Annotated in this window: 52 protein-coding genes (2 of these 52 cut by a window edge); 26 read left to right on the top strand and 26 right to left on the bottom strand. The window is 71.1% G+C overall.

Annotation, left to right across the window (positions count from 1 at the left end):
* Positions 1–33, top strand: the 3' end of a protein-coding gene (locus AB5G72_RS07140; protein ID WP_069389284.1) for a hypothetical protein. Its footprint begins 468 nt before the window's first position; only the last 33 of its 501 coding nucleotides appear in the window; its start codon lies off the left edge, out of view; the stop codon is at positions 31–33.
* Positions 34–84: 51 nt separating this feature from the next.
* Here the strand turns inward: AB5G72_RS07140 and AB5G72_RS07145 are convergent, their stop codons facing one another.
* A complete protein-coding gene (locus AB5G72_RS07145; RefSeq protein ID WP_440221302.1) occupies positions 85–1095 on the bottom strand; it encodes a hypothetical protein in 1011 nt (336 codons plus the stop codon).
* 70 nt (positions 1096–1165) lie between these two features.
* Between AB5G72_RS07145 and lspA the strand changes: the two genes are divergently transcribed.
* The 6 genes from lspA (at position 1166) to ilvA (ending at position 9528) form a co-directional block, all read left to right on the top strand.
* Positions 1166–1882, top strand: coding sequence for a signal peptidase II (gene lspA / locus AB5G72_RS07150; protein ID WP_440221303.1), 717 nt, complete (start codon positions 1166–1168; stop codon positions 1880–1882).
* Positions 1875–2801 carry an RluA family pseudouridine synthase gene (locus AB5G72_RS07155; RefSeq protein WP_120285828.1) on the top strand — a complete coding sequence of 309 codons (927 nt, stop codon included), beginning with the start codon at positions 1875–1877 and terminating at the stop codon, positions 2799–2801. The genes lspA and AB5G72_RS07155 overlap by 8 nt, the downstream gene beginning before the upstream one ends.
* On the top strand, positions 2798–3598 hold the full coding sequence (locus AB5G72_RS07160; protein ID WP_440221304.1) for a hypothetical protein: 801 nt from the start codon (positions 2798–2800) through the stop codon (positions 3596–3598). Before AB5G72_RS07155 ends, AB5G72_RS07160 begins: the two co-directional genes overlap by 4 nt.
* A 145-nt stretch (positions 3599–3743) precedes the next feature.
* A complete protein-coding gene (gene rarD / locus AB5G72_RS07165; RefSeq protein WP_120285928.1) occupies positions 3744–4649 on the top strand; it encodes an EamA family transporter RarD in 906 nt (301 codons plus the stop codon).
* A gap of 12 nt (positions 4650–4661) precedes the next feature.
* Positions 4662–8210 (top strand): DNA polymerase III subunit alpha, encoded by a 3549-nt coding sequence (dnaE, locus tag AB5G72_RS07170; protein ID WP_440221305.1) that lies wholly within the window; start codon positions 4662–4664, stop codon positions 8208–8210.
* Positions 8211–8253: 43 nt separating this feature from the next.
* Positions 8254–9528: a threonine ammonia-lyase IlvA gene (ilvA, locus tag AB5G72_RS07175; protein ID WP_440221306.1), complete on the top strand. Its 1275-nt coding sequence runs from the start codon at positions 8254–8256 to the stop codon at positions 9526–9528.
* Positions 9529–9573: 45 nt separating this feature from the next.
* Here the strand turns inward: ilvA and treZ are convergent, their stop codons facing one another.
* Positions 9574–11403, bottom strand: a complete 1830-nt coding sequence (gene treZ / locus AB5G72_RS07180; RefSeq protein ID WP_440221307.1) for a malto-oligosyltrehalose trehalohydrolase — start codon at positions 11401–11403, stop codon at positions 9574–9576.
* A gap of 98 nt (positions 11404–11501) precedes the next feature.
* On the opposite strand from treZ, the gene AB5G72_RS07185 reads away from it, so the two are divergent.
* Together AB5G72_RS07185 and AB5G72_RS07190 are read left to right on the top strand one after the other, a co-directional pair.
* Positions 11502–12179 carry an IMPACT family protein gene (locus AB5G72_RS07185; protein WP_440221308.1) on the top strand — a complete coding sequence of 226 codons (678 nt, stop codon included), beginning with the start codon at positions 11502–11504 and terminating at the stop codon, positions 12177–12179.
* 4 nt (positions 12180–12183) lie between these two features.
* Complete coding sequence (locus tag AB5G72_RS07190; RefSeq protein WP_440221309.1) at positions 12184–12423, top strand: hypothetical protein; 240 nt, start codon at positions 12184–12186, stop codon at positions 12421–12423.
* A 99-nt stretch (positions 12424–12522) separates the two neighbouring features.
* Here AB5G72_RS07190 and AB5G72_RS07195 read toward each other — a convergent pair whose 3' ends face one another.
* Positions 12523–13197, bottom strand: coding sequence for a nitroreductase (locus AB5G72_RS07195; RefSeq protein ID WP_440221310.1), 675 nt, complete (start codon positions 13195–13197; stop codon positions 12523–12525).
* Between the two features lie 406 nt (positions 13198–13603).
* On the opposite strand from AB5G72_RS07195, the gene AB5G72_RS07200 reads away from it, so the two are divergent.
* The gene (locus AB5G72_RS07200; RefSeq protein WP_440221311.1) at positions 13604–14533 is read left to right on the top strand and encodes a type IV toxin-antitoxin system AbiEi family antitoxin domain-containing protein; all 930 of its coding nucleotides are present in this window, start codon (positions 13604–13606) and stop codon (positions 14531–14533) included.
* 197 nt (positions 14534–14730) lie between these two features.
* On the top strand, positions 14731–15096 hold the full coding sequence (locus AB5G72_RS07205) for an RNA-binding S4 domain-containing protein (protein ID WP_185951772.1): 366 nt from the start codon (positions 14731–14733) through the stop codon (positions 15094–15096).
* Between the two features lie 51 nt (positions 15097–15147).
* On the opposite strand, the gene treY is transcribed toward AB5G72_RS07205, so the two are convergent.
* The 3 genes from treY to AB5G72_RS07220 form a co-directional block, all read right to left on the bottom strand.
* A complete protein-coding gene (gene treY, locus AB5G72_RS07210; protein WP_440221312.1) occupies positions 15148–17598 on the bottom strand; it encodes a malto-oligosyltrehalose synthase in 2451 nt (816 codons plus the stop codon).
* Between the two features lie 2 nt (positions 17599–17600).
* Positions 17601–19745, bottom strand: coding sequence for a glycogen debranching protein GlgX (gene glgX / locus AB5G72_RS07215; protein WP_067713834.1), 2145 nt, complete (start codon positions 19743–19745; stop codon positions 17601–17603).
* Between the two features lie 104 nt (positions 19746–19849).
* A complete protein-coding gene (locus AB5G72_RS07220) occupies positions 19850–22009 on the bottom strand; it encodes an acyltransferase family protein (RefSeq protein WP_440221313.1) in 2160 nt (719 codons plus the stop codon).
* 142 nt (positions 22010–22151) lie between these two features.
* Here AB5G72_RS07220 and AB5G72_RS07225 point away from each other — a divergent pair, with 142 nt between their 5' ends.
* The gene (locus AB5G72_RS07225) at positions 22152–22790 is read left to right on the top strand and encodes a hypothetical protein (RefSeq protein WP_182636189.1); all 639 of its coding nucleotides are present in this window, start codon (positions 22152–22154) and stop codon (positions 22788–22790) included.
* On the opposite strand, the gene AB5G72_RS07230 is transcribed toward AB5G72_RS07225, so the two are convergent.
* Entirely contained in the window at positions 22759–23463 is a 705-nt protein-coding gene (locus AB5G72_RS07230) for an NUDIX hydrolase (protein WP_440221314.1), read from the bottom strand. The genes AB5G72_RS07225 and AB5G72_RS07230 overlap by 32 nt on opposite strands.
* Positions 23464–23535: 72 nt before the next feature.
* Here AB5G72_RS07230 and nadA point away from each other — a divergent pair, with 72 nt between their 5' ends.
* The 3 genes from nadA to AB5G72_RS07245 all read left to right on the top strand — a co-directional run bounded on the left by nadA (position 23536) and on the right by AB5G72_RS07245 (position 26112).
* A complete protein-coding gene (nadA, locus tag AB5G72_RS07235; protein WP_440221315.1) occupies positions 23536–24621 on the top strand; it encodes a quinolinate synthase NadA in 1086 nt (361 codons plus the stop codon).
* Positions 24618–25523, top strand: coding sequence for a carboxylating nicotinate-nucleotide diphosphorylase (gene nadC, locus AB5G72_RS07240; RefSeq protein ID WP_067713848.1), 906 nt, complete (start codon positions 24618–24620; stop codon positions 25521–25523). The genes nadA and nadC overlap by 4 nt, the downstream gene beginning before the upstream one ends.
* A 64-nt stretch (positions 25524–25587) precedes the next feature.
* Complete coding sequence (locus AB5G72_RS07245) at positions 25588–26112, top strand: hypothetical protein (RefSeq protein ID WP_440221316.1); 525 nt, start codon at positions 25588–25590, stop codon at positions 26110–26112.
* Between the two features lie 64 nt (positions 26113–26176).
* Here the strand turns inward: AB5G72_RS07245 and AB5G72_RS07250 are convergent, their stop codons facing one another.
* The 6 genes from AB5G72_RS07250 to AB5G72_RS07275 are packed head-to-tail and all read right to left on the bottom strand — an operon-like array spanning position 26177 to position 31207.
* Entirely contained in the window at positions 26177–26701 is a 525-nt protein-coding gene (locus tag AB5G72_RS07250) for a hypothetical protein (RefSeq protein WP_440221317.1), read from the bottom strand.
* 39 nt (positions 26702–26740) lie between these two features.
* Positions 26741–27757 (bottom strand): cation diffusion facilitator family transporter, encoded by a 1017-nt coding sequence (locus tag AB5G72_RS07255; protein ID WP_307872432.1) that lies wholly within the window; start codon positions 27755–27757, stop codon positions 26741–26743.
* The gene (locus AB5G72_RS07260; RefSeq protein ID WP_253695960.1) at positions 27754–28293 is read right to left on the bottom strand and encodes a transporter substrate-binding domain-containing protein; all 540 of its coding nucleotides are present in this window, start codon (positions 28291–28293) and stop codon (positions 27754–27756) included. The genes AB5G72_RS07255 and AB5G72_RS07260 overlap by 4 nt, the downstream gene beginning before the upstream one ends.
* A 24-nt stretch (positions 28294–28317) precedes the next feature.
* On the bottom strand, positions 28318–29208 hold the full coding sequence (locus AB5G72_RS07265; protein WP_440221318.1) for an NAD(P)H-hydrate dehydratase: 891 nt from the start codon (positions 29206–29208) through the stop codon (positions 28318–28320).
* Positions 29205–30029, bottom strand: a complete 825-nt coding sequence (locus tag AB5G72_RS07270) for a histidine phosphatase family protein (RefSeq protein WP_440221319.1) — start codon at positions 30027–30029, stop codon at positions 29205–29207. Before AB5G72_RS07270 ends, AB5G72_RS07265 begins: the two co-directional genes overlap by 4 nt.
* Positions 30026–31207: a zinc-dependent alcohol dehydrogenase gene (locus AB5G72_RS07275; protein WP_268091977.1), complete on the bottom strand. Its 1182-nt coding sequence runs from the start codon at positions 31205–31207 to the stop codon at positions 30026–30028. Before AB5G72_RS07275 ends, AB5G72_RS07270 begins: the two co-directional genes overlap by 4 nt.
* A 196-nt stretch (positions 31208–31403) precedes the next feature.
* Here AB5G72_RS07275 and AB5G72_RS07280 point away from each other — a divergent pair, with 196 nt between their 5' ends.
* Positions 31404–32363 (top strand): hypothetical protein, encoded by a 960-nt coding sequence (locus tag AB5G72_RS07280; RefSeq protein WP_440221320.1) that lies wholly within the window; start codon positions 31404–31406, stop codon positions 32361–32363.
* Between the two features lie 29 nt (positions 32364–32392).
* Here AB5G72_RS07280 and AB5G72_RS07285 read toward each other — a convergent pair whose 3' ends face one another.
* Both AB5G72_RS07285 and AB5G72_RS07290 read right to left on the bottom strand, forming a co-directional pair.
* Entirely contained in the window at positions 32393–33538 is a 1146-nt protein-coding gene (locus tag AB5G72_RS07285; RefSeq protein WP_440221321.1) for an alkaline phosphatase family protein, read from the bottom strand.
* 88 nt (positions 33539–33626) lie between these two features.
* A complete protein-coding gene (locus tag AB5G72_RS07290) occupies positions 33627–35345 on the bottom strand; it encodes a DUF222 domain-containing protein (RefSeq protein ID WP_440221322.1) in 1719 nt (572 codons plus the stop codon).
* Between the two features lie 363 nt (positions 35346–35708).
* Between AB5G72_RS07290 and AB5G72_RS07295 the strand changes: the two genes are divergently transcribed.
* Complete coding sequence (locus tag AB5G72_RS07295; RefSeq protein WP_268099535.1) at positions 35709–36227, top strand: hypothetical protein; 519 nt, start codon at positions 35709–35711, stop codon at positions 36225–36227.
* Positions 36228–36328: 101 nt separating this feature from the next.
* Here AB5G72_RS07295 and AB5G72_RS07300 read toward each other — a convergent pair whose 3' ends face one another.
* Genes AB5G72_RS07300 through AB5G72_RS07315 form a run of 4 tightly spaced genes read right to left on the bottom strand, consistent with a single transcriptional unit; the run spans position 36329 to position 42238 of the window.
* Positions 36329–36715 carry an MmcQ/YjbR family DNA-binding protein gene (locus tag AB5G72_RS07300; protein WP_119191854.1) on the bottom strand — a complete coding sequence of 129 codons (387 nt, stop codon included), beginning with the start codon at positions 36713–36715 and terminating at the stop codon, positions 36329–36331.
* Entirely contained in the window at positions 36712–39297 is a 2586-nt protein-coding gene (locus tag AB5G72_RS07305; RefSeq protein WP_440221323.1) for a GNAT family N-acetyltransferase, read from the bottom strand. The genes AB5G72_RS07300 and AB5G72_RS07305 overlap by 4 nt, the downstream gene beginning before the upstream one ends.
* Positions 39294–40685, bottom strand: a complete 1392-nt coding sequence (locus AB5G72_RS07310; RefSeq protein WP_440221324.1) for a lysine N(6)-hydroxylase/L-ornithine N(5)-oxygenase family protein — start codon at positions 40683–40685, stop codon at positions 39294–39296. The genes AB5G72_RS07305 and AB5G72_RS07310 overlap by 4 nt, the downstream gene beginning before the upstream one ends.
* A complete protein-coding gene (locus AB5G72_RS07315) occupies positions 40682–42238 on the bottom strand; it encodes a pyridoxal phosphate-dependent decarboxylase family protein (RefSeq protein WP_440221325.1) in 1557 nt (518 codons plus the stop codon). The genes AB5G72_RS07310 and AB5G72_RS07315 overlap by 4 nt, the downstream gene beginning before the upstream one ends.
* 239 nt (positions 42239–42477) lie before the next feature.
* Here AB5G72_RS07315 and AB5G72_RS07320 point away from each other — a divergent pair, with 239 nt between their 5' ends.
* The 5 genes from AB5G72_RS07320 to AB5G72_RS07340 are packed head-to-tail and all read left to right on the top strand — an operon-like array spanning position 42478 to position 47630.
* On the top strand, positions 42478–43584 hold the full coding sequence (locus AB5G72_RS07320) for an iron-siderophore ABC transporter substrate-binding protein (RefSeq protein ID WP_440221326.1): 1107 nt from the start codon (positions 42478–42480) through the stop codon (positions 43582–43584).
* A gap of 5 nt (positions 43585–43589) precedes the next feature.
* The gene (locus AB5G72_RS07325; protein WP_440221327.1) at positions 43590–44726 is read left to right on the top strand and encodes a FecCD family ABC transporter permease; all 1137 of its coding nucleotides are present in this window, start codon (positions 43590–43592) and stop codon (positions 44724–44726) included.
* A complete protein-coding gene (locus AB5G72_RS07330) occupies positions 44723–45814 on the top strand; it encodes a FecCD family ABC transporter permease (protein ID WP_440221328.1) in 1092 nt (363 codons plus the stop codon). The genes AB5G72_RS07325 and AB5G72_RS07330 overlap by 4 nt, the downstream gene beginning before the upstream one ends.
* 44 nt (positions 45815–45858) lie before the next feature.
* Positions 45859–46695, top strand: a complete 837-nt coding sequence (locus AB5G72_RS07335) for an ABC transporter ATP-binding protein (protein WP_440221478.1) — start codon at positions 45859–45861, stop codon at positions 46693–46695.
* A complete protein-coding gene (locus tag AB5G72_RS07340; RefSeq protein WP_440221329.1) occupies positions 46692–47630 on the top strand; it encodes a siderophore-interacting protein in 939 nt (312 codons plus the stop codon). The genes AB5G72_RS07335 and AB5G72_RS07340 overlap by 4 nt, the downstream gene beginning before the upstream one ends.
* Before the next feature lie 6 nt (positions 47631–47636).
* On the opposite strand, the gene AB5G72_RS07345 is transcribed toward AB5G72_RS07340, so the two are convergent.
* The 4 genes from AB5G72_RS07345 to AB5G72_RS07360 are packed head-to-tail and all read right to left on the bottom strand — an operon-like array spanning position 47637 to position 50315.
* Positions 47637–48380, bottom strand: coding sequence for a phosphodiesterase (locus AB5G72_RS07345; RefSeq protein WP_440221330.1), 744 nt, complete (start codon positions 48378–48380; stop codon positions 47637–47639).
* Positions 48381–48438: 58 nt separating this feature from the next.
* Positions 48439–49038 (bottom strand): energy-coupling factor transporter transmembrane component T family protein, encoded by a 600-nt coding sequence (locus tag AB5G72_RS07350; RefSeq protein WP_159148819.1) that lies wholly within the window; start codon positions 49036–49038, stop codon positions 48439–48441.
* Positions 49039–49731: an energy-coupling factor ABC transporter ATP-binding protein gene (locus tag AB5G72_RS07355; protein WP_440221331.1), complete on the bottom strand. Its 693-nt coding sequence runs from the start codon at positions 49729–49731 to the stop codon at positions 49039–49041.
* Positions 49728–50315 (bottom strand): biotin transporter BioY, encoded by a 588-nt coding sequence (locus AB5G72_RS07360; protein WP_067713928.1) that lies wholly within the window; start codon positions 50313–50315, stop codon positions 49728–49730. The genes AB5G72_RS07355 and AB5G72_RS07360 overlap by 4 nt, the downstream gene beginning before the upstream one ends.
* 166 nt (positions 50316–50481) lie before the next feature.
* Here AB5G72_RS07360 and AB5G72_RS07365 point away from each other — a divergent pair, with 166 nt between their 5' ends.
* A complete protein-coding gene (locus AB5G72_RS07365; RefSeq protein WP_440221332.1) occupies positions 50482–51741 on the top strand; it encodes a hypothetical protein in 1260 nt (419 codons plus the stop codon).
* Positions 51742–51841: 100 nt separating this feature from the next.
* Here AB5G72_RS07365 and AB5G72_RS07370 read toward each other — a convergent pair whose 3' ends face one another.
* Complete coding sequence (locus AB5G72_RS07370; protein ID WP_120285857.1) at positions 51842–52426, bottom strand: helix-turn-helix domain-containing protein; 585 nt, start codon at positions 52424–52426, stop codon at positions 51842–51844.
* 109 nt (positions 52427–52535) lie between these two features.
* On the opposite strand from AB5G72_RS07370, the gene AB5G72_RS07375 reads away from it, so the two are divergent.
* The 3 genes from AB5G72_RS07375 to AB5G72_RS07385 are packed head-to-tail and all read left to right on the top strand — an operon-like array spanning position 52536 to position 55832.
* A complete protein-coding gene (locus AB5G72_RS07375; protein WP_440221333.1) occupies positions 52536–53489 on the top strand; it encodes an NAD(P)/FAD-dependent oxidoreductase in 954 nt (317 codons plus the stop codon).
* Entirely contained in the window at positions 53473–54162 is a 690-nt protein-coding gene (locus AB5G72_RS07380; protein WP_440221334.1) for a class I SAM-dependent methyltransferase, read from the top strand. Before AB5G72_RS07375 ends, AB5G72_RS07380 begins: the two co-directional genes overlap by 17 nt.
* Before the next feature lie 59 nt (positions 54163–54221).
* Complete coding sequence (locus AB5G72_RS07385) at positions 54222–55832, top strand: NERD domain-containing protein (RefSeq protein WP_440221335.1); 1611 nt, start codon at positions 54222–54224, stop codon at positions 55830–55832.
* A 74-nt stretch (positions 55833–55906) separates the two neighbouring features.
* On the opposite strand, the gene AB5G72_RS07390 is transcribed toward AB5G72_RS07385, so the two are convergent.
* Entirely contained in the window at positions 55907–56365 is a 459-nt protein-coding gene (locus AB5G72_RS07390; protein WP_259821770.1) for an Hsp20/alpha crystallin family protein, read from the bottom strand.
* 122 nt (positions 56366–56487) lie between these two features.
* On the bottom strand, positions 56488–57011 hold the final stretch of the coding sequence (locus tag AB5G72_RS07395; protein ID WP_440221336.1) for a lamin tail domain-containing protein. It continues 997 nt past the right edge of the window; 524 of the gene's 1521 nt are visible here — the last part of the coding sequence; its start codon lies off the right edge, out of view — the gene reads right to left on this strand; it ends in the stop codon at positions 56488–56490.

Raw genomic sequence — 57011 nt, forward strand, 5'->3', positions numbered from 1 at the left:
CTGGAGCCGCCGGCCACGTGCGCCGCGGCCTGACCGCACCTCAGCGCGCCGTCGGCCCGGACTGACAGCGAGGCCTGACCAGCGTCAGTCCACGCTGCGGAACCGCAGCACCGAGTCCTCGTCGTAGGTCGTGCGTCGTCCCGAGTCGGGATCGACGTAGACGGCCCGCGTCGAGGACTCGGTCGTTCCGCCCACCGGCACCGGGGCTCGTAGGTCCACCGTGAGCTCGCCCGAGCCGGTGACCTCGTAGGACTCCACGTCGAGGGTCACGCCCGGCCCGCCGTCGGGGGCCGGGGCGGCCAGGGTGCCCGCCGGGTCGGGAGCGGTGGTACTCGACCGGACGGTGGCGACGTCGCCGTCGACGTCGACGAGTTCGTAGGTGGTGACCCTCGTCGGGGCCACGGCGTCGTCGACCCGGCGGGTGACGGTCCAGCGGGCGCCGACGCCGATCTCTTCGGTGGGGAACGCCACTGTCGCGTCCGACACCGCGTTGGCGGTGATCTCCACTCCGGCGCGGGCGGCGTCGGTGGCCCCAGAGGGGGCCGCCAGCGACAGTTCCCGGACGATGCCGTCGGCACTGCGGGTCCAGGTGACGGTGAACCCGGGGGCGGTGGAGAACTGGGCGTTGCGGAGTTCGTCCACGGACGTGAACTCCCGCGCGGTCACGGTCGCCCGCTGCGCGCCGTCGACGTCGGGCTCCGATCGTCCCTCCACGGTGAGGGTCTGCGCCGGGGTGTCGTCGGTGCGCGGCTCGGCTCCCGGGACCTCGGTCCGCGAGTTGGCGGAGCGGGTTATCGCCACGACCGACGGTTCGCGCGAGGGGGCATAGGCCAGGACTCGCCGCTCGCCCTCGCCGGCGTCGATGAGGTCGACGACCGGGGCGGGACCGGGGTCGACGGTCACCTCGGGCTCGAGGGCATCCGTCCCCTCTGCGGCGGACGAGCCCGGGCCGCCGTCGGCGGGGCCCGCGGCATCGTCCCCGGCGCACGCGGAGGTGCCGGCCACGAGCGTCACGGCCAGCGCGGCCGCGAGGAGACGGTGACCGCGACGAGCGGTTCGGGAGGGGCCGGGGGAGACGGTCGATCGCGGGTCCACGGTCCCGAGCCTAGAGGGTCGCCCGCCCGGCGCCGTCGGGCCCGCGGCCGGATCAGGGATACTGGAGCCCATGACGGAGACCAACGGGACGCCGCCCGACGCGTCGGGGCCCACGCCCGGCAGCGCGGCGCCACAGGGTGACTCACCCGCGAGCACTGCGCCCCACGACCCCGCGCGCCGCGACACCGCGCGCCGCGACACCGCGCCCTCCAACCCCGCGCCGCACTACTTCCGGCGCGGGCCGGTGGCAATGCTGGTGATCGCCGCGGTGATCGTCGCCCTCGACCAGATCGCCAAGGTCCTGGCCGTGGCGAACCTGGAGGACTCGCGGCCCGTCGAACTCGTCGGCGACACGGTCCGTCTGGTCCTGCTGCGCAACCCGGGAGCCGCGTTCTCCATGGGCACCGAGTTCACGGTCGTGCTGAGCATCGTCGCCACCGTGGTGGTGGCGGGCCTGCTGTGGTTCTCCCGCAGGGTCCACTCCCGGTGGTGGGCGTGGGGCCTCGGACTGATCCTGGGCGGCGCCGCCGGCAACCTGGTGGACCGCTACTTCCGTGCGCCCGGCATCCTGCAGGGCCACGTCGTGGACTACATGTCCGTCGGCTGGTGGCCCGTGTTCAACGTGGCCGACGCCAGCCTGGTCACCGGAGTGATCGTGGTGGCCGTGGCCGTATTCCGCAACGTCGACTTCGACGGTTCGCGGGTATCCGAGACGCTCGCCGGCGACAAGAAGGCCCCTGCCGACCCCGCCGCCCCCGCCCACGAGAAGGACCCCGCCGATGGGTGAGGTCCGCACCTTCCCCGTCCCCGACGGGCTCGACGGCATGCGCGTCGACGCCGGTGTCTCCCGGCTCCTGGGCATCTCGCGGACCGCGGTCGCAGACCTGGCCGGCGAGGGCAAGGTCCTGCTCGACGGGCACACCGTGGGCAAGTCCGACAAGCTCACCGGGATGTCCTGGATCGAGGTCGAGATGCCCGAACCGCGGGCCGAGCCCGCCGTGGTCGCCGAGCCGGTCGAGGGGATGGCGGTCCTGTACTCGGACGCGGACATCGTCGTCGTCGACAAACCGGTCGGTGTCGCCGCGCACGCGTCCGTCGGCTGGACCGGCCCCACGGTGATCGGCGGCCTGGCCGCCGCCGGGTACCGCATCTCCACCTCCGGCCCGCCGGAGCGCAAGGGGATCGTCCACCGCCTGGACGTCGGCACGTCCGGACTGATGGTGGTCGCGGCGTCCGAACGCGCGTACACGCTGCTCAAGCGGGCGTTCCGCGACCGGACCGTCGACAAGACCTACCACGCGCTGGTGCAGGGCCACCCCGATCCGCTGTCGGGGACCATCGACGCGCCGATCGGCCGGCACACCTCGTCGGACTGGCGCTTCGCCGTCACCTCCGACGGCAAGCACTCGATTACCCACTACGACACCCTCGAGGCGCACCAGGCCGCGACGCTGGTGGAGGTCAAGCTCGAGACCGGCCGCACCCACCAGATCCGCGTGCACTTCTCCGCGCTGCACCACCCGTGCGCGGGCGACCTCACCTACGGCGCCGACCCGGTCCTGGCCAGGCGGCTCGGCCTCGAGCGGCAGTGGCTGCACGCGGTGGGGCTGGGCTTCGAGCACCCGGGCACCGGCTCGCGCGTCGACTTCACCAGCACCTACCCCGACGATCTCCAGCACGCGATCGACGTCCTGCGCTCGGCATGACCCTCGCCGCGCGGGTGCTGAAGATCGCCGGCGTGGGGGTCGTGATCGTGGTGGCGTTGGTCGCGATCCTCACCGCGCTGCGCACCGACCCGCCCCGGAGCCCCGGCGTCATGACCGACGCCCTGGGACCCGAGGACGGCGAACGCGTCGACGACTACCTCGCCCGCGCGGCCGACTCACTGGTCACCGCGGGCGGCGGGGGAGATGCCGCACGGGGTTCCGGCGGAGATGACGACGACGACCACGACGACGACAAGGCCCTCGCCTCCGACCCCGACGCCCGTCGCTGGGCCCTCGTGACCGCAGGCTGGGCGTGGACGGTCCCCGAGGCGGCCGGCGTGGTCCGGGAGCTGCCGCGCGTCTCGGGGCTGTACGTGCAGGTGCCGGTCGACGGGGTCGCCATGCCCGTCACCGGGGTGACCCTGGCCGAGCCGGTGGCGGGGGAGTCGGGGCGCGAGCCCGTCTTCCACCGCGGCCTCGAGCAGGTGACCCGGCGGCTCGAGGCCGGACCTCCGTCCGGGCCCGGGGTGCCACAGCCGCCCGACGCCGGGCGGGCCGCCGCGACCGCCGCCCTCACCGTCTCGCGGATCCGTGCCGGTGAGCCGGCGATCATCGGGCTGCTCGCCCGCGGCACCACCGAGCAGTTGCGCGCGGTGGCCGACCAACCGTGGGTCCGCGCGGTCGAGGCCCTGCCGCCGGACGCGGTATGGGAACGCTTCGCCGTCCGCCCGCTGCAGCCGCAGCAGGTCGACGCGGCGTACCCGCTGCCCGACGGCGGCCCCGTCCCGGCCGCCTGACCGGTCCCCGCCCGTCTGACTGGCCCCCACCCCCGAAAGGGCTCGATGTGCGGGGCCGATCCGGGGCCTGGCTAGGGTTGCGCCGGTGAGCAGCGAGGTGCCGAGCCGGCGGGTGAGCAACAGCGAGAAGTCGGTGGCCGGCGGGATGGTCGCCGGCATCGCCGCGTACACCCTCTGGGGGTTCTTCCCCGCGTTCTTCCCGCTGCTCGAGCCCGCCGGCGCCGTCGAGATCGTCGGCCACCGGATCGTGTGGTCGCTCGTCGTCATGGCCGTCGTGCTCACCGTGCTGCGGCGCTGGCGCGACCTGTGGGCCATCGACCGCGTCTCGTGGGCCCGGGTCGGCGGGGCCGCCGTCTTCATCACCGCCAATTGGGGCGTGTACGTGTATGCGGTCAACTCCGAGCGCGTCACCGAGGCCGCCCTCGGGTACACGATCAACCCGCTGGTCAGTGTCCTGCTGGGCGTCCTGTTGTTCCGCGAACGACTCAATCGCCCACAGTGGCTCGCGGTGGCCCTCGCCGTCGTCGCCGTCGGGGTCCTCACCGCCGGATACGGCCACTTCCCGTACCTCTCGGTGATCCTCGCGATGAGCTTCGGCATGTACGGCGTGCTCAAGAAGAAGCTGCGCGTTGACCCGGTGATCGGGATGACGGGCGAGGTGCTGGTGATCGCCCCGTTCGCGCTGGCCCTGCTGCTGTGGCTGGGTGCGACCGGCGCGGGCACGTTCACCACCGACGGCGCCGGGCATTCGGTGTTGCTGGCCACCGCCGGGCTCGTCACCGTGGTGCCGCTGCTGCTGTTCGCCGTGGCCGCGCAGCGCATCCCGCTGGCGACCGTGGGCATGCTGCAGTACATCGTCCCGGTGCTGCAGATGGCCTGGGGACTGCTCGTCGTGGGCGAGCGGCTCGACGCCGTGCAGTGGGTCGGGTTCGCGCTCATCTGGGTCGCGGTGATCGCATTCACGCTGGCCGGCAGGCAGCCACGCTCGGCCCGCGCTGGGGTTTCGGGGACTGTCGGGGATCCGACCTACACTGGGCCGGACGAGTCGTAGGAGGAATGCTGCGTGGGCGGATCCCAGTTCGTGCATCTGCACAATCACACCGAGTTCTCGATGCTCGACGGGATGGCGCAGATCGACCCGCTGTTCGCGGAGGCCTCCCGGCTCGGCATGCCGGCGGTCGGGATGACCGACCACGGCAACATGTACGGCTCGTCGGACTTCTACAAGCAGGCCGTCAAGACCGGCATCAAGCCGATCATCGGGATCGAGGCGTACGTCGCCCCCGAGTCGCGGTTCAACAAGAAGCGCGTGCTGTGGGGCGAGAAGAACCAGAAGAGCGACGACGTCGCGGGCTCCGGCGCGTACACCCACATGACGATGGTGGCCGAGAACGCCACCGGCCTGCGCAACCTCTTCCGCCTGTCCTCGCTGGCCTCCTACGAGGGGCAGCTGGGCAAGTGGGCGCGCATGGACGCCGAGATCCTCGCCGAGCACTCCGAGGGGATCATCGCCACCTCCGGCTGCCCCTCCGGTGAGATCCAGACGCGGCTGCGCCTGGGCCACAGGAAGGAGGCCTACGAGGCCGCGGAGAAGTGGCAGTCGATCTTCGGCAAGGACAATTTTTTCCTCGAGTTGATGGACCACGGGATCGACATCGAGCGCAGGGTCCGCGAGGACCTCCTCACGCTCGGCAAGGACCTGGGGATGCCGCCGTTGGTGACCAACGACTGCCACTACGTCACCCGCGAGCAGGCCCACTACCACGAGGCCATGCTCTGCGTGCAGACCGGAAAGACCCTCGCCGACGAGAACCGCTTCAAGTTCGACGGTGACGGCTACTTCCTCAAGTCCGCCGACGAGATGCGCGCCCAGTGGGACACCGAAGTCCCCGGCGGCTGCGACAACACCCTGTGGATCGCCGAGCGCGTCCAGCCGTACGACGACATCTGGGCCCCCAAGGACCGGATGCCCAAGTTCCCCGTCCCCGACGGCGAGACCGAGGACACCTGGCTGGCCAGGGAGGTCCAGAAGGGTCTGGAGTGGCGGTTCCCGGACGGCGTCCCGCAGGAGTATCTCGACCGCGCCGCGTTCGAGCTCGAGGTCATCGAGGGCAAGGGTTACCCCGGCTACTTCCTGGTGGTCGGTGACCTCATCGAGCACGCCCGCTCCATCGGTATCAAGGTCGGACCCGGCCGAGGCTCGGCCGCCGGCGCCCTGGTCGCGTACGCGCTGAAGATCACCAACATCGACCCGATCGAGCACGGGCTGCTGTTCGAGAGGTTCCTCAACCCCGAGCGTCCGTCGGCGCCGGATATCGATATCGACTTCGACGACCGCCGTCGCGGCGAGATGATCCGCTACGCCTCCGACAAGTGGGGCGCCGACAAGATCGCCCAGGTCATCACGTTCGGCACCATCAAGACCAAGGCCGCCATCAAGGACGCCGCGCGCGTGAACTTCGGCCAGCCCGGCTACGCGATCGCCGACCGGATCACCAAGGCACTGCCGCCGCCGATCATGGCCAAGGACATCCCGCTGTCCGGGATCACCGACTCCAAGCACGAGCGCTTCGGCGAGGCCGCCGAGGTCCGTCAGCTCATCGAGACGGACCCCGACGTCAAGCGGATCTACGACACGGCCCGCGGGCTCGAGGGCATGGTCCGCCAGGCCGGCGTGCACGCCTGCGCGGTCATCATGTCCTCCGAGCCGCTGCTCGACGTGATCCCCATGTGGAAGCGCGCGCAGGACGGCGCCATCATCACCGGCTGGGACTACCCGTCGTGTGAGGACATCGGCCTGCTCAAGATGGACTTCCTGGGCCTGCGCAACCTCACGGTGATCGGCGACTGCCTGGAGAACATCAAGCTCAACCGGGGCGAGGAGATCGACCTCGACGTCCTGAGCACGGACGACCCCGCGACCTACGAGCTGCTCGCCCGCGGTGACACGCTGGGCGTGTTCCAGCTCGACTCCGGCGGCATGCGCGAGCTGCTCAAGCGGATGAAGCCCACCGGCTTCAACGACATCGTGGCCGCCCTCGCCCTGTACCGCCCCGGGCCGATGGGCATGGGGACGCACTGGAACTACGCCGACCGAAAGAACGGCAAGCAGGAACTGGTGCCCATCCACCCCGAGCTCGAGGAACCGCTCCGGGAGATCCTCGGCGAGACCCACGGCCTGATCGTGTACCAGGAGCAGATCATGGCCATCTCCCGCGAACTCGCGGGATACACGGCCGGTGAGGCCGACGGCTTCCGTAAGGCCATGGGCAAGAAGAAGGCCGAGGTGCTGGCCGCCGAGTACGAGAAGTTCTCCGGCGGCATGTTCGAGCGCGGTTTCTCCAAGGACGCCGTCGACGCACTGTGGGGCACCATCGAGCCCTTCGCCTCGTACGCGTTCAACAAGTCGCACGCGGCCGGCTACGGCCTCGTGTCCTTCTGGACCGGCTACCTCAAGGCCAACTACCCGGCCGAGTACATGGCCGCGCTGCTCACCTCCGTCGGCGACGACAAGGACAAGGCCGCCCTGTACCTGTCCAACTGCCGCCAGATGGGCATCAAGGTCCTGCCGCCGTCGGTCAACGAGTCGCGGACCAACTTCCTGTCGGTGGGCACCGACATCCGCTTCGGACTGGGCGCGGTGCGCAACGTCGGCGCCCAGGTGGTGGACTCTATCGTCGCCGCCCGCGAGGCGAAGGGCGAGTTCGGCGACTTCTCGGACTACCTGGCCAAGATCGACCAGACCGCCTGCACCAAGAAGGTCACCGAGTCGCTCGTCAAGGCCGGCGCGTTCGACTCGCTCGGCCACCCGCGCAAGGGCCTGTTCCTGGTCCACGCCGACGCGGTGGAATCGGTGATGTCCACCAAGAAGGCCGAGGCGGTGGGGCAGTTCGACCTGTTCGGCGGGGGAGATGACGCCGAGGCCGACTCGGGCTTGGGCGACGTCTTCGCCGTCCGGGTCCCCGACGAGGAATGGGACATCAAGCAGAAGCTCGCCCTGGAACGCGAGATGCTGGGCCTGTACGTGTCCGGGCACCCGCTCGACGGGCTCGAGGCCGCCCTGGAGGCCAAGACCGACACCACCATCGCCACGATCCACGAGGGCGAACTCGCGCACGGCACCGCCGTGACGATCGGCGGGATCATCTCCGGCGTCGACCGGCGGGTCAACAAGAACGGCGAGCCGTGGGCGATCGTCACCATCGAGGACTTCAACGGCAGTGTCGAGGTGCTGTTCTTCCCCAAGACGTACCGTCTCGCGGCGATGGACATCGCCGAGGACGCGGTGGTGCTGGTCAAGGCGCGCATCAACATCCGTGAGGACCGCGTCTCGGTGTTCGGCGACACCCTCGAGGTGCCCGACCTGGTCGTCGGTGGCAACGGGGCGCCGCTGGCGCTCACGCTGCCGACGCGGATGTGCACCATCGAGACCGTCACCGCGCTCAAGCAGGTCCTGGGGCGGCACCCCGGACCGTCGGACGTGCACCTGCGGTTGGTCAACGGAAGTTCGTCGACCGTCCTGCGGCTCGATGACCACCTGCGGGTCGAGACCTCGTCCTCGCTGATGGGCGATCTCAAGGCGCTGCTCGGCCCCGGCTGCCTCACGGGCTGACCGGGTTGACGGTGATCGTGGGCGCGGTGGGACACTGGTGGCTGTGACCGTCACCGATTCCGCCACGACCCAGGTCGTCACCCCCGACGACATCGACGCCGCCGCCCGCCGGATCGGTGACGTGGTCCGGTGCACCGACCTCCAGGTCAGTGAGCGGCTGAGCGAGCAGACCGGCGCGCACATCCTGCTCAAGCGGGAGGACCAGCAGGACGTCCGCTCGTACAAGATCCGCGGCGCCTACAACCTCATGGCGCAGCTGAACAGCGACGAGCGCAGTGCCGGCGTCGTGACGGCCAGCGCCGGCAACCACGCCCAGGGCGTCGCCTTCGCCTGCCGGGTGCTGGGCATCAACGGCCGGATCTACGTGCCGACCAACACGCCCAAGCAGAAGCGCGACCGGATCCTCGCCCACGGTCGCAACTCGGTCGAACTCGTGGTGACGGGGACGAACTTCGACGCCGCCCAGACCGCCGCCCGAGCCGACGCCGCGCGCACCGGCGCGACGATGGTGCCGCCGTTCGACCACCCCGACACCATGGCGGGACAGGGCACGATCGCCGCCGAGATCCTCGCCCAGCTCGACGAGACGCCCGATGCCGTGGTGGTCCCCGTCGGCGGTGGCGGGCTGGTCGGTGGGCTGGCGACCTACCTCGCCGAATACGCGCCGGACTGCAAGATCATCGCCGTCGAGCCCACCGGGGCGCCTTCGTTGACCCGGGCACTCGAGGCGGGGGAGCCGGTCACCCTCGACACCGTCGACACCTTTGTGGACGGCGCATCGGTCGCGCGCCTGGGCGAGTTCCCATTCGGCGTCATCTCCTCGATGTCCGAGCGGATCCAGGTCCTCACCGTGGACGAGGGCGCGGTGTGCACCGAGATGCTGGAGCTCTACCAGAACGAGGGCATCATCGCGGAGCCCGCCGGCGCCCTGGCGGTGACCGCGCTGGAGCAAGTCGACATCGACGAGGGTGCCACCGTCGTCTGCCTCGTCTCGGGGGGCAACAATGACGTCTCGCGGTACAGCGAGATCATCGAACGCTCCCTGGTCCACAAGGGCCTCAAGCACTACTTCCTGGTGAAGTTCCCGCAGGAGCCCGGCCAGCTGCGCCGCTTCCTCGACGAGGTGCTGGGGCCCGAGGACGACATCACGCAGTTCGAGTACCTCAAGCGAAACAACCGCGAGTACGGCGCCGCGCTCGTGGGCATCGAGCTGGGCTCGGCCACCGGCCTGCACTCGCTGCTCGAGCGCATGGACGCCTCCCGCATCGACTGTGAGCGCCTCGAGCCGGGCACCGCGGCGTACGAATACCTGACCTGACCTGACCTGATTTCACGCGCGGGCGGCGTCCACCGTGACGTCGTCTCAGCGCGTCCGCAGCACCGCGAAGCCGAACGCCTGGCAGAACACCGAGTCGTCGTCGGCGACCGCCCCCGAGGCGAACACCGCCTCGCCGGCTAGCGGGACCCGCGACGGCTCGGTGCCCAGGTTCACCACCAGCGCCAGCGACCCGCGGTGGACCACGAGCCATCGGTTGTCGTCGGCCTCCACCCCGCAGTCGACCCTGACCGAGCCCAGCCACGGGTCGCTGAGCTCGGGCTCGGCCTTCCGCAGAGCGATGAGCGCACGGTAGGTCCGCAGGATCTCGGCGTGCTCATCGACCGACTGCTCCGTGCGGTCGAGCACCGAGCGACGGAACGTCTCCGGATCCTGCGGGTCCGCCACGGTTTCCGGATCCCAGCCCATCGCCGCGAACTCTCGGGTCCGGCCCTGGCGGACCGCCTCGGCCAGCTCCGGCTCGGGATGCGAGGTGAAGAAGCAGAACGGTGTCCGCGCGCCCCACTCCTCACCCTGGAACAGCATCGGGGTGAAGGGCGAACAGAGGACGATGGCGGCCTTGGCCAGCTGCTGCTGGGGCGTGAGGTTCATCGACGGCCGGTCGCCGGCCGCGCGATTGCCCACCTGGTCGTGCGTCAGCGTGTAGGCCACGAACCGCGACCCCGGCACCCGGCTCACATCCAGCGGCCGCCCGTGCACGCGCCCGCGGAACGTCGAGAACGTCCCCGCGTGCAGGAACGCACCCGTGATCACCTGTCGCAGCGACTCGAGCGACCCGAAGTCGGCGTAGTAGCCCTGCCGTTCCCCCGACACGGCGGCGTGGACGGCGTGGTGCACGTCGTCGTCCCACTGCCCGTCCAGCCCGAGGCCGCCACCTTCACGCGCGGTGACCGTCCGCGGATCGTTCTGATCCGACTCGGCGATGAGCGAGAGCGGCCGCCCGAGATGGGTCGCCAGCGACTCCACCTCCACCGTCAACTGCTCCAGCAGATGCACGGCCGAGGCGTCGTGCAGCGCGTGCACCGCATCCAACCGCAGCGCGTCCACGTGGAATTCGTCGAACCAGCGCAGCGCGTTGTCGATGATATAGCGCCGCACCTCGCCCGAGTGCTCACCATCCAGGTTGAGCCCCGACCCCCACGGACCGTCCGCGGCCGACAGGTACGGCCCGAACTCCGGCAGGTAGTTCCCGGACGGCCCCAGGTGGTTGTAGACCACGTCCAGACACACCGCGAGCCCTCGAGCGTGGCAGGCGTCGACGAACTGCTGGAACGCGTCCGGCCCGCCGTACGGCTCGTGCACCGCGAACCACACCACCCCGTCGTAGCCCCAGCCGTACTCGCCGTTGAACGCATTGAGCGGCATCACCTCGACCATGTCCACGCCCAGCTCGACCAGCTCGTCGAGGTGCTCGATCGCGCTGGTCAGCGTTCCGCCGGCCGAGAACGTGCCCACGTGCATCTCGTAGATCACCGATCCGGGCAGCTGCCGTCCCGTCCACGCCTGGTCCGTCCAGCGGGACTCCTCGAGGCGGTGTACCCGAGACAGCCCGTGGACCCCGTTCGGCTGACGCGGCGACCGCGGGTCGGGCCGCGGCGGGCTGACCTCGTCGTCGTCGCCGGTCACCACGAACCCGTAGTCCCTGCCCTGCTCCCGGGGGATGCCGGACGTCCACCAGCCGCCCGGGGCGCGTCGCATCGGAACCGGGTCGGCGTCGGGGGAGTCCAGCACCAACCCCACCGCGCGGGCCTCGGGCGCCCAGACGGAGAACATCTCGTCGCGCGGGTCGGCGCCGGCGGGGACGGTCGTGGCGGTCGCGCTCGTGTCGGGCGGGGTCGCTTGGCTCGGTGAGGTCACACCGCCCAGCGTAGGGAAAACGCGCCGCCGCGGGGAGGGGCGAACGACACCCGCAGGCCGAACTGCGCGCATCAACGACCGACGGCGATACTGGGGCCATGACAGAGTCCCCGGCCCGCGTGCTCCGGCTCACCGCCGGACCGGACGTGACGGGGGAGTACGAGGAGAAACGCTCCAGGTTCGTGGCCGTGCTGAGACGGTGCGACGACGAGGAGGACGCCCGCGCCCTGATCGCCGAACTCCGGGCGGCGCACCCGTCGGCTCGCCACCACTGCAGTGCCTTCATCGTGGACGTTCCCCGGGCCAGCCGAATCGAGCGGTCAAGCGACGACGGTGAACCCTCCGGCACCGCCGGCACCCCCATGTTGGACGTGCTGCGGGGACGTGGCCTCACCGGGGTGTGCGCGGTCGTGGTCCGGTGGTTCGGCGGCACCAAGCTGGGCACCGGCGGGCTGGCGCGGGCCTACTCGGCGGCGGTGTCCGGGGCGGTCGACGCCGCGTGGCGGGACCGTCGCGTGGCGGAGGTGACCCGCACCCCCGCGTGGACGGCCGAGGTCGACCACTCGGTGGCCGGCGGTCTCGAGGGGGCACTGCGCTCCGCCGGGGCCCGGGTGATGGATGTCGACTACGGCCGGCGCGTGCGGTTGACCGTGGCGGGCGAACTGGACGTGGTCGGGCCGATCCTGGCCGCGCGCACCTCCGGCGGGGTCGAGTGGGAGACCGCCGGGGTGGCCACCACCGAGAACGCGGCAGTTCGCCGGGATGTGGAATCCTGACTACATGAGCATGCAGCCCTACCAGCCGAACTCGATCGAACAACAGAAGCAGCAGGTCCGCAAGGATGCGCGCACCACCGCTATCGCTCTGGGCGTGACGGCCGTGTCGCTGCCGATCGCGCTGTTCGCGGCTGAGGCGATGATCGTCGTGGTGATCGTGGCCGCCATCGTGGCGATCTACAACGGCAACAAGGTCCGCAAGGCCATCTCCGGCAAGAACGACCAGAAGCGCGAACTGTACTGACGCGAGCCGTGCTGATCCGGCTGCGGCCCGGGTGGGCGCAGTCGCGGCGACGGCTCAGCCGAGCCCGGATCAGGCGAGCCCGCCGCAGCCGAGCCCGGATCAACCGTGGCGGCGCACCACGTCGGACAGGTCGGCGCGCTCGGCCCGGAACGTGTTGGCAGGGTGGTCAGCGTCGGCGAAACCGAACGCGATCCCGCACACGATGAGCCGGTCCTCGGGGATGTGCAGGTGCTCACGGACCGCATCCGAGTACAGCGCGATCGCGGCCTGGGCGCACGTCGCGACGCCCAGCGACGTGGCCGCCGCGAGGAACGTCGACACATAACCGCCGCAGTCCACCGCGCCGTACGTGCCGAGGCCCGCGTCCGAGGTGATCACCGCGACGTGCGGGGCGCCGAAGAAGCGGTAGTTCTCCAGCATCTGACGAAGCCGCGCGTCCTTGTCCGACCGCTCGATGCCGAGCGCCGAGTAGAGCCCGAAGCCGCTCGCCCGGCGGCGATCGCCATACACGCCGTCATACCGCTCCGGCGCAGGAAAATCCGAGCTCATGTCGCTGGAGAGCACGTGGTCGGTGAGGTGCTTGCCGAACGCGGCCGTTGCCTGCCCCGTCACCAGCTCCACCTGCCAGGCCTGCGAGTTGCACCACGACGCCGTGCGCTGGGCCATCCGGAAGATCCGGTCGATCGTCTCCTCCGGAACCGGCTCGGAGGTGAACCCTCGGCAGCTGTTGCGGCCGTCGAGGATCTGCTCGAGCGTGGCGGCGGCGTCGGTCATGGGCCCTCCAGAGGAACTCGTTCCAAAGTGTGAGCCCAGTCTCGCACGGGCCCCCGGCGGGCTTGGCAGGGGCTGTAACCGCCGGCGCTGACACGGCTGCCTCTCCAGCCCCACCGGCACCCGCACCTGCACCTCCCCGCCGCCGCCGAGCACAACCAGAGCCACGGGACCAGGGGACCATCGACTGACCTGAGTGATTCTGCCGGACCCGAGGGATCCCGCAGGTGAGACGGAATCGGACAGGTCAAGATGCGTCGTCCGCGCTCTCGGAAGGCGCCGCTCGCAGGGCGGAGGTCCAACGGGGGCGGCGGTGCCCGTTATCCACAACCGCTGCCGCCTCCACAGGCGAGCAGGAATCAGGCGTCCGGACCCCGGTCCAGCGCGGTGACTCGGTGATCATCAGCGTGTGCACGAGATCAGCGAACTCCGTCAGATGGTGATGACGACCGACGAATTAGTCGGCCGGGGCATCTCCAGCCAGTCGCTCAGCCGATCGGTGGCCTCCGGAGAACTGGTCAGGCTGCGCCCCGGGTTCTATGTGGAGGGCACCGCCAAGGAGCTGCCCCGGGAGTCCCGTCACCTGCTGGCGGTGTTGGCGGCGGATGCCGCCCTGGACTCGCCCGTGTTCTCCCACTCGTCTGCCGCTCTGGTGCACGGGTTGCCTGGATGGGGTCTGCCACTGCGGCGGGTCACCACCTCGGCTCCGGGTGACAAGGGCCGCAGCCGTACGTCGCGTCTGGTCACGCACCACACGGGAAGGCTCGACGACGAGGACGTCACCAGAATCGACGGGCTGCATGTGACGACCGCGCCGAGGACTCTGGTGGATGTCGCGCTGTCGACGGGAAGGGACGCTGCGGTGGCGGTCGCGGACGCCGCCGGGAACCGTGGACTTGTCACCGACCCGGATGTGGAACTCGCGTTGCAGCAGGCCTCGGGACGAATGGGGGTCAAGAGAGCTCGGGCGGCGTTGAGCCTGGTCGACAGTCGGAGTGAGAGCGTGGCGGAGACGCTGAGCCGTCTGACGTTCCTCGATCACGGGCTGCCCACGCCGGAGACCCAGGCGAACATATTCGACACCCACGGCAATCGCATCGCCCGGGTGGACTTCTTGTGGCGTGAGTTCGGGGTGATCGGGGAATGCGATGGTTTCGGCAAGTACTTCGACGGTGCGGACGGGCCCGAACTCAGACGCCGACTCGCGCGCGAGAAAGACCGCGACGCCGAGTTGCTGGCCCTCGGCTATCGGGTCCTGCACTGGCGGTGGGCGGATCTTGAACAACCGCGCCTTCTCGCCGAGCGGATTCGGAGAGTCCTCTACCCGGCCGCCGCGTGAGCCGAGGACAGGCGGAGTGAACCGGGGAATCACGGAACGGTCCTGCCTCGGCCAGCCGCACCCGTCTCACCCGCCCGGCCCTTCGCGACAAGCCATCCCGACTGACCTGTGTCCTTCTGCCTGACCCGTGGGGCCCCGCAGGTGAGTCGGAATCCGAGAGGTCAGGTTGCGGGCACGTCGCGGCTATCCTCGGCCCCATGAGTGTTCGGGTGGACGCGTGGACGTGGTCGGTGCGGTTGTTCCCGTCGCGGACCAAGGCGGCGGCCGCCTGCCGTGGCGGGCACATCAAGGTTAACGGCGAAGCGGTGCAGCCGTCGAAGCCCGTCGTTCCCGGCGACCGAGTGCAGATCACCGGCGCACTGGGGCGGGTCCGCATTCTCGAGGTGGTGACGACCATCAACAAGCGGGTCGGTGCCCCGGTGGCCGCGACCTGCTACATCGATCACTCGCCCCCGCCGCCGCCCAAGGAGGTCCTGGCCTCCCAGCCGCGGCGGGAGCGGGGAGCCGGGCGGCCCACCAAGCGGGAGCGCCGCGAGACCGACCGACTGCTGGGCCGCGACTGAGGGCCCCATGCCCCCGTGCCGCCGTGCCCTCGCGCCCCGCAGGTACGCCGGTCAGCCGCCCTCGCGGACGACCACCACGACCGCCGACTCGCTCAGCAACTCGCCGAGATCGACGCGGCCCGAGATCGGCGTCCCGTCCGGGCGGACCGCCCAGGTCCCCTGCGGTAGCAGCACCACGGACCCGGTGAACTCCTCGGCGGGCAGCACCGCGGTGCGCCGCCGCGCGATCATGCCGACCGCCGGCCGTCCGTCGACGGACCGGGTGAACGCCACCACGTCCGAGGCGGCGGGCCCCTGCACGGGCAGCGGCACGTACGCCCCGCCGGTCAGGGCCTCCGGATGCGCCCGCCGCAACCGCAGCAGCTCGCGGACCAGCACGAATTTGGGGTGTCCCGCACGGGCGACGGCGCCGGAGCGCAGTGGCCCGTAGTCCACGAACCGGCGGTTGTCCGGGTCGACGAGGGAGTCCTCCCACACCTCCGTGCCCTGGTAGACGTCCGGGATGCCGGGGCCGAGCAACTGCACGGCCTTGGCGACCAGCGAGTTGTCGCGGCCGGCCGGGGCGATGCGCTCGACGAACGGCCCCAGCAGCCCGCCGCCGGAGTCGATCAGCGTGTCGATCCACCGGTGCACACCGGACTCGAAGTCGGCGTCCTGATCGGTCCAGGTGGTGTGCACGGCGGCCTCACGCAGGGCCTTGTCGGCGTAGTCGTGCAGGCGCGACCGCAGGTCGTCTGTGGGCCCGCCCAGCTCGGGCCAGACGCCCACGATCACCTGGAGGAGGAAGTAGCCCGCGTCCTCGGCGGGCGGCGGGAACTCGTCGAACACGCGCGTGACGAGGTCGGCCCACTCGTCGGGGAGCTGCGAGAGCACCGAGATCCGGCCGCGGACGTCCTCTCCGCGCTTGGTGTCGTGGGTGCTCAGCGCCGTCATCGCCAGCGGGGTGGAGCGGGCCCGTTCGGCCATGGCGAGGTGGAACGCCTCGACGGGCATCCCCATCCGGCCGGGCGAGCCGCCGACCTCGTTGAGCGAGACCAGTCGCGCGAGCCGGTAGAACAGCCGGTCCTCCTCGGCCTTGGCGGTGGCGGCGCCGGTGACCTGCGCGAGCCGGGTCGAGGCCTCGCCGCCGCGGGCCAGTGCTGCGGCCACGAGCCCCAGGGCGGGCACCAGTTCGGGCCGGTCGCGGCGCAGTCCCCCCAGGATCGTGGGCAGGGTGCCGCGCAGGACGGGGTAGTCGGCCCGGTAGAACGGCGTGCGCGCGACGACGGAGATCAGCGTCTCCCGGAGGGCGGCCTCGTCGACGTCGTCGCTCGCCGGGCCGTCCAGCCCGACCGCCACCTCGCGACGAACCGCGCGCGCCAACCTCGCGAGCTCGGGAGCCAGGTCCTCCGCCACGATCTGCCGTTTGAGCTCGGCGGACTGCGCGTGCACCTGCTCCTCGTCACCGGGGTCGCCGGTGTAGCGCCGGGCGAGCTCGGACAGCCGGGCCTCGCCGGAGGCGTCGACGAGCAGCTGATCGATGAATCGCAGGGCGTCGTAGCCGGTGGTGCCGTCGACGGGCATGGCGGGTTCGAGGACCTCGGGTGGGGTCGATTCGGTACCGGGCGCGAGGATCTTCTCGACCAGCAGGACGCGGTCGTCGCCGGCGAGTGCCCGCAGCCGTCGCGCGTACCCGACCGGGTCGGACAGTCCGTCGGGGTGGTCGACGCGGATGGCGTCGACGAGGTCCTCCTCGCACCAGCGCCGCACCTCGGCGTGGGTGGCCTCGAAGACCTCGGGGTCCTCCTGGCGCAGCCCGGCGAGCCCGGTGACGGTGAAGAACCGCCGGTAGCCCAGCAACGGTTCGCGCCAGTGGACGAGCCGGTAGTGCTGGCGGTCGTGGACCTCCCGGGCGGTGCCGTCCCCGGTGCCGGGGGCCACCGGGAACCGGTGGTCGTAGAAGTGCAGCTCGGCCTCGCCGGAGGGGGAGCCTCCGGGGGCGACGACGACGAGGTCCGCCACATCGTCCGGTGTCCCCAGGACGGGGATCGCGATCCTGCCGTCGGCCCCGTTCGCCTCCTCGGTGTCGAAGTCGAAGAACGAGAAGTGCGGCGAGTCGGGGCCCCGCCTCAGCGAGTCCCACCACCACGGGTTGGCGGCCGGCTCGTCCACACCGAGGTGGTTCGGGACGATGTCCACCACCAGGCCCAGCTCGTGGGCCCGGCACGCCGCCCGTAGGGAGCGCAGTGCGTCGATCCCGCCGAGTTCGGCCGAGACGGTGGTGGGGTCGACGACGTCGTAGCCGTGGGTGGAGCCGGGCGTGGCGGTCATGACGGGCGAGAGGTACACCGCGCCCACGCCGAGGTCGGCCAGGTAGGGCATGAGCTCCTCGGCGTCGGCCAGGGTGAAGCCTCGGCCGTCGGGGTCCGAGGCGGGGGTGCGCAGCTGGAGGCGGTAGGTGCTCGCCAGCGCGGCGCCCCGGCTCGGCCCGGCCCCGGTCCCTGTCTCGTCCTCGGCGGCCATGCTCAGCTGACCTTGCGCAGCACGATCGTGCCGCGGTCGGCCACGGTGATGGTGCCGTCCGAGCTCAACTCGTCCGCGCGCTCCTCGAGATGGTCGGCGGTGTCGAGGACGACCTCCCACTTCTCGGCGTAGTCGGCGCCGAGCAGGGAGAACTCGATGGGCTCGTGGTGGGCGTTGAACAGCATGAGGAACGAATCGTCCACGATCCGCTGACCGCGCACGTCCGGCTCGTGGATCCCCTCACCGTTGAGGTACACGGCCATGGACTTTCCGAACCCGGAGTCCCAGTCCTTGCTGGTCATCTCCGAGCCCTCCGGGGTGAACCACCCGATGTCCTGCGGTTCCTCCTCACCCCGCAGCGGGGAGCCGAAGAACCGGCGGCGACGGAACACGGGGTGGTCCTTGCGCAGCTGGACCAGGTTCCGGGTGAAATCCAGGAGGTCCTGCTTCTCCTCGTCCAGGTCCCAGTCCATCCAGGAGATCTCGTTGTCCTGGCAGTAGACGTTGTTGTTGCCGCCCTGGGTGCGGGCGATCTCGTCGCCGTGGGCGATCATCGGCGTGCCCTGCGACAGGATCAACGTGGTGAGGAGGTTGCGCCGCTGGCGGTGGCGCAGCTGGACGATCTCGGGGTCGTCGGTGGGGCCCTCGACCCCGCAGTTCCAGGAGCGGTTGTGGCTCTCGCCGTCGTTGCCGTCCTCACCGTTGGCGTCGTTGTGCTTCTCGTTGTAGCTCACCAGGTCGTTGAGCGTGAACCCGTCGTGGGCGGTGACGAAGTTGATCGACGCGTTGGGACGACGACCGGTGTGCTCGTACAGGTCCGAGGACCCGGTCAGTCGCGAGGCGAACTCGCCCAGGGTCGCGGGCTCGCCGCGCCAGAAGTCGCGCACCGTGTCGCGGAACTGGCCGTTCCACTCGGTCCACAGCGGTGGGAAGTTGCCCACCTGGTAGCCGCCCTCGCCGACGTCCCAGGGTTCGGCGATGAGCTTGACCTGGCTGACGATGGGGTCCTGCTGGACGAGGTCGAAGAACGAGGACAGCCGGTCGACGTCGTGCAGGCCGCGGGCCAGGGCGGAGGCGAGGTCGAAGCGGAAACCGTCGACGTGCATGTCGAGGATCCAGTAGCGCAGCGAGTCCATGATGAGCTGCAGGGAGTGCGGGTGCCGGACGTTGAGCGTGTTCCCGGTGCCCGTGTAGTCCATGTAGTGCTGCTCGTCGCCCTCGACCAGCCGGTAGTAGGCCTGGTTGTCGATACCGCGGAAGCCGATGGTGGGGCCCATGTGGTTGCCCTCGGCGGTGTGGTTGTAGACCACGTCGAGGATCACCTCGATATCGGCTTCGTGGAAGGCCTTGACCATGGCCTTGAACTCGCTGACCGCGTCGCCGGGCCGGTCGGAGAACGCGTACTCGTTGTGGGGCGCCAGGAATCCGAAGCTGTTGTAGCCCCAGTAGTTGCGCAGGCCCATGTCGATGAGTCGTTGGTCCTGCATGAACTGGTGCACCGGCATGAGCTCGATCGCGGTGACGCCCAGGTCGGTGAGGTAGTCGATGATCGCCGGGTGGGCCATCCCCGCGTAGGTGCCGCGCATCTCGGCGGGGATGTCCGGGTGCGTCGCGGTCATGCCCTTGACGTGCGCCTCGTAGATCACCGTGTTGTGGTACTCGTGCCCGGGGGCGCGGTCGTTGCCCCAGTCGAAGTACGGGTTGATCACGACGGTGGTCATGGTGTGCCCGAGGGAGTCGTCGGTGTTGCGCTCGTCCGGGTTGTCGAGGTCGTAACTGTGCAAACTCGGGTCCCCGTCGAAGGAGCCGTCGAAGGCCTTGCCGTACGGGTCCATGAGCAGCTTGGACGCGTCACACCGCAGCCCGTCGGAGGGTTCGTACGGACCGTGGACGCGGAACCCGTACCGCTGACCGGGCGTCACGCCGAACAGGTAGCAGTGCCAGATGTGGTAGTCGACCTCGACGAGCTCGATGCGCTGTTCGCCGCCGTCGTCGTCGATCAGGCAGAGCTCCACGCGCTCGGCGACCTCCGAGAACAGGGAGAAGTTCGTGCCGGTGCCGTCGTAGGTGGCCCCCAGCGGGTAGGGGGTACCGGGCCAGGCTCGGATGAGCTCTGGGGCGGACTGCGTCTCGTCGTCTTGGGTCACCCGACCCAGGGTAGTGCCTGAGGGCCGTCCGGACGTGGCCGTGCAGGCGGAGGCGGGTCACAGGCTGTCCCCATCACCACCAGCCCATCACAACCACCAGCCCATCACCACCAGCCGGTCGCGGGCCCCAGCTGACGCGCCAGCTCCCCGGAGGCGGACCGGACCCACGAACCCGAGAGGTGGTGGGAGTCGTGGTAGACGATCACGTTGCCGACCACGGCGGGGCAGTCCTCGGGGTCGCACAGGCCGTCGGTGAGGTCGAGCAGCCGAACCGAGTCGAGGCCCGCGGCGGCGATCGCGGCGGGGTTGATGGGGGAGATGGACCGCTCCCGCGGCATGCCGCACTCTTCCGGGGTGCCGCCGGCGCCGAGGCAGTCGCTGGCGCGGATGGGTCCGCGTCCCTGGTTGAGCCACGGGGTGTCGCGGATGGCGATGACGCCGATGCCCTGCTCGCCGAGCGCGCGCCACAGGTCGACGTATTGGCGCGGCGTGACGTCGGGGCCCACGACCCCGACCGGGCGCGTGGCCGTGGTGAACACGAAGTCGGGATCCAGTCCGACGAGGGCGGCGAGTGCCTCCGGGGTCCACTCCGCGCAGCTCTCGTACAGCGGTTCATCGCCGTCGGAGACCGAGGCGTCGAGCGTGAGGGGGCAGCCCATCTTGAGGACGGTGACCACCCGGAAGCCGTAATGCCGGCCGACCTCGTCGAGGCCGCTGATCCAGTGTTCGGCGTGCGACCCGCCCGTGAGTGCGATGGTGCGGGGGGAGGTGACGTCGCCGTACACGCACATCTCGACCTCCGTCGACTCGAAGGTCGAGATGCAGCCGTCCATGGTGCTGGCGGGGAGGTCATTGCCGACCTGGAGCAGGGAGGGTACGTAGGGGGCGTCGTCGGGTGCGGGGACGCCCTCGAAGAACGCCCGCGCTCCGGGGTGGTCCGGGTCGGTGAGGGAGTCGACGTACGGGACGGACGAACGGGAGCCGGAGGTGGCGCTCCACCAGCCGACGGTCCCCAGGCTGGCAACGACGGCGACGACGACGACGACACTCGCCCCCACGAATCGCTTCTGCTCACGGGCCGAACGGGCCGGGCCGCCCCGCTGCCGGTCGCGTGCCGCCGCCGCCGGGGTGGTGCGTCCCCGCGCCCGGCTGGCCATGCGGAGCGGGCGCTCGACGTACTTCTCGGTGAGGAGCGCCAGCACGAGCGAGACGACGATGATGGTCAGGCCGGAGACCAGCGTGATCTCGGCTTCGCGGTCGTGGGACAGCCACAGGATGAGCAGCGGCCAGTGCCACAGGTACAGCGAGTAGGAGATGTCGCCGAGCCGCCGGAACACCCGTCCGGACAGGAGCCAGGTGACGGGGTCCTTGGCCGGGGTGGCGCGCTGCCCGACCGGGAGGTTGCCGCCGAGGATGATGAGCAGGGCGCCGCCGATGGGGTACCAGGCGAGCGGGCCGGGGAAGTGGGCGGCGCCGTCGAAGAAGAAGCCGGTGCTCACCACCAGGAAGAGTCCGGCGACGGTGGTGAGTAGCCGCAGGGGCCACGGCAGGACGATTCCGGCCAGCAGGATGGCCACCAGGCCGCCGATGAGCAGTTCCCACATGCGGGCGCCGGTGTCGTAGTAGTTCCACGCCTGATTGTCGGCCTGTCCGAGGACGGCCCACCACACCGAGGCGGCGGTGCCCGCGGCGACGATGCCCACGAGAAGCCATTTCGGAGTGCCCCTGCGGACGATCAGGCGCCAGAGGGCGGTCCCGCCCAGGATCACCGCCAGGGCGACCACATAGAACTGGCCCTGCACGGACATGGACCACAGGTGCTGCAGCGGGGAGATGGTCGCGTCGGCGGCGGCGTAGTCGGACGCGGTCAGCGCCAGTTCCCAGTTCTGGTAGTACAGCAGCGAGGCGACGGTCTGCTCGAAGATCGTCGACCATTGGGTGGGCGGCTTGATGAGCACCGTGCCCAACACCGTGGCGGCGATCGTCACCACCAGCGCCGGGTACAGCCTGCGGACCAGCCGCTTCAGGTGGGGAAGCGGGGAGAGCGGTGTGCCGGGGTCGCCGGCGCCGCGCAGGAGCGAACCGAGGAAGAAGAAGCCGGACAGGGTGAGGAAGACGTCCACGCCGCCGGAGACGCGGCCCATCCAGATGTGGAAGACCACCACCAGCGCGATCGCGAGGCCACGCAACCCGTCGATGTCGTGTCGGTAGGCCATCTTCCCGCGGCGCCGCCCAGCGGGCGCGGGAGGAGAGATGGTGGCCACTGGCGGGTACTTCCTGACGTGTCGTCCGGTGGGTCGGTGGGGGCCCGGCCCGGCGTCCGGGCACCGTGCCGTACACCGGCGGAGCCGGGTCCGATTACACCACAACGGGTCGGCACCACCGGCGTTGGTACAGTCCGTGCGCATGACCAGCCCGTCGTCGTCGACATCGTCGTCCCCGCCGTCGTCGACCACGGCCCCGCACCGCGGCGGTGCGGCCCGATTCGCGGCGTCGACCCTGCTCGGCGTGGTGGGCCCGTTCGTGGTCGCGCTGCTGCTGTGGATCGTCGCGGCGCCCCGGGCGGAGCTGTTGTCGGTCGGTGACGGCCGGGGACTCCGGCTACCGGACTCGGGGGTGGACGGTGGCAGTCAGCTGCTCGTGTTCATCGTCCTGTCGGGGTTCGCGACCGTGTGTGCGGTCATGGTCCTGTGGCGGCGTCACCCGCACCTGCGGCGGCCGGATGGCGTCCCGGCGCTCGTGCTGCTGCCGGGTGTGGCCTGCGCGATCGCGGCTGCGGCCGCGACGCCTCTGGCAGACGTGGTCGCGGCGCCCCCGGATGACGTCCCCTACGGCGAGGTGGTCCGGCAGGCTCCGGCGGTCGGGAGTCTGTTCTTCGACCGCATGGTCTTCGGCACGTCCGGCCCGTCATGGGACTGGTTCCCGCCGGGTCTCGACTGGGTGGTGTTCGGGGTGATGATCGCGGCGTTCACGGTGGCGGTGCTGGCGTACCTCGACGACCCCGAGGCACCCGTCAGCCCACCCCCGCCGGCGGCCGCAGCGTAGCGAACTGGTCGGTGATCCGGAGGCGCCGTTCTGCGAACGTGTACAGCGCCGCCGGCCGGCCGCCCGTGGGCCCGGGGGGAGCGCTGCGTCCGCACCGCACGAGCTCACCGCGGCGGGTCAGGACGCGCTGGAGGTTGGTCGGGTCCACCGGGTGGCCGAGGGCGGCGCCGTAGAGCTGCGCGAGGTGCGACAGCGTGAACTCCACGGGCGCCAGGGCGAACCCCAGGGTGGAATACGAGAGCTTGGCGGCGAGGCGGGCGCGGGCGCGGGCGACGATCTCGGCGTGGTCGTAGACGGTGTCGGGGAGATGGTCGACCCGGAACCAGGCGGTGTCGTCGGGGATGGCGGGATCCGCATCGCTGGGCAGGACACCGAGGAATCCGGAGGCGAACACGCGCCGGCCGGGTATGCGGGCGGGGTCCGAGAATTCCGCGACCGATTCCAGGTGGCTGAGCGAGCGCACGTCGACCTTCTCGGCGAGCTGCCGGGTGGCGGAGGCGGGCAGGTCCTCGTCGTCGCGGACCTCACCGCCGGGTAGCGCCCACCGGCCGGCGGCCGGCCCGAGCGAGTGCTGCCACAGCATCACGTGGAGCGCCGGTGCGGGGGAGCCGGGGGTCGGCCGGACCTGGGTCACCACGACGAGCACCTCGTGACCGGTGTTACACTGCATCATGTTTTCGATTGTAAGTCGAAAACGGGGCCGGTGGCGTATCGGCCCGGAGAAACGACCCGGGAGGGGGCAGCGATGAGCACTGCCACAGGACACGGCACCACGGTCGCGCCGCGGCCGGACACCACCGTCGGGCGGCTCGACTCGCCCCTGGCCGCGAGGATCCGCCATGACGGCTCGGTGTACACGGGTGTCGAGCCCGACGCGGAGTGGGCCGCCGAGATCCGCCGCCTCGCCGCCGAGCGCGACGCGGTGATCCTCGCCCACAACTACGAGGTCCCCGCCATCCAGGACATCGCCCACCACGTGGGGGACTCCCTGGCCCTGTCGCGCATCGCCGCGGAGGCCGAGCAGTCGACCATCATCTTCTGCGGCGTCCACTTCATGGCGGAGACCGCCAAGATCCTCTCCCCGGAAAAGACCGTCCTCATCCCCGACGAGGCCGCGGGCTGCTCACTGGCCGATTCCATCACCGCCGAGCAGTTGGCCGAGTGGAAGTCCGAGCACCCGGACGCCGTGGTGGTCTCCTACGTCAACACCACCGCCGCGGTGAAGGCCCTCACCGACATCTGCTGCACGAGCTCCAATGCGGTCGAGGTCGTCGAGTCGATCGACCCGGGCCGCGAGGTGCTGTTCCTTCCCGACCAGTTCCTCGGTGCGCACGTCCGGCGCAAGACGGGCCGCGAGAACGTCCTCGTGTGGGCGGGCGAGTGCCACGTCCACGCGGCGATCAACGGCGACCAGCTCACCGCCAAGTCGGAGGCCCACCCGGGCGCCGAGCTGTTCGTCCACCCCGAGTGCGGGTGCGCGACGAGCGCCCTGCACCTGGCCACCGAGGGTGCGGTCCCCGCCGATCAGGTCAAGATCCTGTCCACCGGAGGGATGGTTGACGCCGCCCGCGCCTCGGGGGCCAGCGAGGTCCTCGTGGCGACCGAGATCGGGATGATCCACCAGCTGCGCAAGGCCGCGCCCGAGATCGACTTCCTGCCGGTCAACGACCAGGCCAGCTGCCCCTACATGAAGATGATCACCCCGGCCGCGCTCCTGCGCGCCCTCGTCGAGGGTGCCGACGAGGTGAACGTCGATCCCGCGACGGCCGAGGCCGCGCGCGGGTCCGTCGAGCGGATGATCGCCATCGGCAACCCGGGGTCGGGGGAGTGAGCGGCGCTGCACCCGGGGCCGACGACGACGAGCTCTTCGATCCAGACACCCGTGCGGACGCCCTGATCGCGGTCCGTCGTGCCCTCGAGGAGGACCTGCGATACGGCCCGGATGCCACGTCGCTGGCGACGGTGCCCGCGGACGCCCGTGCCACGGCCCGCCTCGCGACCCGATCCGACGGCGTCGTGGCCGGGCTGCCGCTGATCGAGATGGTCCTGGCCGAGGTGCTCGGCCGGGCCGAGCCGGGGCGGGCGGATTTCTCGGTGACGCGCCACGCCCGCGACGGAGACCGCGTCTCGGCCGGCGACGTGGTGGCCGAGATCAGCGCCCCGACACTCGGTCTGCTCACCGCCGAGCGGACCCTGCTCAACCTCGTCTGTCACCTGTCGGGGGTGGCGACCGCGACCCGGGCGTGGGCCGACGAGCTCGCCGGCACGGACTGCGCCGTCCGCGACACCCGCAAGACCATGCCCGGCATGCGACTGCTGCAGAAGTACGCGGTGCGCTGCGGCGGCGGGGTCAACCACCGACTGGGCCTCGGCGACGCGGTGCTGGTCAAGGACAACCACGTGGTGGCCGCCGGCGGGGTGCTCCCGGCGTTGGCCGCGGTCCGCGAGCGCTTCCCCGACCTGCCCTGCGAGGTCGAGGTGGACTCCCTGGAGCAGCTCGACCAGATGTTAGACGCGGGCGTGGACCTGGTCCTGCTGGACAACTTCCCCGTCTGGCAGACCCAGATCGCGGTCCAGCGCCGCGACACGGTCGCACCGGGCACCCGCCTGGAGTCCAGCGGCGGGCTGACCCTCGATGCGGCCGCCGACTACGCCCGCTGCGGGGTGGAGTTCCTGGCCGTGGGGGGCCTGACCCACTCCGTCGCGGTGCTCGATCTGGGGCTGGACATGTGAGGTCCGCCCCACCGCCGCCTTCGGGCTCGGGCGACGGGCCGCTGTCCGCGTAAAGTCGAGGACCATGACGGGGTTCTGGGACTCAGGCGAGAAGAGCACGGCATCGGAACGACGATTGCAGCGGATGGAGGAAGCCCGCCGCCGCGTGGAGGCCGGGGAGAACACCTCGCCGCCGCCTCCGCCCGCACCCGCCAGGAGCACCCGGCCGACTCGGTCCGCCCGCACGGCCAAGGCCTCGACCGTCGATCCGCTCGCGGTGACCGGCGCGCAGTTCGCGGTGTGGCGCAGCGTCCAGCACTTCTGCAGCACCGACTCGACGCCCGACGCCCGCGGCGCGAACCTCGACCTCTTGGTCGCCTGGTCCGACTCGATCCAGCCGTTCCGGCTCCGGCAGCGCATCGTCGCCCGCCTGGACAACGAGGGCGCCTGGCTGCCCGTCTGCTACGCCAAGGACGGCGCCCGCGAGCCCATCACGCAGGCCCAGGCGGAGCGCTACCGGGAGGCCCGGATCGGTGAGACCACCCTGTCCGGCGGGGCCCAGAAGCCGCTCAAGGACACCGACCACCCGGACGAGACGCTCACCCTGTAGTCGGCCCGCCCTGTAGCCCACCCTGCACCCGGCCCTGTCGCGCCCCGACCCCGCCGGCCGGGGGTCAGCGGTCCCCGAGCGCGAACCGCCGCCCCTCGGGCTGCGGGCCCGTCGCGAGGACGATCTCCTCGGCTCCCGCCTTCGCGGCCGCCGCGTCGGTGGTCTCCTTGGCGGCGGTGACCTCGTCGTCGTCGTTGTTGTCATTGCCGTCGTCGTGGTTACCACAGGCAGGGTCCCCCTCGCCGGTGGCGCGGACCATCTCGCCGTCGCCGGGCAGGGGATCGACGGCCACGATCGTCCCCTCGTCCAGCAGGTCGATGATGGCCGTGCGCGCGGCCCGGGCGTAGCGCAGGTTCCGTAGGGCCGGGGTGTCGGAGTCGGGCGCGGACGGATCCACGTCGACCAGCCGCAGCGGCTCGCCCGATGGCGCCTCGTACGCCTCGCAGACGGATTCGACGAGCTCGTCGAGCGCCAGGCTGTCCCGCTCGCCGAGCTTGTCCACGATGATCATGCGGGCACGCTCCAGCGCCGGCGCCTCGGGCTCGGTCGCGGTGTCGATGGCGGTTCGGATGGTCTCGAGTGAGGTCATACCCCGAGCCTGCCAGCCCGGGCGACGACGTGCAGCCGGTCAGCAGGGCCGGTGGGCGTCGTGTACCTCCGATACCACCGTCACCACCACGTCCTCGATCTTCCAGCTCAGCTCCGCCAGCCTCCGGCGCACGTCCGCGAGCCGCTCGACGGTGATCTCCCGGCCGCGGGCCGGGACGAGGAACGCCTCGACGTGGAAGACGTGCCCCTCGTCGCGTACCCGCGCGCCGTGGTCATCCGCCCAGTCGACGCCCGCCAGCAGTTCGTCGATCCGGTACACGAGCGGGTGCGGGTCCGTGCCGTCGAACCGGGTGGGTCGCGCATCGGCGAGTCCCTCGATCGCCCCGCGCAGGTTTGACCACCCGTCCCGGACGATCGACGCACTCACCACGAGCGCCGCCACCGCGTCCGCCCACCACAGGCCGAGCGAGATGCCCAGCACACCGACGATGGTGGCCAGTCCGGTCTTCCAGTCGGCCCGGTTCATGTCGGCGTCGGCGTAGAGCACCTTGTCGTGCAGCGCCTCGGCGGGACCGGTCTTCATGCGACCGAGGATGAGCGGCCCGATGACGGACAACGCCATCACCGCGATCATCAGCCACCCGGACCAGATCACCTGCCCGCCGATCACCACGACCCCCATCGGCGGGCGTTCACGGGTCAGCAGAGCCGTTCCGGAGTCGACGACGAGGAACGCCCCCATCGCGAGCAACGCCACCCCCGCGACGAGGTGCCCGATCCCGACGGAGCGGTGCCTGCCGTAGGGGAAGCGGGCGGTCGGCGGCATGCGGGAGACCCGGATCGCCACGAGGAAAGCGATCGGCGGGAGCAGCGACAGCGAGTCCTCGATCCACGCGGCCTTCATCGCCTGCGACTGACCCGACACCGCGTACACCGCGGCGACGGTCACGGTCATCACCGCGAGGGTGGCCCACTCCAGGCGGATCGCCCGGCGCAGCGCTTCCCGCTGCTCGACGGGCAGGTCGTCGCGACCGAGCCCCGAGGCCACGCCCGCCACCTCGCGTTCGCCCCGGCCCCTGTCCCTCTCGTCACTCACGATGCACCCCCGGCCTCGGCGAGGTAGGTCTCCAACGCCACCAGCAGCGCGTTCTCCCCGAGCGGAGTGGCCATCACCATCTTCTCGGTGTCCCCGTCCGGGGTGACCTCCTCGGTGTACGGCCTCGTCAGTGCGACCTCCTTCTCCCACGGCGAGTCGGAGGTCAGCCCACCCACGACCACATCGAGGTCACCGCGGGCCATCGCCATTGCCAGTTCGCTCTCCGCGCCCGGCGTCCACTCGACGTCCGCAGCGTGGGCTCCGGCGAAGCCGGTGACGAGGTCGACCTCCCGACCGGCGACGCGGCCGTCGTCGTATACCTCGGTCCACGGTGGGTTCTCCGACACGCCCACCCGGAGCACGCCGTCGGTGATGCGCGCGAGGCTGCCGTCGGTGTCCTTGGGTATGGGTCCGCCGCATGCGGCCGCGAGGGTGGTGACGGCGGAGGTGAGAACAACGGCGACGACGCTGCGGGCGGTCGTCGACACCGGGCTGCGGGACGGACGACGCACGACGAGATGGCTTCGGACCTGCACGATTCCCCCTCCGCGTGGAGCAGTTCAGGATGAGAGTTCCACCAGGACGCCGGGGATCTCGGCCAGCAGTTCGCGGGCGAGGAAGCCGGTCGCACCGATCCGGGCGGACAATCGTTCCCCTGCCCGCCCGTGGCTGTGGGTCGCCCACGCGGCGGCCTGGGCGGGTTCGGCGCCCCGGGCGAGCAGCCCGCCGATGAGCCCGGCCTTGACGTCACCCGACCCCGAGATCCCCAGCCCGAACGAACCGGTCTCGTCCCGCCAGAGTCGGCCGTCCGGGGCGGCGATCCACGAGGTCGCGGTGCCGGTCACCACCACGGCCCCCGCGCGCTCGGCCAGCGCGACGGCGTGTCCAGGGGTATCGGCCTCCACGTCCTCCTCCGGCACGTCGAGGGTCCGGGCGAGTTCCTTGGGGTTGGGGCTGAGGACCGCGCGACCATCGAGGTGGGCGAGCCCGCCGGGGTTCTCGGTGACGTAGGCCATCCCCAGTGCGTCCAGCACGAGGGTGGTGTCCAGCCGGAGCACGACGTCCGAGAGCAAGTCCACCGCTGCGACCTTCTCGCAGATCCCGGGGCCGAGCACCACGGCGTCACACCCCTCGGCGAGCTCGACGATCGTGTCCGCCCCCGCGGCGGTGAGTTCACCGGCGTCGTCCTCGGGCAGACCGATCGATTTCGACTCGGGGATGTGGATCGCCAGCGACGACGACACCGACCCGGCGGTCGCGATCTGTAGTTTGCCGGCCCCGCACCGCAGCGTCGCCTCGGCGGCCAGCAGCACAGCGCCCGGGGTGGACCTGCTGCCACCGACGACCAGCACCCGCCCGCGGCCCTCCTTTCCACCACCGGGGGAGGGGAGCGCCCAGTCCCGCAGCGCATGGTGCGTGAGGACCGACTCGCTGCTCACCTCGCCGCTCATCTCGCCGCCTCCTCGTTCCCTGAAGGCGACTCCCGCGTGGTGGGCGCATGGCCGCGCTCCACGGCCGTCGTGTCGGCATAGCTATGCAGCTCGAGCCCCGCGCTGCCGGGGTGGTGCCCCACCGATTCGTGCCGCCCCGGGCGGTGCTGCCTCGGTGCGAGCTGCCGCTGGCGATAGATCGTCACCGAGCAGTTGGGCAGCGGGTCCTCGCGGTCGACCCGGAGGACCTCCTCTTCGGCCAACTGCTCCAAGGCAACCCGGAAACACATGATCACGGCCTGGTGGCTGAAGACGCAGACCCGCTCGCCCGCGTACTGCTGCCGGAGGTCCGTCAGCAGGTACCGCACGCGCAGCAACACGTCGGTCCAGCTCTCACCACCCGGCGGGCGGTAGTAGAACTTGCCGATCCGGTCCCGTCGCTCGGCCTCCTCCGGGTACCGCTGCCGGATGCCCCGGCCGGTGAACCCGTCGAGGATCCCCAGGTCGCGCTCCCGAAGTCGCTCGTCGGTGAGCAGCCTGGTGCCACCTGCCCGACCGCCCGACGCGCTGCCGCCGGCCGCCTCGAGCGCAGCCGTGGCCGTGTCCGCCGCACGGCGATAGGGCGAGGTCAGCCACACCGTCGGCCGGGCGTCCTCGGGCAATCCGCCGAGCCAGGCGCCCACTGCCCGAGCCTGTCCCACTCCCGACTCCGACAGCGGGGTGTCGGCATCACGGTGGTCCAGTTCGAGACGATGGGCGCCGGCGGCACGGGCGTTGTCGTTGGCGACATTGCCCACGCTCTGACCGTGGCGGACCAGGAGGAGTCCGGCGAGTTCCGTCACGGCTCGAGGACCACCTTCACGGCGCCGTCCTCCTTCTTCTGGAACATCTCGTACGCGCGGGGCGCATCGGCCAGCGGGAGCCGGTGGGTGGCGAAGTCGTCGACGCCCAGCGGATCGTCGTCGGTGAGCAGCGGCATGATCTCCGGAACCCAGCGCTTGACGTTGGCCTGGCCCATCTTCAGGGTGATCTGCTTGTCGAACAACGTCAGCATCGGAATGGGATCGGCGGTGCCTCCGTACACGCCCGAGAGCGAGATGGCCCCACCGCGGCGCACGATGTCGATCGCCCCGTAGAACGCCCCGAGGCGGTCCACCCCGGCGTGCTCCATCATCTTCTTGCCGAAGAACTTCGGCATCAGACCGACGGCGGCGTGCGCAGCGCTGGCGATCGGCGAGCCATGCGCCTCCATCCCCACCGCGTCGATCACGGAATCGGGCCCGCGGCCGTCGGTCATGTCGCGGATCGCATCGCCGATCTCGCCGGGAACGTCGGTCGGATCGAGGACCTCCACCCCCCGGTGGGCCTGACGGGCCCGGCGCTCGGCCACCGGGTCCACGCCGATCACACGGTGACCACGGTGGGCGGCGATCCGCGCGGCCATGTCCCCGATGGGCCCGAGGCCCAGTACGACGACCGTGCCGCCGTCGGGGATCTCGGCGTACTCGACGGCCTGCCACGCGGTGGGAAGGACGTCGGACAGGTAGAGGTAGCGGTCATCGGAGTGCTCGTGCGGCACCTTGATGTGGGTGTTCTGGGCCTGCGGCACGCGCAGGTACTCGGCCTGACCGCCGGAGACGCTGCCGTACAACTCCGAATAGCCGAACAGCGCGGCGCCCATACCCTGGTCTCGGACCTGGGTGGTCTCACACTGGGTGTTCAGGCCCTTGTCGCACATGTAGCAGTGGCCGCAGGAGATCTGGAAGGGCATCACCACGCGGTCCCCGGGCTTGAGCCCGGTCACCTCGGCGCCGACCTCCTCGACGATTCCCATGGGCTCGTGGCCGAGGATGTCGCCCTCGTTCATGAAAGGACCCAGCACCTCGTACAGGTGTAGATCCGATCCGCAGATGTTGGTGCTCGTGATCTTGACGATCGCGTCGGTGGGCTCCTGGATCTTCGGATCAGGAACGTCCTCGACCCGGACGTCGCGCTTGCCGTGCCAGGTGACTGCCTTCATGCGCGGGGCTCCTCTCTGGTCGTGCCATGCGCGTTCACGCATGCCTCCGACGGTAGTAACGGAGGGCAGCGTCCGCATCCGGTAACCGGGGGCCGCGGGTCGCAGGACGCTCAGGACAGCGCAGTGTCGTCGGGACATCATCGCGTTCGGGAGACCGTCGGCGAACCGGGGCTCTCGCTTCGCGATACCGGATAAAGTGATCGTCATTCAGATCGGATCGGTCGGTTACCCGACCCCGTCGCTGGTGGTGACCATGAGTAGTCCGCCCAACGGACCCGGCTGGGGCAACGAGGGGTGGGGGCACGCCTCGTACGGAGAGCCTCCGCAGGATGCGCGTCGCTCTCCGGTGGTCTGGGCGCTCGGCGCGCTCATCGTCGTGTTGCTGATCGCCCTCGCAGGCACTGTCGGGTACCTGCTCGCGTCCGACGACGACCAGCCGGGCGCGGCTTTCGCACCCACGACGACCCCCTCCGAAGCGTGGACGACGAGGCAGGGCGCCCCCTCGGCCTCGACAGGGAACGGCACGCGCGCAGGAGTGGCGGGGGTGGGGCCGTGCGACCCGGACGAGATCGCGGCAGAAGCGGGTATCACCCGCCGGGATGTGAACATCGATCGGTGCCTGGGCGACTGGGCTCTCGCTCATGTGGACGTTCCGGCCGGCGAACCGGCCGGGGACACGCAGTACATCCTCGGTCGCGCCGACGGAACCTGGGGTCGCTATACCGGCATTCCTTCGGGGATCTGCTCGGATGATGCGGAGGGTGACGGGATGCCCGCCGAACTGGCCGCGTTCCTGAACGAGTGCCCGCGATCTGAGGGCGCGGCGGGGGATCTGGGCCTGGCCACACCGATGTCGAGGCCGGCCTGCGATGGCCGGGGAATCGTGGTCCTGTATTCGGCTGTCACGCCGGGGGCCTACTCGGAGGAGATCTCTTCCGCGCTGTCGAGGCACCCGGGGGCGTCCTACCTCCGTACCGACATGGCGTGCCCGTCCCTGCGTTCTCGCGATGAGAATGGCAATGTCATCTACGCGGTCTACCGGCCGTCGGGGTACACGCGTGGGGAATTGTGCAGCGATGTGCGAGCGGTGGGTCCGCCCGCGTACGGCCGGTGGCTGGACACCACGAGCGACCCGACCGAGCTCGTCACCTGCTGACCCGGAGGTCGGCCGGGTCGGAGACGGGGTCAACGAATGAGCAGCGGAATGTGTTGTTCATCAGTGGTGTTGGCCCCGTGGTGGCCGAGCAGGGATGACTCCATCTTCTCGAGCTGTGTACGCGCGAGAATCACTCCTCCGGCGGCGATGCCGATGACGTCGCCCAGACGATCGGCGTGGTCTCGGTCGGGTCCGAAGAGGTGCTCGTCGAGTGCCTGCTCGCGACTGATCACCCGGGCTCGCCCGGCCAACTCTGATCGCCACGTGTCCAGGACATCGTCGGCCGATCCCGGTCGCGCGTAGACGTGTCGCACTCGGGGCTCGCCGGCAACGGTCTCGACGTCGGCGAGCAGCGTCGGCGTCGCGTCTATGTCGACAACGGTTTCAGCAGTGACCATCCCGTGGTCTGCCGTCAAGATGAGCCTGCAGTCGCGGGGCAGGTCAGTCGCGAGGTCCGCGACGCACCTGTCCACTGCGCGCAGGGACTGCAGCCACTCGGGAGACCCTGGCCCGTGGACATGGCCGATGAGATCGAGGTCGCCGAAGTAGGCGTAAGCGAACCGTCGAGCGCGAGATGGCTGACTGAAGGTGTCGAGTATTCCCTGGCGGACTTCGTCAAGGGTGCTCGCCGCCCGATAGTCGCCCCCCGCCCGGAACGCTGCGCGGGTCAGTCCCGACTCGCGGAAATCCTCTCGCATGACGTAGGTGACATCGACCCCGTCAGCGGCAAGCAGCTCTAGAAGGCTCGGCTGTTGTTGAACCTGTCGGGGCGGGAAGCGATCCATCGCCGAGGGGCCGCTCGACGATTCGACCGTCCACCGCAATGGATTGAACGACGCTGGCGGACCGCCGGACTCGCCGGAGATCCGGAAGCTGTATCCCACGATGCCGTGTTTGGAACACGGGGCACCCACCGCGAGGCTGGTCAGGCTGGTCGCAGTTGTCGAGGGAAAACCTGCGGAAATCATGCGGCTGGTCATCGCGGCGAGGGTGGGGGCCTCCTCGGCGTGCTGGCGGATGAGCTCCGCACCAAGCCCGTCGATGAGTACGAGTACTGCGTCCCGAGCCGGCGGTAAGTGCAGGGGGTTGCGTAGGTCAAGCCCCAGGGCCGCAGCAACTGACGGCATGACGTCGGCTAGTGAACCGTCAGACGGGTTGGCGGGGATCGCGCTCATCTCCTCACCATCCCCCAAAGACCCGCTCGGAGTGGGGGAAATCCGTGCCCCCAGGAGGTTCGGTTCACTCGGTGCGGCCCTCGTGGTGTCAGAAGGGTGATGGGTCGATGAGTTCGTCGAGGCGTTCGTGGAGTAGGGCGCGGATGCCTTTTTCGATGTCGCTGTGGTGGGGTTTGTTTCGGGCCCACCAGCGGCTGGCGCTCTCGGGGGTGGCGCTGGCGGGGGTGGCTTTCTCGGGCGTGGTGTCCTCGGCCGCGCCGGTGCTGGAACCGGCGCCGCCTGTGCTCGTGCCGTTCCCGGTGCCCGTCCCGGTCCCGGGGGCGGGTGGGGCGGGGTCGTAGGTGCGGGCGCGTTCGGTGTTGCGGCGTTCGGCGTTGCGGCGTTCGGTGCGGTGGCGGGAGGCGCGGCGCGACCAGAACGTCGGCTCGGCGTCGGCCTTCTCGTCACCGGTGGGCCCGGGGCTGCGGCGTTGTTGCCGGGTCCACGCCTCGGTCTCGGCGCGGGCCTGTTCGCGCCGGTATTCGGCGAGCGGGCCGGAGGGCCGGGTGAGCATGGTGGTGCCGTCCGGGGTGCGCACCAGCAGGGTGCCGTCGGGCTGCAGTTCGTAGATCCAGTCGGAGAAGGTCTTGAACCGGTGGTGCCGGCGGCACATTGCGGCGAGGTTGGCCTCGATGGTGTGCCCGCCCCGTTGGGGGTCGGCGTGATCGAACGGCACCACATGGTCCAGATCGCAGGCCTCGGCGGGGATCGCGCAGCCGGGGTGGCGGCAGGTGCCGTCGCGTAGCCGGATCCGGCGGGCCAACTGGGCGCCGGGCCGGTATTTCAGGGCGGCGCGGGCGTCGTCGGCGGCGCCGATGCGCGGGTCGATGGGTTCGAAGGTGGCTCCGTCGCTGGTGGCGAGCATGTCCAGCAGGGCCTGCAGGGCGGCCTGGCCGGTGCGGGTGAACTCCACCCGGGCGCCGCCGGCGTCGCGGGCGGTGTTGCCGGTGGCGATGACGGTGACCTTCGGCCGCAACGCCACCCCGGCACCCGGCGCGCCCGACCGGCCGGGGCGGGCCGCGGTGCCGGCCGGGGCGGCGTCGCCGCACACCAGAGACATCAGGGCGTCGGCGCGACGCTCGGCGATCGAGTAATCCTCGACCTCGCCAGCGCCATCACTGTCGGCCGCGCCGCCATCGCCGGCGTTGGCGGCGGCTTGGGCGTCGGCGTACTTGTGGTCTTTCACGCGTTGGTCGAGGGCCTCGGCCAGGACGGCCGCTTCCTCGGTGGCCAGGATCGCCGACACACTCGACATGCCGTCGACGCCCTTGTGGAACCGCACCCCGCGGGTGCGGGCCGCTTCCTGACGGCGCAGGCGGATCCCGTTCGCGTCGTAGCGGGCGATGATCGCATCGACGTTGCCGCGGATGGCTTTCTCGCCCATGCGCACCCCGCCCTCGATCGCGGCGAGATACTCCTCGACGACCCGCCGCTGCACCGCCTCGAGCACATCGACGTGGACGGTGGCCATCTGCGAGGCCAGGATCTTCGCGGCCTGCAGATCCAGCCGCCCCTGCGCCATCGCGGACAGGATCGCCGGATACCGCAGGTGCAGATCGAGGGCGAAGGTGATCATCCGTTCGGCCCGGCCCGTCGAGATCGCCATCGCCGACACCACGTACCCGGCCGCGACATCGATCGGATCGAGCACCGCATGCCCGGGCCGACACTCACCCGCGCCCGCCCCGGACTCCTCCCGACGCTGGCATTCGACAAACAACTCGTAACAGGCCACGAACCGGCGCGCCGCCGCACGATTCTCGCCCATCCACCCCTCCCGCGCCGCCGCCCGCAACCCCGACAACGACACGGGCGCCGCGGAACCGGAGCCGCCACCGGACGAGGGCGAGCCACCGGACGAGGAGGGGCCATCGGACGGGGATGGGGACGGGCCACCGGTCGCGGCGTCTGCGTTACCGCCCATGTGCCCCACCCCCTGACCGTCCGGCTACCTGGTGTCGAATCTGTGTTCTACGATACGCACACGCATTCGAACAGGCAAGGGTTTTTTCCGCTTCTGGCCTATCCATTGAATCGCAATCACCGATCGCCCATTTCAGCGAAATGTATGATCCACTCTTCTTGATTGCTTGGGGTGGATGCCCCGTAGACCCAAACTCGGAGGCGTTCCATGACCAAGACCATCACCTGTGCCGGAGCCGTGGCCGCCGCGCTCCTCGTCTTCTCTACGGGGGCCGCCGCCGCCCAGACTTCGGAAGCCACCGGCTCCGACTCCCTCCCGGGAGCATTGGAGACCGAGGGGGGCTATCTCGGCGAGGCTGGCGAGCTGCTGCCCGGTTCCGTTACAGGTTCTCTGCCCGGTTACGCCTCCGGACCGCTGGGTTCCACCGCCACCCTCGTGTGCAATCTCGGTTCGGCGGCCGGCGCTGCCGCCAACCTGATGGGCGTGCCGTTGCAGGTTCCGGTGGGAGTCATCTGCATGGTCCTCAACCCGGTCGCCGAGTCGGCGGATGCGCTGCTCGAGGGAGACGTCCAGGGTTCCGTCGGCGCGGTGGTGTCCGGTGTGCCGCTGGTCGGCGCGTCGCTCGAGGATCAGATTGACACCGGGTCCGCCACCGAGTCGGTGGAGGGGTCCGTGGGTGATCGACTGGGTTCTGTCTCCGAGGCCGCGCTGACTCCGGAGAACTGAGGCGGCTTCCGCGCCCCGCGCCCCGCGCCCCGCGCCCGGACTCCAACCCCAAGGCCCTGGCTAAGGGGCGGGGTCGATCCGGGTGGTGGGCGTCGGCCTACCTAACGCTGCTGGCGCCCGAAGGCGTGCGGTTCGACGGGCTGCTGCGCCAGGGGTAGGCCGGACACCACGAGTCGGTAGGACTCGGTGACCAGCTCGGAAACCATGTCCGCGGTCAGCGTGCCGCCGGGGTGCAGCGAGATCCAATGCCGCTTGTTCATGTGGTACCCGGGCGTGATGTCGGCGTGCGCATCGCGCAGGGCCATCGAGTCCGACGGCAGTGCCTTGAGGATCACCTGACGCTCGCCGTTGACGACCGCGTGGAACATGAACATCTTCCCGCGGACCTTGAACACATCGAAGTCCGGCCCGAACGGGAACTCCAGAGTCGACGCGGGCAGTTCGCGGGCGCGCATCGCCGCGCACTTCTGGAGTTCCCGTCCGTTCATGCCGTCGACGCTACCGTCGCCGGCTCCGCGCCCGGCTCTGCGCCCGGGCGGGGGGGACGCTGCGGTTCGCCCGGCGTGTCGTCGTCCCGGGCCAGCCGGGAGACGAGCGGGTTGGCGAGCGTCCCCGCGAACTGCAATGACCCGGCCTGATCGGTCAGGTCGACCATCTGCCGCGTATTACGCAACTGCAGGCGGTTGAGGCACGAGTGCTTGAACCGCGGAGCGAACAGCGCCTCCCAGGTGGAACGGTGCACCTCGCCGTCGTGCACCCGGCCGTCGTAGTCCCCGCCGTCGTGGTCCTCGCCGTTGTAGTCCCCGCCGTTGTTCCCCTCGCCGCCGCGACCGCCGCCGGGAGCCAGGGTCTCCAGGCACTGCCGCGTCTCGTCCCAGAACTGATCCGCCTCGAGCACCCCGGCGACGTCGAGGATCGAGGCGAGGTGGCGCAGCACCCCGTCCATGACGTCGGTGTGGACGCTCAGTGCGGCTGTCTCCGCGTCCACCACGTGGCGGATCCGCTCGAGCCCAGAGGGCAGAGGCCGGTCACGCACCACGGCGACCTCCTCGCCGATGTCCTTGAACAGCGCCCGGCGCACGGTGTGGTCGGGGCCCATCACCACGATCACATTCTCACCGTGCGGCATGAAGACCAGCCCGTGCACGAGCAGGCACCTCGCGACGGGCAGCACGTAGGCGTCGAGCAGCGCCCGGAGCCAGGTGCGGGCGTCCAGGCCCGACCGCTCGAGGTGCTCGACGGCGAGGGACCGCCCGTGCAGGTCCACGTGCAGCATCGAGGCCAGCGTGACGGCACGTTCTCCGGGGGCCAGCCGCGAAACGGGGCTCTCGCGCCACAGGGCCGCGATCATCTTGGTGTGCGGCCCCTCGTCCGAGATCCCGGCCGCGGCCGCCCGGTGGTAGGCGTCGCCGGTGTAGCCCACGGCGGCGACCTCCCGCAGGATCTGGAGATCCAGCGCGCGCAACACCGGATCCGAGGCGACGACCCCGGCCACCCAGTCGTTGACGGCCGGGGTGTCGCGCATGTACTTCGGCGACAGGCCGCGGGTGAACCCCATGTTCTGCACGGCGAGGGCGGTCTTGACGTAGCCGCGCTCGGGGTGGGTCACGTCGAAGAAGGTGCGGACGGACTGCTGTGGCCGGTACTCGCTGTCGGATTCGCCCAGGTGGACCAGGTCGTGGCGCGCGAGATCGGGGGCGAACGCCACCGCGACCTCGTGCTGCCACTGCCAGGGGTGTACGGGCAGGAGGCGGTAGTCGGCGGGGTCGAGGCCCAGTGAGCGCAGCCGGTCATCGCACCGTACGAGCGCCTCGGTGCCGAACTCGCGCGCGTAGTGGTCGCGCTCGTCGAGGCCCGTGACGGTGGCCAGGTGGCTCTGGCCGCGGCGGGCTGCCAGCCACACCAGGCGGACGGTCGACGGGGCTTCGGGCGTGTAACGGTGACGGTCGGACAGACCCAGGCCCACGCGGCCGTTGTTGGCGACGAACCCGGGATGACCCTCGGTCATCGCGCCCTCGACCTCCTGCAGGCCCGCCTCCGCCAGCTGTTGTGCGGGGCGATCGCGGTGATGCAGGCAGAACGCCGCCGAGCCGAGCGTGGCCGCGATCTCCTCCAGGTAGGTCCCCACGAGCGACCCGGGGATCCCCAGATGGGGCGCGAGGGTGAGGATCAACTCCTGCGCGTCCGGCTCGACCGGGACGCCGTCGACCTCGCGGCACAGCGAGGCCTCGTCGATCGCCCAGTGCTCCAGCGGCAGCACCCGCGCGCGGAACGTCCACCGTTCGCTGCCGGCGCGGACCGCGTAGGTGTCGGGTCCGGCGTCGGTGTCAGTGGAGCGGGTGGGCGCGAGGAGCCGCTCGTGGGAGAACTCGGCCAGCGCCTTGGCGCAGAGGTGGCGGTGTGCGCGGCGCATGGCGTGACCGGTGAGGTGGGCGTGGGGTGGCAGTGCGACCGGGGGTGACGACGACGAGACCGGCATCGACGTCCGGCCGATCTCCGACTCGCGGAACGCCTCGGCACGACAGATGGAGAGCAGCGCCGTCTTGTCGGGCAGGTCGACGGGGCCGTCCTCGCGGAAGCCGGCGCGGGCGTTGAGCCGGTGCACGGCGGTGTTCCGGATGTCCGGCTCCACCACCACCCGGCGGGCCGGGGCGCCGAACAGCGGCACCTCGAACGCGGTCGAGCAGATGGCCCCCATCACGGCCGCGGACGTGCCGGGGACCGGCGTGCGGGTGGGCGCGACGAGCAGGTGCATCCCGAGGTCGCCCGGCTCGTGCGGGTACCGGCCGTCGAGTTCGACGACGTCCGGGTCGTAGAACACGGCCAGGCCCACACGTAGACCGTCGATGCGCACCATGTGCACCGACCGGTGCGGGCTCGCCAACCAGTCGGTGAGGAACTCCTCGACCTGCGCCGGGGTGGTACCCCGCATACCCCAGTAGGCGGAACCGGGATGGTCGAGCCACGCGTGCAGGGTGCGGACGGTGTCGTGGTCGAGGGCCAGTGGTTCCAGGGTGACCAACCCGGCTGGCGTGTGGACGGTGCTGGTGTGGACTGTGCTGGTGTTCATCGTGCCTCCTGGTGCCGGGCGGTCGGGGCGCCGAACTGCTGGAACGCGATCGACGACTCGATCGGGTAGACCTCGCGGCCGCAGATCCCGCGCAGGATGATGCTGTTGCGCATCGCTCCCATGCCCAGGTCCGGGGCGGTGAGCCCGTGGGTGTGTTCCTCCGCGTTCTGGACATGAATGAAGGAGTGTGCGCGGTCGACGGTGTGATCACGGGCCACCCGGTAGCGCCCGCGGCCGTCCCTGTCGATCTCTTCGGCGATCCCGTCGAGGAACCGCGGCGGCGTGGGGGAGTAGCCCGTCGCGAGGACGAGTCCCTCCGTGTGATGGGTCCACTTCCTGCCGGTGTCGGTGCAGCGCAGGTCCAGGCGCAGGGCAGCGCCGGAGGCGGTGGCAAAGTCGGTGGCGTTGCCGGGGTCGGCCTCCCGGTGGGCACGGTCGAGGGCCGTGGCGGCGGCCAGCAGCCCGGTGTCCAGGCCCTGGACCGAACGGCGGTAGAGCAGATCATGGATCTGGTTGATCAACTCGGCGTCGATGCCCTTGTACAACGAACGCTGCTCGCGCAGCATCCGGTCGCGCTGGTCAGGGGGCAGGTCGTGGAAATGGTCGACGTACTCGGGCGAGGTCATCTCGAGTGTGAGCTTGGTGTACTCCATCGGGAAGAACCGCGGCGAGCGTGTCACCCAGTCGACGCGCGGGCCGACGCCGGCGGCGGCGGAGAGCAGGTCGTGGTAGATCTCCGCAGCCGATTGGCCACTGCCCACCACGGTCACCGACCCCAGCGAGAGTAGGTCCTCCCGCCGGTGCAGGTAGTCGGAGGCATGGAGAGCCACCGTGCCGCCACCGTCGAGCAGTCCCGTGTCGATCGGCGACCACGGGGTCGTGCCGATCCCCAGCACCAGGTGGCGGGCGCGATAGGTCTCGGTGCCTTCGCGGGTGAGGGCGGTGACACGGTAGACGGGGGCCTCGTCGTCGTCGCCCGGTCCCTCTCGTCCCTGGTCTTCCCGTCGGACGTCGACCACCTCCCGCCCCCAGCGCAGGCCGCGCACCCGCTCGGCAGCCCACCGGCAGTAGGCGTCGTACTCGGCGCGCAGCGGCTGGAAATTCTCACGGATGTAGAACGGGTACAGACGCCCGACCTGCTTGAGGTAGGCGAGGAACGAATACGGCGAGGTCGGGTCCGCCAACGTGACCAGGTCGGCGAGGAACGGCACCTGGATGGTCGCGTCGTCGAACATGAGTCCGTGGTGCCAGGCGAAACCGTCGCGGGAATCGAGGAACACCGCGTCCAGACCCAGCGGCTCGGCCAGGCACGCCAGGCCCAGGTTGAACGGGCCGATACCGACGCCGAGCAGGTCGTGCACACGGGAGGAGCCCAGGTCAGTGCTCACGTCAGCACCCCCGCGGTCGTGGCCTCGCGTATCCCCTCGGCGAGGTATCGAGCGGCGTCGCGGACGTCCGTCAGCACGACGGCCACGTCCTCGTCTTCGAGGTTCGGATCGAGGACCGTCAGCTTGAGACAGGGCCGGCCGTCCACGACCGTCGACGCGACGAGCGAGCGTCCCTCCGCGAACAGCGCGTCGCGGACGGGGCGCACGAGGGCGTCGGCCTCGTCGTCAGTGAGTGCGCTGTCGGTGACGGGACGGTCGGGCGCGGTCACCGCGGGCCGGGGCCGGAAGAGCACCGTCGACAGGGCGGGGCGCCGCACCAACTCGAATTCCGGGTCGGCCTCGATCGTCCGGCCGACCCGGGCGGCCACGTCGATCGCCTCGTCGAGCAGACGGCCGATTCCGTCAGCGCCCAGCACGCGGAGCGTCATCCACAGTTTGAGGGCGTCGAAACGGCGGGTGGTCTGCAGGGACTTGTCCACGGCGTGGTCGTCGCCGTCGGCGGGGTTGAGGTAGTCGGCGCTCACGGTGGAGTGGCGGAAGCCCGAACCGTCGCGCAGCAGCAGCGCCGAGGCGGCCACCGGCAGGAAGAACGTCTTGTGGAAGTCCACGGTCACCGAGTCGGCGAGCTCGATCCCGTCGAGCAGGTCCCGGCGCGTCGGGGAGACCAGGAGCCCGCCGCCGTACGCGGCGTCCACGTGTAGCCAGACGTCGTGGTCGCGACAGACCCCACCGACCGCCCGCAGCGGGTCGATCGCGCCGTGGTCGGTCGTGCCGGCCAGCGCGACGACGGCCGCGACCTCGTCCCCGGCGTCGGCCAGCGCGGACAGGGTGCGGTCCAGGGTCGCGGGGTCCATCCGGTCGCCGTCTCCGGGCAGGGTGATGACCGCATCCGGCGAGAGTCCCAGCAGGCGGGCCGCCTTGACCACGCTGAGGTGGGCGTGTTCGCCCGTGACGATGCGCAGCCGGGACAGTCGGGCGCCGCGGTCCGCGTCCCGCCCCGCACCCCGGCGCCCGGGGGCCGGTCGGGCGAGACGGTCCTCGCGGGCGGTGAACAGGCCCTGCAGGTTGGAGGCGGTACCGCCGGTGGTGAAGACGCCGTCCGGGCGGGCGGTGGCGTCGAGATCATTGGCGTCGAAAGCACTGGCGTCGAAACCGATGAGCCCGGTGACCCAGTCGATGAGCCTCTGTTCGATCAGACACGCCGACGTTCCCTGGTCCCAGGTCTCCACAGCCGTATTGACCGATGTCGCGAGTGCCTCGGCGGCGACCGCCGGGATGGTGATCGGGCAGTTGAGGTGGGCGAGGTAGCGCGGGTGGTGGTAGCCGACGGCGTGGTCGAGGTAGAGCTCCCGGACCTCGTCGAGTGCCCTGTCCAGCGTGCCCAGCGGTGCGGCGAGATCGACGGCGGCGGTCTGCGCTGCCAACGTCGAGGGCGACGCGGACGAGCGCGGCGTGGTCCGACCGTCGAGATACCGGCTCACCTCGGCGGTCGCGGCAGCCAGGGCGGCGGCGTGGGCCTCCCGGTTCCGGCTGCTCAACAATGGATCGTTCACGGGTACTCCGACCTACTCGGGGACAGCGGCACGGCCGAACGCTATGCAGGGTAGGCTTACCTAAACAACAGTAGAGTGACATGAATCACGTTGCGGGACAGGTGAAGTGGAAATCTTTGACGTAGCTGTTGCGTTGGGGCTTCGGATCCCGCTACGGTGACGCCCACCAAGGTAAGCCAAGCCTAAGTGGCTCGGGTCGTTTACGGGCCGGGCGACGTTCCACACCAGACGGAGACCCCATGACCGCACCCGCTGCACGATCCCGGCTGACGCTCGACGGACCAGATGACCCGGCGCGTCCGCGGGCCCGGGCGATCCTCGTGGTCCTCGCGGCCGTCGTGGCGCTCCTGGCCGTGCTGGCCGGGTGCTCGACCGGCGCCGTCGGCGACGGCGGGGACGCCGGCGCGGGAGGCGAGGTCGAGCGGCAGGGCGAGTTCCCCCGCACCATCCCGCACGCCTACGGCGAGACCGAGATCGCGGAGGCGCCCCAGCGGGTGGCCACCATCTCCTGGGTCAACGCCGACGTCTCCCTGGCGCTGGGTGTGGTTCCGGTGGGGATGCCCCGCAACTCGTTCGGCGCCAACGCGAACGGGTCCACCGACTGGTTCGACGCGGAGCTGGAGGAGGTCGGCGGTGACATGCCGACGCTGTACTCCGAGACCGACGGAATCAACACCGAGGCGATCGCCGCCCTCGAGCCGGACCTCATCCTGGGTGTCTACTCCGGGATGACCGCAGAGGAGTACGAGACCCTCTCGAAGATCGCCCCCACCATCGCGATGCCGGAGGGTGACGTCGCGTTCGGCACCGCCTGGCAGGACTCGACCCGGCTGATCGGCGAGGCCCTCGGTCGTTCCGAGGCCGCCGAGGAGCTCATCACGGACATCGAGGGGCAGATCGATCAGGTCGCCTCGGACAACCCGGGAATCCGCGACACGACCTTCATCTACGGCACCGTCGACCCCGACGCGGCGGAGAAGATCTACGCCTTCACCGACGTCGACAACCGCCCCCGCTTCCTCGAGCAGCTCGGGATGGTCCAGGCGCCGGTCGTCGCCGAGGCCTCGAGCGGCTCGCCCGAGGAGTTCGCGGTGACCTGGTCACCCGAGCGCGCCGACGAGCTGGTCTCCGACATCCTCGTCACCTACGCCACCTCCCCGGAGGTCCGCGAGGCCATCGAGTCCGACCCGCTGCTCGGGCGCATCCCCGCCGTCGAGGCCGGGCGGATGGTCGTCCAGACCGACGAGCAGCAGGTCCTCTCGATCTCCGCCTCCTCGCCCCTGAGCCTGCCGTGGGCGCTGGAGAACGTCGTGCCCGACATCATCGCGGCAGCACAGCAGGCCTGACGCGCGTGACCACCCCAGCGACGAGCACCGCCGACCCGCCCGCCCTCCCGGCGGGCGGGTCGGCGGGTGGGTCGGCGGTGCCGGCCGTACCGACCGTGCAGCGGCGCCACCGTGTCGTGATCGGCACGGTGGCCTCGTCGACGTTGCTCATCGCGGGCGTGGCACTCTCGCTGTTCGTGGGAGCGCGATCCGTCGACCCGGCGGTGGTGTGGTCGGTGTTGGCGGCGCTCCCGTCGCAGGTGTTCGCCGGTGACCTCACGGCCACCCTCGCCCCCGGGTCGGGCACCGGGATGGACGAGGTGGTGGTGGCCGCCCGGGTTCCCCGCACGATCACCGCGATCCTCGTGGGCGCCGCGCTCGCGGTGGCGGGCGCCGGGCTCCAGGGCGCCACCCGCAATCCGCTCGGCGACCCGGGCCTGCTCGGGCTGACCGCCGGCGCCGCGCTCGGCGTGGTGCTGGGGCTGGCCCTCGCGCCGGCCGCCGGCCCGTCCGCCGTCGCGTTGTTCGCGGTCGCCGGCTCCCTGGCCGCGGGCATGGTGGTGGTCGGCGCCGGTCGACTCGGCGCCGACTCCGGCACCGGACTCGTCCTCGCCGGGGCCGCCGTCACCGCGGGGTGTACCGCGGTGACCTCTTCGCTGGTCATCGCCCTTCCCGGAGTCCTGGACCGGTTCCGTTTCTGGGGCCTGGGCTCGGTGGCCCGCGCGTCCGCACCCGAGATCGGTACCGCCGCGCCGTTCATCCTGCTGGGGCTCGTCCTCGTCCTGGCCGGCGCGGCCACCCTCGACGCCCTCGCGCTCGGCGACGACCTGGCCCGCGGGCTGGGAGTGGGACCCGTCGTCGGGCGCGCCGTGGTTCTGGCAGGTGTGGTGATCCTGTCCGGGGTCGCCACCGCGCTCGCCGGCCCCATCGCCTTCCTCGGACTGCTCGTGCCGCACCTGCTGCGGCGGCTGGTGGGGGTGGGCAACCGCGTCGTCCTGGGCCTGTCGGTGATCGTGGGGCCGGTGGTCCTGCTGTTCGCGGACACGGTCGGGCGTGTGGTCGCCCCGCCCGGGGAGATCGCCGTCGGGGTGATGACCGTGGCGATCGGTGTGCCGTTCCTCATCGCCCTGCTCCGCGCGAACCGGGGGGTGGGCGGCTCGTGAGCCCCGACGTCCTCTACCGAACGGCCGGCCCCGCCAGCGGCGCCTCGACCCACACCGAGCCCGCCGAGACCAAGCAGATCGTCCGCCACCTGTCGTCCCGCCGCCGCAGGCACGCGGTCCTCGTCGTCGTCGGACTCGCGGTGGCCCTGGTGACGGTCATGGCGGTGCGCGTGCTGCTGGGTCGCTACACGGTGACCATCCCCGACTTCATCGCCATCCTCGGCGGGGCGACGATCCCCGGCGCCACGTTCGTGGTGATGGAGGGCAAGCTGCCGCGTGCGGTCCTCGGCGCGCTCGCCGGCCTGGCGTTCGGCGCGTCCGGCGCGCTGTTCCGACGCGTCCTCGGCAATCCCCTGGCCAGCCCCGACATCCTCGGGATCTCCCACGGCGCCTCCGCCGGGGCCGTGGCCGGGATGGCGCTGTGGGGGCTGCGCGGCGTGGGGGTCGTACCCGCCGCGCTGCTGGGCTCCGCCGTCGCGCTCGCGATCGTCCTGGCGGCCTCCGCCGGCCGGCGCACCGGGATCGTCGGCCAACGCTTCCTGCTCGGCGGTGTGGCCGTTGCCGCCCTCGGCACCGCCGTCGTCACCCAGCTCATCGCCCGACTTCCGCTGACCGGAGCCCAGGAAGCGGCCGTGTGGACCGTCGGGTCGCTGTCCGGGGCGTCGGGGGAGCGCATCGCCTGGCTCGCCGTCGCGCTGGTGGTCCTGCTCCCGCCGGGGATGTGGCTGCACGCCGCGCTCCGGCCCGCCGAGCTGGGGCCCGAGCTCGCCGTCGGCCTCGGGTCCCGCCCGGTCCCCACCCGTGCTGCCGCGCTGGGGGTGGGGAGTCTGCTCGCCGCCGCCGCGACGGCGGTGGCCGGTCCGCTCGCCTTCGTCGCCCTGCTGTCCACTCCCGTCGCCGCTGCGCTCGGCCGCGGACGCCCGCGCATCGGGGCGGCCGCGTTGACCGGGGCCGTGATCGTCGTGGCCGCGGACATCGTGGCCTCAGAGGCGTTGGGGACGGTCGACCTGCCCACTGGCGTGGTGACCGGCGCACTGGGCGCCCCCGCCATGCTGTGGATCCTCCTGCGTTCGAGAAAGGCGGCCTGATGAGCATCCCCGCGTCCGTCGCGTCCGTGACCCCGGCCCTGCCCATGGACCTCGGCCCCGAACCCGAACCGGCCTTCCGCCTGCGCGGCCTGACCCTGGGCTACGGTGCCGACCCGGTTATCCGCGACCTCGACCTGGACCTCCCCGCCGGACGGACCACCGTGCTCATCGGTGCCAACGGCTGTGGCAAGTCCACGATCCTGCGGGCCCTGGGGCGTCAGCTGCGCCCGCTGTCCGGGTCGATCGAGACCGACGGCCATCTGTTGTCCGAGGTCCGTGCCCGCGAGCACGCGCGGTCCGTGGCGTTCCTGCCGCAGTCCCCGCTGGTGCCGGAGGGACTCACCGTGGCCGAGCTCGTCGCGCGCGGCCGGCACCCACACCGTCGGTGGTGGGGAGGGGGCGACGACGACGACACGGCCGTCGCCGAGGCGCTGGCGATGACCGGCACCGCCGAATTCGCCCACCGGCGGGTCGACGAGCTGTCCGGCGGCCAACGGCAACGCGTCTGGGTCGCACTCGTGCTGGCCCAGGCCACACCCACCCTCCTGCTCGACGAACCGTGCTCGTTCCTCGACCTCGCGCACCAGCTCGACGTCCTCGATCTCGTACGCGACCTGCCGCTGCCCGCCGGCCACCGCGACCACGGCACCGGCCGCCGCACCGTGGTGGCGGTGTTGCACGAACTCAGCCTGGCCGCGCGGGTGGCCGATCACCTGGTGGCGGTCGCCGAGGGCGGCGTGGTCGCCGCGGGCCCGCCCGATCAGGTGATCACCCAGGAGACCTTGCGTCGCGTGTTCGACCTGGACGCCGACATCATCACCGATCCGGCCACCGGCCACCCCGTGGTGCTGCCCCGGGGACGACGAAAGGGGACCACATGACCGCTATAGCCGTAGAGGCACCGATCGTCGTCTCGCAGACCCGCGTCATCGACGCCCGCCCACTGGGGGAGTCGTTCGTCCGCCTCGTGGTGGCCGGGCCCGGCCTGTTGCGGTGGTCCGCCGACGTGGTGGACCCGGGCACCGTCCGTGATGCCTACATCAAGGTCATCGTGCCCCCGCCGGGTGGCGGCGGCGCGATCCCCGACGCCGACGCGATCCGCGACTGGCTCGCACTGCCCGAGGGCGAACGCGGCTGGATGCGCACCTACACCGTCCGCCGCGCGGACACCGTCGAACTGGATGGGGAACATGTTCCCGCACTGACGGTGGACATGGTTGTCCACCCCGGGGGCGACGAGGGGCCGGGATCCGCCTGGGCGCGCTCCGTACGTCCGAGCGACACCGTGCACATCGCCGGACCCGGGCGCGGGCACGCGCCGTGGGCGGCCTGGGCGCCCGGCCGCGCCGAGCGTGTCGTGTGCGCCGGTGACGAGACCGCCGCGCCGGCGCTGCTGGCGATCGCCGAGGAACTCGCCGCGGAACGGGCCACAGCCGGCTCGGTGACGCGGCGCCGGGTACAGATCATCGTTGAGGTGCCCACCCACCGCGATGCCGTGGCATTGGCAGGGAGTGCTCCCGACTTCGTCACGGTGCTGCCGAGGGAGGGGGAGCCCGGCACCGCGGTGGCCCGTCGGCTGGCGGGCGTGTTGGACCTGGGCGACGAGTGTGTGCGGACCGTCCTGGGTGGGCGCCGACCCGCGGAGCGCGAGTGGCAGCCGGCGACCGCCGTCTCCGCCGGCCAGCCGTATGTATTCCTCGCCGGAGAGGCGGGGCTCGTCCGTGCCATGCGCCGCCTCGCCGTGGACGCCGCCGGGGTGCCCAAGGAGGCCGTGGCGTTCATGGGGTACTGGCGGCGCGGCGCCGCGGAGTGCTGATCGGCCCTAGGCGCCGCGGTCGGCGGGCGGGTACGACGGGTCCCGCAGCGCCCTGAGGACATTCGGGTAGCGCGACCCGGGCAGACGGTTCCCGATCGGATCGAAGTGGAGGTTCTCGTCGTCGTCCTCCCACGAGTCCACCGTGATCCGGCCCAGCGTCTTCCACTTGCCGAGCGGTGTGGCGTGCTGCAGGGTCCACGTGCCGCCGTCGCCGGTGGGGATCGCGGCCAACAGGAGCGGGCGACCCGCGATGAGCACCGGGAACATGGACGTCATGGTGCGGCCCATCGTGCGCCAGCCCGTGGTGAGGACGTACCGGCTCAGCGGGCCCGTGCCGGTGCTGGCCAGCAGGATGTCCACCGGCCTCTCGGCGTGGATGCGGACGGCCATCCCGCCGATATCGGGCACCGCGTCCGGCAGCCCCACCGCGCGGGAGAACCGGATCGTCGCCGGCCAGCGGCCCGTCACGTCCAGCAGGGACGACCCCGTGCGACCGACCCCGGTCACGCTCAGCGTGGCCTCGGCGATCACGCCCTTGGGGTGCAGCGCCTTCGGGCGAACGAGTCGCGCCACCGCGGCCACGGCGCCGAACGCGGACCCGGCCAGACTGGACAGGGGCGCCGAGCGCAGCGCGACCTCCTTCGACTCCGTCGTGGTGGGCACGAGAGCGGAGGACCGGGGGGAAGAAGGCTCGGCTGGAGAGCTCGCTGCGGCGTCGTCGCGGCCGGCATTCCGGGTGCGTCGGGACATGGCCCCACGATACGCAGCGGTGCCGGGGACGGCGTCCGCATCCAAACGTCGGTCGGGTTCAGTCGTCCACGCCCCGGGCGGCCAACGCGTCGCCCAACTGGTCGGCGGTGGTGAGGGCACCGAGCACGGTCGGCACGACGAGCGCGCGTATCGACATGCCCAGGCCACGGGCCTTGCGGGCCTCGGTGACCTGGCGAAGCCGACGCGCGAGCAGGGGGATGGCGCGGATGGTCAGTACCAACACCAGTGCGATCCGGTCCGGTGAGACACCGACGTGCCGCAGCGGCTGGGCGGCCCGCGTGACGGCGTCGAGCATGTCCGAGACCCGCGTGGTCAAGGCGACGAGGCCCGCCACGGTGATGGCGACCAGCAGGGCGCCGCAGACCCGTAGGGCGGTGTCGAGGTCGGCGACGATCCACTGGAGTACCAGGATCGCGACGAGCATCGGCAGCACCGGGCGGACCTGGTCCCACGCCGCTCGCGGACGGATCCGTCCGATCGCGTAGAGGACCGCGGTCACCCCGAGGGCGGGCAGCACGTGCCAGGGCTCGCGTATCGCCAGGGTGGCGACGAGGATGAGCACGCACACCAGCAGGATCTTCCACCCTGCCGGCAGTCGGTGCAGGAGCGAGTTCCCCGGTTGATAGGTGGCGAACACCTAGGCCTCCAGCGCGATCCGCCGATAGCCCGCCAGCGCGGGGCCGGGGGCGTCGTCGATCACCACCCGGCCGCCGTTCACCACCAGGACGCGGTCGAAGTCGGCGACGAGGTCCAGGTCGTGCGTCACCACCACGAGCTGCTGCTGCAACCCGGCGAACGTCTCGGCGACCAGCGCCCGGTTGCGCAGATCCAGCAGGGTCGTGGGCTCGTCGGCGACCACCACGGCGGGTTCGATCACCAACACCGCGGCCAGGGCCAGCAACTGCTTCTGGCCCCCGGAGAGGAGGTGGCACGGATGTTCGGCATGGCCGGCCAGGCCGTAGGTCTCGAGCACCTGCGCGACTCGTCGTCGTCGCTCCTCCCGGTTCAGACCCGAACGGCGCAGGGAGAATTCGACGTCTTCCTCCACGGTCGGCATGACGATCTGGGTGTCCGGATCGGTGAAGCAGAAGCCCACACGGCGGCGGATCGCCGCGCCCATGCGGCGGGTGTCGAGGCCGTCGACGGTGACCGTCCCGGTGGTGGGGACCACGAGACCGTTGATCATCCGAGCGAGCGTCGACTTGCCGCCGCCGTTGACGCCGACGATCCCGATGCGTCGCTCGGTGAGGGTCAGGTCGACGTCGGCGAGGACGGTCCGGTCACCGTAGGCGTGGCCGACCCCGTCGAAGCGGATCTCCGTGCTGGTCACTTCCGGCGCAGCGGCGCGATCAGGCCGGGACGTGCCTTGTGGACCTGCGTCGCGACGATCGCCGTGACGACCGCCTTGACCAGGTCACCCGGCAGGAACACCGTGTTGGCGGCGATCGCACCGCCGAGCGTCAGTTCGGTGCGGAGCAACATGCCGGCCACCCCGACGGCATAGATGACGACGATGCCGCCGAGGATGTTGATGAGCAGTCCCGGGACGAGCCGGTAGCGCGGCATGATCCACGCGGTGAGCAGGCCGATCACGATCACCGCCGGGATCCAGCCGATGAGGAAGCCCGCGGTGGGTCCGGCCAGCGAGGTCAGGGTCGTGCGGCCGCCCGCGAGCACCGGCAGCGCGAGGCCGATGACCATGACCGCGAGCACCGACAGGGCGCCCTTGCGCCAGCCGAGCAGTGAGCCGGCGAGCATCACGCCGAGCGTCTGCAGGGTGATGGGCACACCCGCCGAACCGATGCTGATCTGGCCGGGCAGGCCCAGCACCACGATGAGAGCGGCGAACACCGCGATCTGGGCGAGGTCTCGGGTGGCGCTACGGGCCGGGGCCCGGTCGACGGTGGTGCTCACTGGACTCCTTGGCTCCGCGGGTGCTGCTCGACAGCCTGATCCGGTCCATTGTCGCGCGTGTCACGTCGGATGGCCTCATCGGGCTCCGGCGCGTGCGGTCGCCGGCCGGAGGGATGCCGCATAAAGTGACTCAGATCACAGTCGGGCGAGCGGGGGGCGGTGCGTCATGGGTCGAGCACGAGACGGACTCGGAGCCCTCACCGTCGCACTGCTCGCCGCTCTCATGCTCACGGTGGTGTCCGTCGTGCACTCGCCGACGACCGCCGGTGCCACGCCGTATTCGGTCTACCTCGATGTCCCGGCCGACAACGCCGACGGCGAGATGGCGGGCGGCGTCTCCACCGGGATGACCACCGACGTGGCCGAGCTCCGGGCCGCGCTCGACGTGGTTAGGGCTGCCCGTGTCGCCCCGGAGAGGTACTCGACCCTGGCGCGCCAGTACTGGTTGGCGGTGGGGGCGGAGAACGCCGACATCGACCTGGAGCTGTGGGAACCCGCCCGGGGGTTGGCGGCTAACCTCGACACGGTCGACAAGGTGTACGTCAACTACCTGCGCCTGTACAACTCCCACGACGGGTACTGGTGGGCCGGGATGGCCGGGCTCGCGGGGATGTCGTTCGCCGCCGGGTTCTGGGACCTGGACGACGTCGGCGGGCTGCTCACCGTTCCCGGGGTGCACGAGGTGGGGCTCGGGGTCGGGGGAGCGATGGCCGGGCTGCCGTGGGAGGTGGCCCGCGAGATGCCGCGCGACGTCCGGCTGCTGGCCACGGTCGGCCCCACACTGCGGCAACCCGACGTGGACTGGTACCTGCACCGACTCCTCGTCATGCAGCGGCACATATTCACGGACATGATCCCGGTGCACGAGGCCTACGCCGCGGGGGGCCTGCCCGCGGTCGAGGAACTCGCCGCGGGACGTGCGTACGACGACTATGCGCTGGAATCCTGGCGGATGCTCGACGAGGGATCCCCCGACGGCCTGTCCGAGGCGCTGCTGCGGATGGCGTCCCGGGAGCAGAACCAGATCATCGCCGACCAGTGGGATGCCACCGCCTCCGGTCGCGGCGACGTCGGCCGGGTGCTCACCTACATCACCACCGTCGGCGGGGCGCCCGACATCCCGGGCGCCCGCACGCTGGGGCGGTTCCGACCACTCTCGGTCCGCGCGGAGGTGGGCGGTCAGCCGGTGGTCGCCCACACGCCGCTCCCGGCCTTCAACTGGGCCGACCGCGTACCACGGTGGGAGTACATCGAACAGGACCTGGTGCCGGCGTACCGCTCGCTCGTCCGCGACCGCCCCGACGAGGCGCCGCGGTATCTCGACGTGGGTTTCCGTCCCCGTGCCGAGCAGAACCGGATCCTGGTGCGTCTGCCGGAGTTCGCCGGTCAGATGACCACGGGGTGGGCGGTCGTCCCGGGGCGGTAGGGGAGGACGATCACAGCTCCCGGCAGGGCGACCGACTCGCCTGCTCGGAACCGCCCCTCGCCCTCGTGTCCGACACGATGCTGACATCGTGTCGCGAAGATCACCGGGCCGGTGCCGCCCGGATGTGCGCCCGCTCGCCCTGCCGGCCCACCAGGCTGAGGAACTCCACCGGGCCGGCGCTCGTGGCGCCGAACCAGTGCGGGGTGCGGGTGTCGAACTCGGCCGCCTCGCCCGGCGTGAGGACGAGATCGTGCTCGCCGAGGACCAGTCGGAGCCTGCCGTCCAGGACGAACACCCAGTCGTAGCCCTCGTGGACGTGGAGGTGGGGCTCGTCGTCGTCACTCCCGGTGGGGAGCACGAACTTGTACGCCTGGATCCCGCCCGGTCGGCGCGACAACGGGATCACGGTCGCGCCGTGGTCGGTGGCGATCGGCTGCAGCGTCACCCGCGGGTCACCGGTCGGCGGGGCGTCGACGAGCTGATCCAGGGTGACGCCGTGTGCCCGCGCCAGCGGCAGCAGTAGTTCGAGGGTGGGTCGGCGCTGCCCGGACTCGAGTCGGGACAGCGTGCTGGTGGAGATCCCGGTGGACTCCGCCAGGGCGGTCAGGGTGAGGTCGCGGCGTTGCCGGAGGGCCCTCAGCCGCGAACCCACGGCGTCGAGGGTGCGGGCGGTCGGATCGGTCATGCGCCGAGTTTGCCACACTGGCAAGGTTAGTTGCGACATCCGGGTGAAGGGATCATCGTCGAGGGGGACGGGGCCCGGAACCGGTGGCCCGGAGAGCGGAGGTCGACAGATGGACTCGGACGATCGGGAACTGCGGGATGTGGTGGTGGTCGGTGGCGGGGCGGCCGGCCTGAGCGCCGCGCTGACGTCGGCCCGCGCCCGCCGTCGGGTGACGGTGGTGGACGCCGGCGAGCCGCGCAACGCTCCCGCCGAGGGTGTCCACGGGCTGCTCGCCCTGGACGGCGTGAGCCCGTCGGACCTGCTCGCGCGAGGCCGCGCGGAGGTCAGACGGTACGACGGCGAGGTCCTCGACGGCGAGGTCGTGGACACCCGCACGGCCGGGCACGGCTTCGACGTGATCCTGCGCGACGGTTCGGTGCTGCCCACCCGCACACTGCTCATCGCGACCGGGGTGAGCGATGAACTCCCCGACATCCCCGGGGTCCGCGAGCAGTGGGGGCGCGGCGTCCTGCACTGCCCGTATTGCCACGGTTGGGAGGTGCGCGACCAGCGGATCGGCATCCTGGGGATCCACCCGATGTCCGCGCACCAGGCCATGCTGTTCCACCAGCGGAGCCGGGACATCACGTTCTTCAGCGGCGGTCGCCCGATCGACGAGCAGGATCGGGTCGCCCTGGCCGCCCTGGGCATCCCGATCGAGGAGCGGGGGATCTCGGGCGTGGTGGCCGACGGTGGGCGGGTGGTCGGCGTGGAGGTCGACGACGACGAGGTGATCGATCTGGACGCCGTCGTGGTGGCCACCCGGTTGACGGTCGGGGTCGAGCCGTACGCGGCCATCGGTCTGGAGGCGGTCGATCACCCGGTCGGCACGGTCATCCCGACCGACGAGATGGGCGCCACCCCGGTGCCGGGGGTGTGGGCCGCGGGCAACTGCGCCGATCTCATGGCGCAGGTCGGAGCCGCCGCCGCCCAGGGGGCCCGCGCCGCGCAGCAGATCAACGCCTCGCTGATCATGGCCGACCTCGAGAAGGCGGTCGAGGTGCGCGATGGCACACGAGTTTGACCGCGCCTACTGGGACGACATCTGGGCGGGTGCCGGCGGCAGCGTCGGAGACGACGACGGTGACCGCCCGGCCGCGATGGCCGCGAACCCCCCGAACCCGCACCTGATCCGGGAGGTCTCCCGCCTCGTCCCCGGGACAACGCTCGAGGCGGGCTGCGGAGCCGGGACCGAAGCGCTCTGGCTGGCCTCGCAGGGCTGGCAGGTCACCGGGGCGGACATCGCCGCGGAGGCGTTGACGATCGCCGCCCGGCGCTCGGCGGAGCTCGGGCTGTCCGGCCGGGTGTCGTGGGTGGAGGCGGACCTCTCGGCTTGGGAGCCTCCGGCGCGGTACGACCTGGTCACCACCCATTACGCCCACCCGGCGATTCCGCAGCTGGACTTCTACGAGCGGCTCGCCGGCTGGGTCGCCCCTCGCGGCACGCTGCTCATCGTCGGGCACCTGAACGACGCCGGGCATGGGCGGCACGGCGGGCACGTGACCCACGCCGGGCACGATCGCGGCGCCCATCCGCCGGCAGAGGCCGGTGTCACCGCGGCGTCCGTCACCGCGCGGCTCGAGGCCGACCGGTGGGAGATCGTCGCGGCCGAGGAAACCTCGCGCGAGATGCCGGGCCACGGCGGCGCGCCCGTGACGGTCCACGACGTCGTCGTCACAGCCACCAGGAGGCCCTGAGGCGGTGGGTCGCGGCGTGTGGCCGACCCGCGCGACGGTGGCGAAGGTAGTTCTTATACATGGCCCGTGTCATCCCCGCTCACCCCGTCTACGGACATCCCACCGAGGAGAAGGTGGTCGACCTCCTCCGCGACCAGCTCTCCGACGACAGCCTGATCGTCGTGGGTCAGCGGGTGTCCACATACGAGAAGGAACACGAGGTCGACATCCTCGTGGCGATGCCCGGCGCGGGGATCGTGGCGATCGAGGTCAAGGCCGGGCAGATCGCGGTCGAGGACGGCCGGTGGGTGCAGGGCAGCGGCACCAAGAAGGTCACCATCGACCCGGTCGCCCAGTGCCGCGACGCCCTCTACGCGTTGCGCGGGTACGTCAGTGAGGATCCGCGGTGGCCGGATCAGCTCCAGCGCTGGACCCACATGCTGGTGTTCCCGAACGCCTCGATCCCCGCGGACTTCGCGATGCCGGAGATCCCGCGCGACCGGATCGTGGACCGCGACCAGCTCGACGACCTCGCGATGATCGCCTTCCGGTTGGCCCGTGACTCGGGCCCGGCTGACCGTCCGTTCCTGTCCGCGGACACCGTCGACCGGCTGTCCGAGATCCTCGGAGGTCGGGGGCTGCCCCAGCGCGACGTGGTGGCCCGCGCGGCCGAGAACGCCGACATCGCCGACGCGCTCACCCGTGAACAGTCGGTGCTCCTGCGGGCGGTCGACGCCCTGCCGCGGGTGGAGATCCGGGGCGGCGCGGGCAGCGGTAAGACCTATCTGGCGCTGGAACAGGCTCGACGGTTGTCAAGGGACGGGCAGCGGGTCGCACTGATCTGCTACTCGCACGGGCTGGCCAGCTACCTCAAGCGGGTCACCAGCGGATGGAAGCGCCGGGAACGACCCGCGTACGTCGGTGAGTTCCACGCCCTGGGCGTCGAGTGGGGCGCGCCGGTGGGCCCGGACGAGCGGATTCGGTCCACGGAGACGGTGCGGTGGTGGGAGGAGGATCTGCCCGGGTTGATGTCCGACCTGGCAGACGAACTGCCCGACGGCAGGCGCTTCGACGCCGTGATCGTCGACGAGGCCCAGGACTTCGCCGACAGTTGGTGGCAGCCGGTCGTCGGAGCGCTGCGTGACAGGGAGAACGGTCGGCTCATGATCGTCGGCGACGCGAGCCAGAGTGTGTTCGAGCGTGCCGGCCGCCCGCCCGTGGACCTCGTGCCGCTCGTGCTGGACCACAACCTGCGCAATACGCGGCAGATCGCCAGCGCGTTCATGCCGCTGGTGGGTCAGCGCATGGAGTTGCGCGGCGGCACCGGTCCCGCCGTCCGGTACGTGGAGGTGCCGGAGGGCGCCGATCCCGTCGCGGTGGGTGACGACGAGGCGATGCGGCTGCTCGACGAGGGGTGGGAGCCCCGCGATGTGGCGCTGTTGACCATCGGCTCGCGTCACCCCATGCAGGTCGAGCTCCAGGAGGACGGCAACGACGCCTACTGGGAGACGTTCTGGGACGGCGAGGACATCTTCTACGGTCACGTCCTCGGCTTCAAGGGTCTCGAACGACGTGCCGTGGTCCTGGTGTGCAACAGCTACGCGGGCATCGACCGCCTCCGCGAGCGCATCTACGTGGGACTGTCACGGGCGACGGACGTACTCGTGGTGGTGGGGGAGATCGACACCTGAGCTCTCGCGGACGACACCGGCCGCCCCGGCCTCGAGGGGAGGCCGGGGCGGCCGGGGCGCGACGGAGTGGTGGATCAGCTCCCGAGGTCGGTCTCGCCCTCGACGAGCTCGGCTTGCTCGGCCCTCTGGTTGCCGTGCGAGACGGCGATCTTGCGCGGCTGGGCCTCTTCGGCCACCGGGATCACCAGGCGCAGGACGCCGTCGGTGTAGTCGGCCTCGATCTTGTCGGTCGCCAGGCCCTTGCCCATGGCGAGCTGCCGGGCGAAGGTCCCCGACTGCCGCTCGTGCATGAGCCACTGCGCGTCACCCTCGGCAGGCGTCCGCCGCTCGGCGCGGACAGTGAGGGTGCGGTCCTCCACGTCGATGTCGATGGTGGAGGGGTCGACCCCCGGCATATCGATGAGCCCGACGAAGCGATCGCCCTCCTTGTAGAGGTCCATCGGCAGGGAAGTCGAGGCGGTGGCGCTGCGGAGCCCCTCGCCCAGGAGGCGGTCGAGCTCACGGAACGGATCGAAACGGGTGCTGGTGGCCATGATGGTCTCCTTCAGGACTGGTCGGGGCGCTCCCGGCATCTCCGGGTCGCACTCGGTCCAACCGCGGGTCGTAGTTGAGTATTCCCGACTCAGGTCAGATTTCTTGATTGAGTCCTCTGGGCTCAACCCACTGGGAGGGCGGGCAGTGCCGGAAGCAGATCGGCGACCGAACCGGTGTCGATCCCGAGGCCCTCGAGCGAACCGAGCAGGGCGCCCGGGTCGAGCAGGCCGCCGTCCTCGTCGTCGTCACCCTCCAGGCACTCCCCGGGCGCGGTGACGGCCGTGCGGAGGCCGGCACCGTCGGCGGCGGCGTCGTCGGCCCACAGGAATCGGACCCGCTCGGCGATTCCCTGAGCGTCACCGACGGTGCACTCGACGGTCTCGCGGTGGGCGGCGAAGCCCTCGTTGGCGAGGTTGGCCATCCCGGCCGGGCGGGCGTAGAGAGTGCCGTCGGTGACGAACCCGGTCCCGTCGAAGGTCATCTCGATCGAGCGCCCCTCGCAGACCTCGTCGCAGAGGACCCGGAGGGTGCCGGACGTTTCGTCGTGATCGAGCGCCATCACACCCTGGAACGGCGACGTGAAGGTCTGCAACTCCGTGACCGCTCCGGCCTCGCCGAACTGGACGAAATGGACCTTGCCCGTGC

The organism is Dietzia sp. MNB45 (assembly GCF_051994785.1).
In the GTDB taxonomy this organism is placed as follows: Bacteria; Actinomycetota; Actinomycetes; order Mycobacteriales; family Mycobacteriaceae; genus Dietzia; species Dietzia kunjamensis.

Excerpts from the sequence above, each read along its gene's own strand:
- lspA (WP_440221303.1), top strand. The coding sequence starts at position 1,166 with ATGACGGAGACCAACGGGACGCCGCCCGACGCGTCGGGGCCCACGCCC.
- AB5G72_RS07155 (WP_120285828.1), top strand. The coding sequence starts at position 1,875 with ATGGGTGAGGTCCGCACCTTCCCCGTCCCCGACGGGCTCGACGGCATG.
- AB5G72_RS07160 (WP_440221304.1), top strand. The coding sequence starts at position 2,798 with ATGACCCTCGCCGCGCGGGTGCTGAAGATCGCCGGCGTGGGGGTCGTG.
- rarD (WP_120285928.1), top strand. The coding sequence starts at position 3,744 with ATGGTCGCCGGCATCGCCGCGTACACCCTCTGGGGGTTCTTCCCCGCG.
- AB5G72_RS07185 (WP_440221308.1), top strand. The coding sequence starts at position 11,502 with ATGACAGAGTCCCCGGCCCGCGTGCTCCGGCTCACCGCCGGACCGGAC.
- AB5G72_RS07190 (WP_440221309.1), top strand. The coding sequence starts at position 12,184 with ATGAGCATGCAGCCCTACCAGCCGAACTCGATCGAACAACAGAAGCAG.
- AB5G72_RS07195 (WP_440221310.1), bottom strand. The coding sequence starts at position 13,197 with ATGACCGACGCCGCCGCCACGCTCGAGCAGATCCTCGACGGCCGCAAC.
- AB5G72_RS07205 (WP_185951772.1), top strand. The coding sequence starts at position 14,731 with ATGAGTGTTCGGGTGGACGCGTGGACGTGGTCGGTGCGGTTGTTCCCG.
- treY (WP_440221312.1), bottom strand. The coding sequence starts at position 17,598 with ATGGCCGCCGAGGACGAGACAGGGACCGGGGCCGGGCCGAGCCGGGGC.
- AB5G72_RS07225 (WP_182636189.1), top strand. The coding sequence starts at position 22,152 with ATGACCAGCCCGTCGTCGTCGACATCGTCGTCCCCGCCGTCGTCGACC.
- AB5G72_RS07230 (WP_440221314.1), bottom strand. The coding sequence starts at position 23,463 with ATGATGCAGTGTAACACCGGTCACGAGGTGCTCGTCGTGGTGACCCAG.
- nadA (WP_440221315.1), top strand. The coding sequence starts at position 23,536 with ATGAGCACTGCCACAGGACACGGCACCACGGTCGCGCCGCGGCCGGAC.
- AB5G72_RS07245 (WP_440221316.1), top strand. The coding sequence starts at position 25,588 with ATGACGGGGTTCTGGGACTCAGGCGAGAAGAGCACGGCATCGGAACGA.
- AB5G72_RS07250 (WP_440221317.1), bottom strand. The coding sequence starts at position 26,701 with ATGACCTCACTCGAGACCATCCGAACCGCCATCGACACCGCGACCGAG.
- AB5G72_RS07265 (WP_440221318.1), bottom strand. The coding sequence starts at position 29,208 with ATGAGCGGCGAGGTGAGCAGCGAGTCGGTCCTCACGCACCATGCGCTG.
- AB5G72_RS07275 (WP_268091977.1), bottom strand. The coding sequence starts at position 31,207 with ATGAAGGCAGTCACCTGGCACGGCAAGCGCGACGTCCGGGTCGAGGAC.
- AB5G72_RS07285 (WP_440221321.1), bottom strand. The coding sequence starts at position 33,538 with ATGAGCGCGATCCCCGCCAACCCGTCTGACGGTTCACTAGCCGACGTC.
- AB5G72_RS07290 (WP_440221322.1), bottom strand. The coding sequence starts at position 35,345 with ATGGGCGAGAATCGTGCGGCGGCGCGCCGGTTCGTGGCCTGTTACGAG.
- AB5G72_RS07295 (WP_268099535.1), top strand. The coding sequence starts at position 35,709 with ATGACCAAGACCATCACCTGTGCCGGAGCCGTGGCCGCCGCGCTCCTC.
- AB5G72_RS07300 (WP_119191854.1), bottom strand. The coding sequence starts at position 36,715 with ATGAACGGACGGGAACTCCAGAAGTGCGCGGCGATGCGCGCCCGCGAA.
- AB5G72_RS07305 (WP_440221323.1), bottom strand. The coding sequence starts at position 39,297 with ATGAACACCAGCACAGTCCACACCAGCACCGTCCACACGCCAGCCGGG.
- AB5G72_RS07320 (WP_440221326.1), top strand. The coding sequence starts at position 42,478 with ATGACCGCACCCGCTGCACGATCCCGGCTGACGCTCGACGGACCAGAT.
- AB5G72_RS07335 (WP_440221478.1), top strand. The coding sequence starts at position 45,859 with ATGGACCTCGGCCCCGAACCCGAACCGGCCTTCCGCCTGCGCGGCCTG.
- AB5G72_RS07340 (WP_440221329.1), top strand. The coding sequence starts at position 46,692 with ATGACCGCTATAGCCGTAGAGGCACCGATCGTCGTCTCGCAGACCCGC.
- AB5G72_RS07345 (WP_440221330.1), bottom strand. The coding sequence starts at position 48,380 with ATGTCCCGACGCACCCGGAATGCCGGCCGCGACGACGCCGCAGCGAGC.
- AB5G72_RS07365 (WP_440221332.1), top strand. The coding sequence starts at position 50,482 with ATGGGTCGAGCACGAGACGGACTCGGAGCCCTCACCGTCGCACTGCTC.
- AB5G72_RS07370 (WP_120285857.1), bottom strand. The coding sequence starts at position 52,426 with ATGACCGATCCGACCGCCCGCACCCTCGACGCCGTGGGTTCGCGGCTG.
- AB5G72_RS07375 (WP_440221333.1), top strand. The coding sequence starts at position 52,536 with ATGGACTCGGACGATCGGGAACTGCGGGATGTGGTGGTGGTCGGTGGC.
- AB5G72_RS07380 (WP_440221334.1), top strand. The coding sequence starts at position 53,473 with ATGGCACACGAGTTTGACCGCGCCTACTGGGACGACATCTGGGCGGGT.
- AB5G72_RS07385 (WP_440221335.1), top strand. The coding sequence starts at position 54,222 with ATGGCCCGTGTCATCCCCGCTCACCCCGTCTACGGACATCCCACCGAG.
- AB5G72_RS07390 (WP_259821770.1), bottom strand. The coding sequence starts at position 56,365 with ATGGCCACCAGCACCCGTTTCGATCCGTTCCGTGAGCTCGACCGCCTC.